Raw genomic sequence first — 45524 nt, forward strand, 5'->3', positions numbered from 1 at the left:
CCCCCCCGCGCGCCCGCGCCCGCCCGGCCCGCCGGCCCCCCCCCCCCCCCCCCCCCCCCCCCCCCCCCCCCCCCCCCCGAGACGGGGGGTCAGGTGAGGGTGACCCGGTGCGCCCGGTCCGCCCGGGCTCGGGACATCCGGTCCACGAGGTCCGCGACCGGGAGGGTGACCCGCACGCCGGTGGCCGGGTCGGTGACGGCGACGAGCCCCGCCGCGGCCTCGGCCGGCCCGATCACCCCGAGCAGCGCGTCTCTCCGCCCGCGCGCCAGCCGCACCCGGTTGCCGAGCGACCCGTCCGGCTCCAGCCGCACCCGCAGGCCACGACGCCGCAGCAGCTCGACGGCCGCGTGGGCCGCCGCCACAGGGTCCACCGCGGGGTCCGCCGCGTCGTCGTCCTGCTGCCCGACGCCGGGCAGCGGGAGCAGGCAGAGCTGGACCGGAGCGAGCCAGAACGGCAGGCGACCCTCGTGCCGCTCGAGCAGGAAGGCGACCATGCGCTCCATCGACCCGACGGTGCCGCGATGGATCATCACCACGCGGCGTTGCTCGCCGTCGGCGTCGGTGTAGTCGAGGTCGAAGCGCTCGGGCTGGTTGAAGTCGACCTGTACGGTCGCGAGGGTCTCCTCGTGGCCCGCCGCGTCGATGACCTGGACGTCGATCTTCGGCCCGTAGAACGCGGCCTCGCCCGCGACCTCCCGCCACGGCACCGCCGGGCCTGGCACAGACGAACCGGCCTGCCCAGCCCCGGCTCCGGCCCCGCCCAGGACCTCCCGGAGCGCCTCCCGGAGCTGGCCCTGCGCCTCCTCCCACTGCTCGGGCGAGCCGAGCCAGCGGTCGGAGCCGTCGCGGGCGGACAGGCGCAGGTGGTCCGCCTCGAGGCCGAGGACGCCCAGCACCTCCAGCACGGCACCGAGCGCGGTCCGCACCTCGGCCTGTACCTGGTCGGGCCGGCAGAAGACGTGGGTGTCGTCGAGGGTGATCTGACGGACACGGCTCAGCCCCGACAGCACGCCGGACCGCTCGGCACGGAACATCGACCCGAGCTCGTGCAGGCGAACCGGCAGGTCACGGTACGAGCGCTGCTCCGACGCGTACACCTGCGCGTGGTGCGGGCAGTTGGCGGGGCGCAGGACGAGCTGGTCGCCCGGGTCGGGCGACCCGAGGTCGAGGGGCGGGAACATGTCGTCGGCGAACTTCGCCCAGTGGCCCGAGCGCTCGTACAACGCCCGCTTGCCCAGGACGGGCGAGTACACGGGCTCGCAGCCGGTCGCGACCGCGACCTCGTTCGCGTACTGCTCGAGCTCGCGGCGCACGGCCGCGCCGGCGGGCAGCCACAACGGCAGCCCGGGGCCGACGAGGGGGCTGGTGGCGAAGAGGCGCATCTCGCGCCCGAGCTCGCGGTGGTCGGTGCTCACGGGGGGTCTCCTCCCGGTCGTGGAGCCGCGACGGGGGACGACGAAGGCCCCGGAGCGAGCTCCGGGGCCTGGTGTGCTGCGGGTGCAGGTCAGCGCGCGCCGGAGGGTTCCGGCGTCGTCGTGGCGAGTGCGCTGTGCATGAGCCAGACACTACCCCACCCGCTCGTCGGCGGGCATGACCTTGCGCCGACTCATCGGCGCGGCAGCGGCCTCGGCTCGGCCCCGTCCGCCTCACTGGCCGGCGAGGCTGGGGCGGCAGCGGCGGCCAGCTCGCTCTCGTCCGCGGTCGCCCGGCAGTAGACACGCCGGCCGGCGCCGCGGCACAGGCCGTGCAACCCGGCGGCGAAGGCATGCAGGTCCTCGGGCGCGGCACGACGGAACCGGCGGGACAACATCCACTGACCGACGAGGGCGTCCAGCGTCGCGGGCTGCACCATCGCGAACAACGACACGAGATGGGCGGACAGACGGATCACGAGGCGGGCGCCGTCCGCGCTCTCGGCGACGAGCTGGGCGCTGCGCAGGCCGTCGTCGCCGGTCGGCCCGCCCAGCAGCCGTTCCAGCTGCCCCAGGACGGAAGCCGGGTCCACGACCTGGGACCGCACGCTCCCGTCGATCGGGGCTCCGTCCACGGTCAGGGCGGCAGCCTCGTCATCGGGAACCGTAAAATACTCGAACTTCATGAAGCGCATCATTCCGCATGCCCGACATGACCGTGCATGGCGCTCACGCCAGCGACGCGATCCGGGCCAGCTCGTCCTGGAGGGTCCGCGCGATCACCGCCGCCGGCACCGCGTCGCCGTCACAGTGGACAGCGCAGCGCAGCACCCCGTCGTAGGAGATCGCCGCGACACCGAGCCGCACGTTGCCCGCGAGCGGAGTGACGGGCCAGATCCGCTCCAGTCGCGCGCCCGCGAGGGCGAGCGGATGCCGCGGACCCGGCACGTTCGTCACGAACAGCGCGACGAGGCGCTGATGACGGGCGAGGCGCATGAACAGCCAGGTGCCGAGCCGTGTTCGGGTGAGCTCGAAGGTGCCGCGCGAGCGCGCCTCCTCCTTGCCTGCGCGGGTGAGCTCGGCGACCCGGCGCAGGCGCCGCACGACATCCGCCTCGCCCAGGGGCAGCGGGACGAGCATCACACCGACGGCGTTGCCGGACGGGCCACGCTCGCGCAGGGCGACCGGCACGCTCGCGGGCAGGCTCGCCGGGGGTTCCTCTCCGCACGCCAGCAGCGCAGCCCGGACGGCGGCCGCGACCGCGGCGAGCAGCGCGTCGTTGACGGTCGCACCGGCAAGGTCGGCGCCGACGGCGAGCGCGTCGAGCTCGACGTCGACGAACGCCACCGCCCGGCGAGGCCCGATCCGACCGAGCAGCGCCGTCCGAGGCACCGCAGGTCGCAGGACCGCGGCCGTGCGCTCGACCCCCGACGCAACCGTGCGCAGACGAGCCCGCAGCACACGCCGCCGTCCCGTGAGACCGGGGGCGGCAGCCGCCTGTCTCGCCGACGACGGCTCGCGGGCACCCGTCGTGGGCACGGCCGGGTCCATCAGCGCCTGCGCGAGCCGGACCGCGGCGACGCCGTCCGCCATCGCGTGGTGCACGCGGAACACGACCCCCGTCCTGGCGGGTGCGACACCCGGGACGACGAGCAGCTCCCAGAGCGGTCGGTCGAGCGGGAGCGGGGTGACGATGAGGCGCGCGCAGAGCGCCTCGAACCCTCCTTGCCCGTCGACCGGCGCGACGCGTCGCACGTGCTGAGCCAGATCGAGGCTCACCGGTTGCCACACGAGCGCACGCCTGACACGTCGCACCCGCTGGGCGAGGCGGGGCGCGACCACGACCCGATCGGCCAGGGCAGACCGCAGCTCCCTGAGGTCGACCCCACCGTCGGGACCGACGGGGCCTCCCGGCGCGAGCACGCCGGCCATCAGGAACACGTTCACCTGATAGGGGGTGTCCATCGCGATGTTCGACGCGTCGGCAGCCGTGAGCCGCTCGGTCATGCTCCCGTTCATTCGGGCGGCCACCTGAGCGATCCGCCTGCGAGCTGCACGGCGTCGACCACGACCCCCAGCCGTTCCCGCGCCCACCAGTTACCGGTCCGGCGCCGCTCCTCGGGCGTGGTGTACCGGTACCGGTACATCACCGCCCGCACGGCGCGCGGCGGACGCCCTCCGAACGGGTCGCGACGCAGCAGCCGCAGCGTCGGGGGGTCGGCCTCCAGCAACCGGCGGAGGAACACCTCGAACCACCCGGCGGGGTGGCCCAGGGGAAGGAACCACATCAGCCAGTCCAGCCTCAGGTGGTAGGGCGCCACCTGAGGCGGCCGCCGGTCCACGGGGCCGGGCTTGCCCCGGAACTCGTACTCGACCCAGTCGTCGGGCCCCGGTCTCTCGACGAGGGTGCCCTCCACGACGATCTCGTCGCGGCGCCGCGTCATGGAGCCGAACGCCCCGTAGGCGTTGACGAGCTGGAACGGCTCGAAGCTGGCGTTCATCCGCTGGTTGCGCGACATGAGGTTCCGGGCCGGCCGCACCGAGAGCACGGTGATCAGCAGCGCCACGGCGGTGACCACGACCACGTAGGCGAGCGGCGCCCCGGGCGAAGCGGCCGCCGCGGTGGCGGGCGGGACGTCGTCGGGCACGAACGGGAGGAGCCTGCCCAGCCAGGCCCACGTGCCGTCGTTGATCACGCCCACGGCCAGGACGATCGTGGCCCAGTTGAGCCACGCGAAGTTGCCGGTCACGACGAGCCAACCCTGGGTGAGGGCGAACGCGACGCCCGCGACCGACGGGAAGGGCTGCGGCAGGAAGAGCAGCCACGGGACCGCGAGCTGCGTGACGAAGGTGCCGACGACCTCGACCCGGTGCCACCACCGCGGCAGGTGGTGGGCGTGCCAGGAGAACGGGCCGGGCAGCGGCTGGGTCTCGTGGTGGTAGTAGAGGGCTGTGCGGTCGCGCCAGGCCGGGTCGCCACGCCACTTGATGAGGCCCGCGCCGTGCTCCAGCCGGAAGAGGAGCCAGCGCACGGCGAGGATCATCAGGAAGGGCGCCGGTACGACGTCGGACCCGAGGAACGCGACGAGGAACCCGGCCTCGCACAGCAGCGACTCCCAGCCGAAGGCGTAGAAGCGCTGGCCCACGTTGACCAGCGACAGGTACAGCCACCACAGCGCCAGGAACACGAGGGTGGGCACCCACCAGGGGCCAGCCTGCGGTAGCCCGGCGACGACGCTCGCCCCCAGCAGCACGCCGGACCACGTGCACGCCGCGAGCAGGCGGTCCGAGTAGCGCCACCGGAACAACGACGGCGCGTCGCGCCAGCGCGTCCGCGCCACGAACACGGCGACGGGCTGCAGGCCGTGCTCGCCGAGCAACGGCCGGAACTGGCGCAGCGCACCCCAGAACGCGAGCGCGTACAGCGCGCCGAAGCCACGCTGGAGCACCGCGCGCGCGACGTGGTAGTCCGCGGTGGACCACCAGCCGAGCCAGTCGGGCAGAGGGCCGGCCATGCCGTCACGCGCCAGCTCTCAGCCCATCGGGTACACGATGCGCGTCTGCCACTGACCGGGGTCCGCCTCGCTCTCGGGACCGACCAGGTACTCCTCCCACATCACCGGGGGCGGGGTCATCCCGTTCTCCTCGAACCAGGCCGTGAGCTCCTCGTACGTGGTCCGCAGGCTCTCGTAGGGCCCTCGGTGGATGACCTCCACCGTCGCGCCCGCAGGCAGCATCGCCGCGACGACGTCGTCCGACGGCGCGGCACCCGAGGGCACCGGGTACCCGGCGGTCACGTCGAACGTCTCCGCGTCCATGCCCTCGTAGAGCGCGACCGCCGGGCCCCCCGGGTCCACCCCTCGCGCCTCGAGCGCTTCGGCGGCGGCCGCCATGGCCCGAGGGAAGAACTCCCTGAGCTCGTCCATCCGCACCGACTCGTGCAGGCCCACGATCTCCTGCGCTGCACGCTCACCCCGCACGACGTCCATCTCGTCCGCCTCTCGTCCACGCCGGGCACCGCACGGCCCGGCATTTCCAGCATCAGCCATCAGCCCTGGTCGGCGCACCTCGACCGGCCGACTCGTCTCCGCACCGGCCCGCGCGGCTTGACACGAAGATTCCGTGGGTGGTGACATTGCGCGACTGTTAACGCTCACATTTCTCGCGAGGTCACCGTGCAACGAAGCACCCGTCCACCCTTTCGCGCCGTTCGCGCGGTCGCCGCGAGCGCCGTCCTCGCGCTGATCGGAAGCTCGATCCTCTTACTACCGGGGAGCGCGGCGCCGGCGCTCGCGGCCGAGACGGCCGACGTGACCGACGGGCTGCTCCTGCGCTACGACCTCACCCAGACCTCGGGCACCACGGTGACCGACAGCTCGGGCAACGGCCGCGACGGGACGCTGGCCGGGGGCGGCACGTGGACCGGATCGAGCCTGTCGCTCGACGGCGTCGACGACCACGTCAAGCTGCCGAACAACCTGATGACCGGGCTGTCGGCGATCACCGTGTCGACCGACGTGCTCGTCGCCACCGACCAGGCGACGCCGTTCTTCCTCTGGGGCCTTGGCAACACCGCGACCGGGAGCTCCGGCACCGGCTACCTCTTCGCCAGCGGCAACGCGTTCCGAGCGGGCATCACCACGACGAACTGGGCGGGCGAGAAGGTCACGGCGAAGTCGCCGAGCGGCAACCTTGCCCGCGGAGTCTGGAAGACGGTCACCTACACCCAGACCGGCACCACCGGCACGCTCTACGAGGACGGCGTCCAGGTCGGCCAGAACACCGCTGTGACGGTGCTGCCGAGCCAGGTCGGCGGCGGCGTGACCACGAACAACCTGCTCGGCGAGTCCAACTACGCCAGCGACAACAGCCTCAAGGGCAAGCTCCGCAACTTCCGGATCTACAACCGCGCGCTGACGGCGGCAGAGGTGTCCTCGATCGCGCTCACCGACGCGAACCGGCTCGCGGCCGACGTCGCGACCCTCGCACTCGGCGACCTCTCCGCCGTCACCGGCGACCTCACCCTCCCGGCCGCAGGCGAGTACGGCTCGACGATCGCCTGGTCGTCCAGCGACCCGGCGCACCTCGACGCCTCCGGCAACGTCACGCGCCCCGGTGCCGGGTCCGGCCCGGTCGACGTCACGCTCACCGCGACCCTGACCCGCGGCTCGGGCTCGGACACCAAGACGTTCGTCGCCACCGTGCTGCCCGACGAGGGCGACCAGTCCAAGGCGGACGCGGCAGCCGCCGCGCTGAGCATCGTGCACGCCGACGACGTGCGCGGCCACCTCACCCTGCCGACGTCCGGCCTGTACGACGCGTCAGTCACCTGGGCGTCCTCCGCCCCCGCCGTGGTCGGCGCCGACGGCATCGTCCAGCGCCCCGCGCCCGGTGCCGGAGACGCCCAGGTCACCCTGACCGCCTCCGTCGCCGTCGGCGGCGCGACCGCCACCCGCGCGATCGTCCTGACGGTGCGCGAGCTGCCGGCCCCGGCGGCGTACGAGGGCTATGCGTTCAGCTACTTCACCGGCAACTCGATCGCCGGCGAGAAGATCTACTTCGCGGCGAGCCGCGGCAACGACGCGCTGAAGTGGGACGAGCTCAACAACGGCCAGCCGACGCTCGAGTCGACCTTCGGCACCCTCGGCCTGCGCGACCCGTTCCTGATCCGCTCCCCCGAGGGCGACCGCTTCTTCCTGATCGCCACCGACCTGTCCATCGGCCGGAACGGCAACTGGGACGTGGCGCAGCGGCAGGGCAGCAAGTACCTCGAGATCTGGGAGTCCACCGACCTGATCAACTGGTCCGCGCAGCGGCACGTGAAGATCTCTCCCGACACCGCCGGCAACACCTGGGCGCCGGAGGCCTACTGGGACGAGGCGCTCGGGCAGTACGTCGTGTTCTGGGCCTCGAAGCTGTACGCCGCGGACGACCCGAACCACACCGGCAGCGCGTACAACCGGATGCTCTACTCGACGACGCGCGACTTCGTCACGTTCAGCGAGGCGCAGATCTGGCAGGACCGCGGTGAGTCGCGGATCGACTCCACGGTGATCAAGGAGAGCGGCGTCTACTACCGCTTCACCAAGGACGAGGGCGGCGGCGGCACCGGCTGCTCCGACATCATCCAGGAGAAGTCCACGTCGCTGACCGCCGTCGACCTGCCCGGCAACCCGTCGTGGCAGTTCATGACCGGCTGCATCGGCAAGAAGGCGGGAACCTCGGCGGTCGAGGGACCGACCGTCTTCAAGGCCAACCCGGGTGACACCTCCGGCTCGCCGTTCTACCTCTTCGTCGACGAGTACGGCGGCCGCGGCTACATCCCGCTCGGCACCGCCGACCTCGAGAACCCGAACTGGCAGGTGGCTCCGACGTACGACCTGCCCGCCAGCCCCCGCCACGGCACCGTCATCCCGGTCACCGCGGCCGAGCTCGCGCAGCTGCGCGCGGGCATCGTGATCCCGGAGCCGCCGACGCCCGTCGTGGCCGACGAGAACGGCCTGGTCGCGCACTACGAGCTCGACGAGACCAACGGCACCGTCGCCGCGGACAGCACGGGCCACGGCTACGACGGCGCGGTCAGCGGTGACGCCACCTGGGTCGACGGCTCGCTCACCCTCGGCGGGACCAACGGCCACGTGAAGCTGCCCGACGACATGATGGCCGGGCTCGACGCGATCACCGTCTCGTCGAAGGTGTGGATCGACTCGACGCAGGCGACGCCCTACTTCATCTGGGGCCTGGGCAACACCGACGGCGGTGGCACCGGCAACGGGTACCTGTTCACCACGGGCAACAACTACCGTTCGTCGATCGCCTCCGGGAACTGGAGCACCGAGCAGACCGTGACGTCCGGTTCGGCGCTGCCGCGCGGCGCCTGGAAGACGCTGACCTACACCCTCCAGGGCGGCACGGCCACGCTCTACCTCGACGGCGTGCAGGTCGGCCAGAGGACCGGCGTCACGATCAAGCCCGGCGACATCGGGGACGGCCGGACGACGGCCAACTACATCGGCCGCTCCAACTACACCGCCGACAAGTACCTCAAGGGCAAGGTGCGCGACTTCCGCGTCTACAACCGAGCCCTGTCGGCCGACGAGGTCAGGGAGCTCGGCGCCGACCCGACGGCCATCACCGGCGCGACCGTCGCCGGTCTCAAGGTCCCCGCCGTGATCGACGCCGCGACCTCGACGGTGACGCTGCCGATGACGCCCGGCACCGACCTGACGGCGCTGGAGCCGGCCTTCCAGGTCGTGTCCACGTCGACGATCTCGCCGGCGGTCACCGGCCCGGTCGACCTGTCGTCCGCCAAGACGTTCACGGTCACCGCCCAGGACGGCAGCAGCCGGGCCTGGACGGTGCGCGCCGTCGAGATGCGCTCGCCGGTTCTGCCGGGCCTGTACGCCGACCCGAACATCGTGCGCTTCGGCGACACCTACTACATCTACGCGACCACCGACGGCGTCGCCGGCTGGGGCGGCAAGGACTTCTACGTCTGGAAGTCCACGAACCTGGCCGACTGGGAGCGGTCCGCGGAGCCGTTCCTGACCCTCGACGGTGCGAACGGTGACGTGCCGTGGGCGACCGGGAACGCCTGGGCACCGACCATCATCGAGCGGGACGGGAAGTACTACTTCTACTTCTCCGGCCACAACCCGACCTACAACCGCAAGACGATCGGTGTCGCGGTGGCCGACAGCCCCGAGGGCCCGTTCACCGCGCAGCCGACCGCGATGATCCTCAACAACGAGGCGGTGACCTCGGGCCAGGCGATCGACCCGGCAGCGTTCCAGGACCCGGAGACCGGCAAGTACTTCCTGTTCTGGGGCAACGGTTCGCCGGTGTACGCCGAGCTGAGCGACGACATGCTGTCGATCAAGCAGGAGACGCTCGCGAAGATCAGCGGCCTCACGAGCTTCCGTGAGGGCAGCTTCCTCAACTACCGCGACGGGCTGTACCACCTGACGTACGCGATCGACGACACCGGCTCGGTCAACTATCGGACCGGCTACGCCACCGCCACCAGCATCGCCGGCCCGTGGACCTACCGCGGCGTCATCCTGGAGAAGGACACCACCCAGGGCATCCTCGCGACCGGGCACAGCTCGATCGTCCAGGTGGCCGGCACCGACGAGTGGTACATCGCCTACCACCGGTTCGCGATGCCCGGCGGTGACGGGACGCACCGGGAGACCACGATCGACCGGCTGACCTTCAACGCCGACGGGACGATGGCGAAGGTCGTGCCGACGCTCACGAGCATCGATCCGCTCACCTACGCGGGCGCCGAGCCGCAGGCCTCGGTCTCCGACGCCGGTGCGGACGGGTGGTACGGCGCGGACGCGGCCCTCACCGTGACCGGCGGCGACGGCGTGGCCGGGCTGCGGTACCGGCTCGACGGCGGCGCCTGGACGGCGTACGACGCCCCGGTGGACCTCCCGGCCGGGACCCATGTCGTCGACTACCGCGCGCAAGGCACCAACCTGCAGTGGAGCGCGACGCACACGCTCACGGTGAAGGTCGACGACGAGCCGCCCGCGGTCGTGGCGGACCTCTCCGGCCGCACGGTCACGGTGACCGCCACCGACGCCGGCTCCGGTGTCGCGTCGGTCGAGTACCAGCTCGACGGCGGCTCCTGGCTGGCGTACACCGGCCCGCTCGTGGTCGACGAGTTCCCGCACACCGTCGGCTTCCGGGCCGCGGACGTGGCCGGGAACGCGAGCTTCCAGGGCACCCTCGGCGTGCCGACGACGCTCGACCCCGCGCCGCAGGCGCTCAAGGCACCCAAGGCGCTGGGCAAGACCACGGTCGGCTCCACGCTCACCGCGACGCCCGGCGAGTGGGACCAGCCCGAGGAGGTGCTGACGTTCGCCTACCAGTGGCTGCGTGACGGCGAGCCGGTGGCCGGTGCGGTGGGCCAGACGTTCCGGCTCACGAGTGCGGACGTCGGCCACCGCCTGTCGGTCCGGGTCACGGCGACGCTCGAGGGTGCGCTCCCGGGCTCGGCGGTGTCCGCGCCCACCGCCGTGGTCACGCGCAAGGGGTAGACGACGGTGTAGCAGGGCCGGCGAGTCCCCCGTGTGCCATCGTGAAGAGGTGTTCCGCCTCCTAGGGCTCCTCGGGGGGCTCGCCGCCGTCACGGACCTCGGCACCGGTGCCGCGACCGACGAGTCGCTCGCGCGCGCGGTCGTGGCCTGCCGGCTCGCCCGGGTGCTGGGGTGCGAGGCCGAGGCGGTCCACGACGTGGTCTACGTCTCGCTGCTGGAGCACGTCGGCTGCACGGCGTACTCGGTCGAGCTCGCGGCCGCGCTGGGCGACGATGTCGTCGCGACGCGGATGTCCCTGCGGGCCGACCTCACGAGGACGCGCGAGGCGCTCGGCACGCTCGTGCCGGCGCTCGCGGGCGCGACGGGGCGGTCGCGCGCGGCCGTCGCGGTCGCCCTGCTGCGCCACTCCTCGGCGATCGACCGGGAGGGCCCGGCCGCGACGTGCGAGGTGGCCCGCGAGGCGTCCCGGCGCCTCGGGCTCACGGAGCCGGTGCAGGACGCGCTCGGGCACACCACCGCGTCGTGGGACGGGCGGGGCGTCCCGGCTGTCGCGGGCGGCGCCATCCCGCTCGCCACGCGCCTGACGCACGTCGCCTCGATCGCGACGACGTTCACCCTGCTCGAGTCGCGCGACCGCGCACGCGCCGAGGTGCGGCGCCGGGCGGGCACCGCGCTCGACCCAGAGCTCTCGGCCGCCCTTGCCGACCGCGCGGACGAGGTCCTCGACGGGATCGGCGAGGTCGACGCGTACGAGCTGCTGCTCGACGCCGAGCCCGACCCGGTGCGCCTGGTGGACGGGGCGCGGGTCGAGCAGGTGGCCCGCGTGTTCGGGGACATGGTCGACCTCAAGAGCCCGTGGCTGCACGGTCACAGCTCGGCAGTGGCAGAGCTCACGGCTCTCGCGGGACGGCGGGTCGGGCTGGCCGAGGACACGGTCGGCCGGCTGCGCTGTGCCGGCCACCTGCACGACATCGGCCGCGCCGGGGTCTCCAGCCGGGTGTGGAACAAGGCCGGTCCGCTGAGCGCGACCGAGCGCGACCAGGCGCGGCTCCACCCCTATCACGGGGAGCGGATCGTGGCTCGTGTCCCCGCCCTCGCGGGGGTGGCGCCGCTCGTCGGGCGGCATCACGAACGCCTGGACGGCAGCGGCTACCCGCACGGCGCGCTCGCGGCCGACCTGTCGATGGAGGCCCGCGTGCTGGCCGCGGCCGACGCCTACCAGACCTGGCTCGAGGGCCGCCCGCACGATCCACCGCGCCCCGCCACCGAGTCCGCGGACCGCGTCCTCGCCGAGGTCCGGGCCGGGCGCCTCGACGGCGACGCCGTCGAGGCGGTGCTCGGGGCCGCCGGTCACCGAGGCAACGGGCGCCGGGTACGCCCTGCGGGCCTCACCTCACGCCAGGTCGAGGTGCTCCGGCTCGTGGCCGCCGGGCTGTCCAACAAGGAGGTCGCCGCCAGGCTGGTCATCTCCCCCAGGACGGCAGAGCACCACATCCAGGACGTGTACTCCCGGATCGGCGTCGCCACGCGAGCGGGCGCGGCCCTGTTCGCCATGGAGCACGGCCTGTTCGGCGGCCCGCCCGCCGACGACGGCGCGGGGGCCGACGACGGCCCGCCGGCCGCCCAGGATTGGTAGGTCTACCCATGTCGGAGCACCCTGCCTGGCCTGACCCTGAGGACATGAGCACCTCGACCTCCCCCGCACCGCGCACCGCGGGCGCCCCGGCCCGCGAACCCCTCCTGACGTCGCGCTTCGTCCGCCTGGCTCTCGCCGACCTCGCGTACTTCACCTCGGTCGGCGTCGGCATCCTCGCGCTCCCCCTGTACGTCACCGGTCCGATGGGCTCCGACGCGGCCGGCGCGGGATTCGCGTTCGGCGCCTTCGCGCTCTCCGCGCTCCTGCTCCGCCCCGTCGCGGGACGACTCTGCGACCTCTGGGGGCGCGCGCCGCTCATGGTGGGCGGCGGGATCGTCGCAGCGACGACCCTGGCCCTCACCGCGCACGCCGGCTCGCTCATGCTCGTCGTGGCGCTGCGGGTGCTGCTCGGCGTCGCCGAAGCGGCGTTCTTCGTCGCGTCCTTCGCCGCGCTGGCCGACCTCGCGCCCGAGAGCCGGCGCGGGGAGGCGCTGAGCTACAACTCGCTCGGGCTCTATCTGGGGATCACGCTCGGGCCGCCGCTCGGCGAGCTCCTGATCGGCACCGTGGGCTTCACCGGCGCGTGGTACGGCGCGGGCGTGCTCGCGCTCGTCGGGGCGGCCACGGCCTGGTCCATCGGAGAGACGCGACCGGCCGGCCAGGTGCCCGACACGACCCGCAGGCCCGCGTGGATCTACCGGCCGGCGATCGGCCCCAGCCTCGGCTTCCTCGCGTCCGTGGTGGCTATGGGCGGGTTCCTGGCATTCGCCGCCCTACGAGCCGAGTCGCTCGGGATGGCGAATCTCAGCCTGCCCCTGCTGGTCTATGGCTCCGTGGTCGTCGTCGGACGCATCGCGTTCGCCCGGGTCGTCGACCGGCTGCCGGCGCTCCCCCTCGCCACCGCGGCGCTCGTCACGATCGCGGCCGGCCTCCTCCTGGTGGCGGGCCTGCGGACGCCCGCGGCCCTGCTCGCGGGGTCGGCGCTCATGGCGGTGGGAGTCACCTTCAGCACCCCGGCGTTCTTCTCGGCGATCTTCGCCACCGCGACGCCCGCCGAGCGTGGTGCGGCGTCGGGGACCGCGAGCATGGCGCTCGACCTCGGACTCGGAGCGGGGCCCATGGTCCTCGGGCTCACCGCCCGGGCGGTCGGGACGTCGTGGGCGTTCGGCGTCGCCGCGGGGATCGCCGTCGTCGGCGCGCTGTGGACGTGGTCGCTGCTACCCCACGACGAGCGCGTCCTGGACCGCCACCGCCGTGGTCCTGGGTCCTAGGACCTGTCCTACGTCCGGGTTTGGTGGGCGGCCAGGCCCGTGTGTCGTCGAACACCTCGCTTCCCGCCGACCGGGCCGTGACCGGGTACCAGAATGCGCTGTGGGCGGAGTAAGTGCCGGGTCCGGAGCGCGGGACCCCGCACGTAAACCCCCCACAGCGGGGCGACGCGCCAACCGCGTCGCGCAGTCGGCCGCTCAGCCCTGGGCCGGCGGCCAGTGCCGGATCACGAGCTCGGTGTCTGCCGGTGCCAGCGTGACCAGAGCAGCGACGTAGCCGCTCAGCGGCGGCCGGAGCTCATGGGCGGTTGCGTCCGTCTGGACCGGGACCGGCGAGGTGACCGCACGCTCCATCTCCGGTGCGGCCGTCCCCGCCTTCAGCAGTGCCTCCCGGCGCACCCAGTCCCGTCCCGCCCGGGGGTCGGTGAGATCGGAGAGCCGCTGCACGTCGACGCCGACCGGCCCGTGGGGGCTCAGCGCGACCACGGCCAGCACGCCGGAGTGCGAGACGGACACCCAGGGCGCCGGCATGCCGGGACTCAGGATCCGCGGGGCGCCGTGGGGGCCGCCGCACTCGTTGCAGGTGCGATCCACCACGACCTCGGCCGGCGCCAACCCGAGGTGGGAGGCGACCGCGACGCGCAGCAATGCCGCTCCGAGCAGGGAACGGCCCCGGTCCGCAGGACGGTCGAGTGACTCGATCCGCGCCCGTTCGGTGGCGTCGAGGATGCCCAGGAGATCGCGGTCGGCTGCGGCGAGCGAGGACCACCAGACCTCGACAGCCATGGGCTGACCTCCCGTTTTCTGTGTAGAACCTATGTTAGGTTAGCGTTACCTTCCGTGACCGTCCTCGCCCCTGCCCCGCGCCGTGGCCTCCTGCTGCCCGTCGACTCGGCATGGGATGGGCGGCCGGCGCTGCTGACCGCGTCGGGCACCGTCTCGCACGAGGAGCTGCGCGCCGCCGTCGAGGACCTCGCGGGCCGGCTCCCGGACGCCGCCCAGGGCCGGCGGCTCGTCCATCTGCCGCTGCGCCCCGACCTCGCCGGCGTGACGGCGTACCTCGCGACCCTCCAGGCCGGTCACGTCGCGCTGGTGACCCCCGACGACGCCCGCACCGCCACCATCCTGGACCGGTACCGGCCGGATGTCACAGCGACGGGCGACCCCGAGCAGCCGTTCGAGACGATGTCCTCGGTCCCGCGCCATCTCCTCCATCCCGACCTCGCGCTGCTCCTGAGCACCTCCGGCAGCACCGGCTCGCCGAAGCTCGTGCGGCTGTCCCACGAGAACGTCCAGAGCAACGCCGCTGCGATCGCCGAAGCACTCCGCATCACCGAGCTCGACCGGGCGATCACGAGCCTTCCCCTCCACTACTGCTTCGGGCTGTCCGTGCTCCACTCACACCTGGTCGCCGGCGGCTCGGTGGTGCTGCACGACGGCTCGGTGATGGACGAGGCACTGTGGAGCGCGGTCGACGACCTGGGAGTCAGCACGCTCGCGGTCGTGCCGCACATGGTCGAGCTCATGGAGTCCACCGGCGCGCTCGAGCGGGCGCACCCCTCCCTGCGCCTCCTCGCACAGGCGGGAGGGCGCATGCACCCCGACCGCGTGCTGCGTACGGCGGCGCTGGGCCGCGACCAGGGGTGGGAGCTCGCGGTGATGTACGGCCAGACCGAGGCGACGGCCCGCATCTGCGTGCTCGACCCGGCACTCGTCGCCGATCATCCCGACGCCGTGGGACGCCCCGTGGCCGGGACCTCCCTGTACCTGGACACCACCGTGCCAGAGGCGACGGACGGCACCGGTGAGGTCGTCGTGCGAGGTCCCGGCGTCATGATGGGCTACGCCGAGCACTGCGACGATCTCGCGCTCGGGCCCATGCTGTCCGAGCTTCGCACCGGCGACCTCGGCAGCGTCGGGCCGGACGGCCTGCTGCGGCTGGGCGGGCGCCGATCCGGCTTCGTCAAGGTCATGGGCCTGCGGATCGACGTGGCCGCCGTCGAGAGCGTCCTCGAGTCCGCCGGGTTCGTCGCGTGCGTGGGCGGCGACGAGTCCGGGCTGACCGTGACGGTCGAGCCCGAGGCCGGCACGACGTCCGTCGAGACCGCTGCTCGCGCTCGGCGCCTGGCCGGAGAGGCCTCGGGTCTCGGTCCGTCGGCGGTCGCGGCCGCCGTCGTCGTCGACCTGCCCCGCCTGGCCAACGGCAAGGTCGACCGTCTCGCGTGCGCCGCTCTCGCGCGTGGCGGGACCGCCGGGCCGGACGACGGGACCGCCGACACGGGCACGACCCTCGCGGTCAGCGTGGCCGGAGCGGTGGCAGACGTGCTCGGGCTCGACGCCGTCGACCTCGACCTCAGCTTCGTCCAGCACGGAGGTGACTCGCTCAGCCACGTCCAGGCCTCCGTCCGGCTCGAGGCCCTCGTCGGCCCGCTGCCCAGGGGCTGGCACCACCGCTCCCTCGGCGAGCTGGTAGAGCTGGCGCGCTCCCGCCCCGCCGCACCGGCGGGCGGTACGGCCGGCCACGCCCGCGGGGGGGCGGCGTGGTCGGGGTGGCGCACCGTGGAGACGTCCGTCCTGATTCGCGCGATCGCCGTCGTGATCATCTGCGGCTCCCACATCGACCTGTTCCGGATTCTCGGCGGGGCGCACACGCTGCTCGCGGTGGCCGGCTTCAATGCCGCGCGCTTCGGCCTGTCGATGCCCACGACAGGCGGCCGGTGGCGGGCGAGCGCCCGCACGCTCATCGGCGTCGCGGTCCCCACGATCGCTGTGGCCCTGTTCGGCATGGTCACTCATGACCGCTACGGGTGGGCCAACGTCGCGCTCGCCAACTGGGTGTTCGGTGACGTCACGTACGGGTTCCGCAACGAGCTGTGGTTCATCGACGCGCTGGTCGCGAGCACGCTCACGCTCGTCGCCGTCCTGTCGGTCCCTGCGGTCGGACGAGCGTGGCTGCGTGACCCCTGGCGCGTCGCCGCGGCCGTCGCGGTCGTCGCGCTCGTACCGCGCTTCGTCATCCTGCACCTCGGCGAGGGTGTGCTGCGCGGGATCATGCCGACCACGTTCTGGCTCTTCGCGATCGGCGCCGCCGTGGCGTACGCCGACACCCGCCGGCGCCGCCTGCTCACCCTCGCCATCGCCGTCGTGGGCGGGATCACGTTCTTCCCCGACGACCCGCAACGCACCGCGACGGTGCTCGCGGGCATCGCGGCGCTGACGCTCCTGCCGGAGGTGCGCCTCCCTGCCCGAGCCGTACCCCTGATCAGCCTTCTCGCGTCGGCATCTCTCTACGTCTACCTCGTCCAGTTCCAGATCCTCGGTCTCGTTCCCACCGCCCTCGGCGCGACCCTGGTCGCGATCGCCGCAGGCTGCCTGCTCTGGCGCGTGGCCGACCGCCCCGTCCGGCGGCTGCAGGACCTTGTGCTCCCACCGACCCGATGAATGTCACGATGAAACGGAAGACCCGCGTGCCCCAGAACCGCCGCCCCCTCCTCGCTGCCCTGCTGGCCCTCCCCCTGGGCCTGTCCGCCTGTGCCGGCGGCACGGCCGAGGAAGCTTTCGAGGCGCAGCCCGGTGCGCTGCAGATCTACTCCTCCCAGCACCGCAACGTCACCGAGGCGTGGGCCGAGGCGTTCACCAGGGAGACCGGCATCGAGACCCAGGTTCGCGAGGGTCAGGACTCCTCGATGGGGCACATGATCGTCCAGGAGGGCAAGGCGTCGCCCGCCGACGTCTTCCTCACGGAGAACTCACCGGCCATGACCGTGGTCGAGCGCGCCGGGCTCCTCGCGCCGGTGGACGAGAGCACCACGGCGCAGGTCGGCGACGGGATGGCCCCCTCGTCCGGCCTGTGGACGGCGATCGCCGCCCGCTCGACGGTGCTCGTCTACAACACGGATCAGATCAGCGAGGACGAGCTGCCCGCATCGATCATGGACCTCGCGAACCCGGAGTGGGCCGGCAAGTGGGGCGCGGCACCCGGCGGCGCCGACTTCCAGGCCATCGTGGCCGGCATGCTGGCCGATCAGGGCGAGGACGAGACGCGGGCCTGGCTCGAGGCGCTGGCCGAGAACGCCGAGGTCTACCAGAACAACATCGCCACGATGAAGGCTGTCAACGCGGGCGAGGTCCCGGTCGGGATCATGTACCACTACTACTGGTACCGCGACCAGGCCGGCGACACGGAGGGCAGCGCGAACACGGCGCTGCACTACTTCGGTAACCAGGACCCCGGCGCGTTCGTCAGCCTGTCCGCAGGCGGCGTGCTCGCCTCGTCGGACATGGCCGACGCTGCCCAGCAGTTCCTCGCCTACGTCACCAGCCCGGAGGGTCAGCAGGTCCTGGTCGACAGCGGGTCCATGGAGTACGCCGTCGGCAACGGCGTCGCGTCGGATCCGGCCCTGCCGGCGCTCGACAGCCTGGAGGCTCCTCCGGTCGACCCGTTCACGCTCAACTCGGACGACGTCGTCGCGGTGATGACGGATGCCGGTGTCCTCTAGGACCCGCGGCGTCGCCGCGGTGGCCATCCTGGTCGCCGCGGTCACGGTGCTGCCGCTGCTCGTCGTCCTCCCGGCAGCGGTGTCGGCCGGCCCCGAGCACGCGGCGGAGTACCTGTTCCGGCCACGCATCGGCGAGCTGCTGACGCACACCGGGATGCTCGTCGCCGTGACGGTGCCCGCGACGGTCGTCGTGGGCACCCTGGCGGCCTGGCTCGTGGAGCGCACCGCACTGCCCTGGGCCGGGGTGTGGCGCACCCTGCTCCTGGCCCCCCTCGCCGTGCCGGCGTTCGTCAGCGCCTACGCCTGGGTCACCGTGGCACCCGGGCTCACCGGCTTCGCCGGCGCCGCTCTGATCACCACGCTCGCGTACTTCCCGTTCGTGTTCCTGCCCGTGGCCGCCCTGCTGCGAACGCTCGACCCGGGCGACGAGGAGGTGGCGCGCTCCCTCGGCCACTCGTCCGCCGCGGCCGTCGTCCGTACCGTGCTGCCGCGGCTCAGGCCCGCACTGAGCGGCGGGGCGCTGCTCGTGGCGCTCCACCTCCTGGCCGAGTACGGCGTGCTGGAGATGATGCGCTTCCAGACCTTCACCACCGCGATCATGCAGCAGTACGCGGTGGGGTTCAGTGACACCTCCGGCAGCCTGCTCGCCTCGATGCTGCTGGCGCTGTGCCTGCTCGCGCTCACGCTGGAGCTGGTCGCCCGGGGGCGCCGCCGGGTGGCCCGGGTGGGGTCCGGTGCGCAGCGCCGCGCCATCCCCGTCGCGCTGGGCGGCTGGACCGTGCCGGCGCTGCTGTTCCTGACGGCAGTCGTGTCGCTCTCCCTCGCTGTCCCCGTCACCACCGTGGGTCGCTGGCTGGTGCGTGCCCTCGACGGCACGGGCCGGCTCGACGCCGACCTCGGGCAGGTCGCCCTCAGCACCCTGGGGCTCGCCGTGCTGGGGGCCCTTGCAGCCGTCGCGGCGGCCCTGCCCGGCGCCTGGCTGCTGAACCGGCACCGCTCGGGCGTGACGCTGCTGCTCGAGCGGACCACCTTCCTCGCCAGCGCACTGCCGGGAGTGGTCGTCGGGCTGGCCCTCGTCACCCTCGCAGTGCGCTGGGCCAGGCCGATCTACCAGACGGTGGGGCTGATCGTCCTGGCCTACACCATCCTGTTCCTGCCCCGGGCGATGGTCTCGCTGCGCGCGGGCCTCGCCGCAGCCCCACCGGAGCTCTCCGAGGCAGCCCGCTCCCTCGGGTTGCGCGGACCGGCGACCTTTGTCCGGGTCGTCGTGCCGCTGATCGCCCCATCGGTGCTGACAGGCTTCGTCCTGGTGGCCCTCGCGGTCGGCACCGAGCTGACCGCTACCCTGCTGCTGGCCCCCACCGGGACCGACACCCTCGCCATGGCATTCTGGCGAGAGGCGAGCGAGCTGGACTACGCCGCCGCCGCCCCGTACGCGGCCGTGATGATCGCGATGTCCGTGCCGCTGACGATGCTGCTGCGGCGGCAGATCCTGGAGGAGCGATGAGCGAGGTCAGGCTGTCCGGCGTGACGGCCGGATACGGCGTGGAGGCGGTGCTCGAGGACATCGACCTCACCGTGCCGGAAGGTACGACCACCGCGGTGCTGGGCGGCTCCGGCAGCGGCAAGACCACGCTGCTCCGGGTCGTCGCGGGCTTCCTGCGGCCACGGTCGGGCACGATCGTCGTCGGCGGCCGGACCGTCGCCGGTCCGGGGGTGTCGGTCCCGCCCGAGCGGCGCGGTGTGGGCTACGTCCGGCAGGACGGCGGGCTGTTCCCGCACCTGTCGGTCGCCGGCAACATCACCTTCGGCCTGCCCTGGCCACGGAACCGCCATCACGACCGTGTGCTCGAGCTTCTCGAGCTCGTCGGGCTTCCCGCCGCCATGGCAGAGCGGCGCCCGGACCAGCTCTCCGGCGGCCAGCAGCAACGGGTGGCCCTCGCCAGGGCCCTCGCCCCGCGCCCCGCGCTGATCCTGCTCGACGAGCCGTTCTCCTCGCTGGACACCGCCCTGCGGACCACCACCCGCGAGGCGACCGCCCGGGCGCTGCGCGCGACCGGTTCCACGGCCATCCTGGTCACCCACGACCAGGACGAGGCGCTGTCCTTCGCCGACGAGGTCGCGATCCTCGCGCACGGACGCTTCCGGCAGGTGGATCGCCCCAGGACGGTCTACCGCGAGCCGGTCGACGCCGAAGTTGCTGCGTTTCTCGGTGACGCGGTGATGATGGCGGGCAGCGCGGCCGATGGGCGGGTCGCCTGCCTCCTCGGAAGCCTGCCGTTCCAGGGACCCGTTCTCCAGGGTGACGTGGAGGTGATGATCCGGCCCGAACAGATCACGCTGACCCTGCCGGGGGCCGGCCAGGTGGACGCTGTCGTCCACAGCGTCGCGTACTTCGGGCACGACGCCGCGGTCGAGCTCGACCTCGTCGACGATGCCTCACACCGGGTCCGTGCCCGGGTCCTGGGCATGGACACGCCCGCCCCCGGTGAGCACGTCGGGGTGAGCGTGGCCGGGCCCGTCCGCGCGTTCGGGCGCGAGGTCTTCGCTGCTACACCTTCTCCCTCTGTCGCGCGCCGGCGCGCCCGAACCTGAGCACCGCAGCGCTCCCGAGAGTGACGACGAGCGCGCCGGTGGGCACCGCGAACGGGCCGTGCGGCCCGCCGCCCGCGGCCGTGAGCCACAGCAGGCCGGCGACCGCCGCCACGTACGCGCCGACGACGGGGCCCGTCCGTGCGAGCGCCGCCGCCACCGCCGCGAGGCCGCGAGTGCGCCGTCGGCCGTCGTCGGCCTCGGCCCGCGCTCGGCGGGCCGGTGCACGGGTCTCGACCGGCCCGAGCAGGATCACGAGCACCGCCAGGACGGCCGCGAGCGCCACGAGCCACGGCACGCGCCCGAGCCACCACCCGGCCGTGCCCGGGTCGCTCGGCGGCAGCAGCCCGAGGGCGTCGAGGGCGAGGGCCGCGAGGAGCGCCGCGACCAGGTGCCACAGGTACACGGTGAGGACGACAGTGTTGACGGCGACCACGACGGCCCAGGGCCGGGGTCGGGCCAGCCATCGCTCCGCCGGCCGGGCCACAAGCGCGACGATGCCGAGCTGGGTGGCCGCGAGGGTCAGGAGCGCGAGGGTGGGCGGCGACGGGTTCTGGATCGCGGCTCCCGGCACCGTCACCATGCTCACCGGGTACGGTCCCGGCCCGGTGAGGAGCAGGAGGGTGCCTACGCCGACGACGACGAGCGTGGCCGCCCGCCGGGGCCCGAGCCGCAGGGTGCCGTCGTGCCAGGCGTAGCTCGCCTGCTGGACGGCGAGCCACCCGAGGGCGAAGCTGCCGGCCGCCGCGAGCTCCTGGCCGGTCGCGAGGCGCAGCACGTCGCCGAGCGCGACGCCGGCGACCAGGGCGACCGGCACGGCGAGCCCGTGGCGTTCGTGGAGCCGGTAGGTCAGGGGCGTCAGCGCGGTCACGCCGAGGTAGACGACGAGGAACCACAGCGGCAGGATCACGAGCGCGACGGCCTGCGCGACGACGTCGGGCGCGGCGCCGGCCTGCCGGGCGGCGGCCGCTCCCCCGGCCACGACGAGCAGGAAAGCGGTGAGCGGCGGGAACAGCCGGGCGCTGCGGTCGAGCAGCCAGCGCGTGGCCGTCCCGCCGCGAGCGCGCTGGCGTGTCCAGGAGATGGCGTTGGCGGCGCCGCCGACGAGGAAGAACACGGGCATCACCTGGAAGAGCCAGGTCACCGCGTGCGCCCACGGCAGCTCGGGCAGGACGCTGAAGCCGGTGAGGTGTCCGTCGCTCGGGCGCTCGACGGTCAGGATGAGCCAGTGCCCGAGGACGACGGCACCGATCGCGGCGGCGCGCAGCAGGTCCAGGTCGCGCCGACGGGACGACGGCGTCCGCGCTGCCAGGTCCTGGATCGAGGACACGGCTCCTCCCGAGGCCTTGTCGTCCGTCGCGCGCTACACGGTGGTGTCTTCGCCGGCGAGCACGGCGGCGCGGCCGGCCTCGAGGCGGGCGACCGGGACCCGGAAGGGTGAGCACGAGACGTCGTCGAGGCCCACCTCGTGGAAGAAGTGGATCGACTCCGGGTCTCCCCCGTGCTCGCCGCACACCCCGCAGTGCAGGCCGGGGCGCGCCGACCGGCCGCGCTCGACGCCGATACGCACGAGCGCCCCGACGCCGTCGGCGTCGAGGGTCTCGAACGGCGAGATCGTCAGCACCCCGTTCTCGAGGTACTCCGAGAAGAACGCGCCCTCGACGTCGTCGCGCGAGAACCCCCACGTCGTCTGCGTGAGGTCGTTGGTGCCGAACGAGAAGAAGTCCGCCTGGGTCGCGATGCGCTGCGCGGTGAGCGCGGCGCGCGGCAGCTCGATCATGCAGCCGATCGGGACCTCGAGCGGCACGCCGCTGCTCTCGGCGACCTCCGCGAGCACACCCTCGGCCTCGGCCCGCACGAGCTGCATCTCCCGCACCGAGCCGACGAGCGGCACCATGATCTCCGGGCGCGGGTCGCGCCCGGCCCGGCGCAGCCCGACCGCTGCCTCGGCGATCGCGCGCACCTGCAGCGCGAACAGCCCCGGCACGGTCAGCCCCAGCCGGACCCCGCGCAGCCCGAGCATCGGGTTCTGCTCGTGCATGCGCCGGACGGCCGCGAGCAGGCGCACGTCGTGCTCGTCGGCCTGCCCGCGCTCCTCCTCGAGCGCCACGCGGACCGACAGCTCCGTGAGGTCGGGCAGGAACTCGTGCAGCGGCGGGTCGAGGAGCCGGATCGTCGTGGGCAGGCCGTCCATCGCCTCGAGCAGGTCGGTGAAGTCCGCGCGCTGCAGCGGCAGCAGGTCGGCGAGGGCGGCCTGCCGCTCGTCGTCGCTGCCGGCGAGCACGACCTGCTCGACATAGCGGCGGCGCTCGCCCAGGAACTGGTGCTCGGTGCGGCACAGCCCGATGCCCTCGGCGCCGCGGGCCCGGGCACGGCGGGCGTCGTCGGCGGTGTCGGCGTTGGCGCGCACCCGCAGGCGACGCACGGAGTCGGCGTGGGTGAGGAGGCGGTGCACGGCGTGCACGAGCTCGCGCACCTCGCCGTCGGGCGCGGCTCGCAGGCCGGCGTCGAGCCCGTCGGCGACGTACCGCATGACCGGGGAGTCGACGACGGGCACCTCGCCGCGGAACACCTCGCCCGTCGTCCCGTCGAGCGCGATCACGTCGCCCGGGTGCAGCACGACGCCGTCGACCCGCACCTCGCCGCGCGCCTCGTCGACGTCGAGCGCCTCCGCACCGACGACCGCGCACCTGCCCATGCCGCGCGCGACGACGGCGGCATGGGACGTCTTGCCGCCGCGGGCGGTGAGGATCCCGTCGGCGGCGATCATCCCGGCCAGGTCGTCCGGGTTGGTCTCGCGCCGCACGAGGACGACCTTCGCGCCGGCCCGGGTGCGGGCGAGCGCCTGCATGTTGTCCATCACGATCTCGCCCACGGCCGCCCCGGGGGACGCGCCCAGGCCGCGGGTGAGCAGCGGGGTGTCGGCGGTGCGGTCGAAGCGCGGGAACAGCAGTCGCCCGAGCTGTTCCCCGGTGACGCGCGCGAGCGCCTCGTCGAGGGTGATGAGGTGCTCGTCGACGAGCTGCACGGCGACGCGGAACGCCGCGGCCGCGGTGCGCTTGCCCACCCTGGTCTGCAGCAGCCACAGCCGGCCCCGCTCGATCGTGAACTCGATGTCGCACAGGTCGCGGTAGTGGGTCTCCAGGCGCCGCATCGCCGCGAGGAGCTCGTCGTACGAGCTCGGGTCACGCGTGCGCAGGTCGTCGAGCGAGAGGGTGTTGCGGATGCCCGCCACGACGTCCTCGCCCTGCGCGTTGGGCAGGTAGTCGCCGTACGCTCCGGCGTGCCCCGAGGAGGGGTCGCGCGTGAACGACACGCCGGTGCCCGAGTCGTCGCCGAGGTTGCCGAACACCATCGCCACGACGTTGACCGCGGTGCCGAGGTCGTCCGGGATGCGCTCACGACGCCGGTACAGGCGTGCGCGCCCGGTGTTCCACGAGCCGAAGACCGCCTCGATCGCCAGGTCGAGCTGCTCGCGCGGGTCCTGCGGGAAGTCGCGGCCGCACGTCGCACGCACGATCCGGCGGTAGTCGTCCACGAGCGCGCGCAGGTCGGCGGCCGCGAGGTCGACGTCGGACCCGACGCCGGCCGCGGCCTTGCGCGCCTCGAGCGCCTCGGCGAATGCCCGGGCGTCGACCCCGAGGACCGTGGCGCCGAACATCTGCACCAGGCGCCGGTAGGAGTCCCAGGCGAAGCGCTCGTCGCCCGACATGTCGGCCAGGCCCTGGACGGAGGCGTCGGTGAGGCCCACGTTGAGGACCGTGTCCATCATCCCGGGCATCGAGAACTTGGCGCCCGAGCGCACGGAGACCAGCAGCGGGTCGCGCGGTGCCCCGAGGCGGCGCCCGAGGGCGTCCTCGACCTGCCGCAGCGCCGTGGTGACCTCGACGCGCAGCCCGGGCGGCACGCGCCCGTCGCGCATGTACGCGCGGCACGCCTCCGTGGTGATCGTGAACCCTGGCGGCACGGGCAGACCGATGCGGGTCATCTCGGCCAGGTTGGCCCCCTTGCCACCCAGCAGGTCGCGCTGGTCCTTGCCGCCCTCGTCGAACCTGTACACGTACTTCGGCATCGTCGTCACCGCCTCGGCGGGTGCACGTCGATGAGCACCCCGGTTCTCAACGTTAACCCGCGCCGGGGGGCGCCGTTCCGGCGGATGGTGCCCGCCCCTGCCGTCGGCACAGGCGACGGATCACCTGTGCCGACGGCAGGACCGGTCACTCAGCCCGTACCAGGACCAGCTTCAGCGCGAGCTCCGTGCCGGAGGCTCCACGAAGGACGAGCTCGTGGGTGCCGACGCGGACGCCGCTCAGGGTGAAGCGGGGTGTCACCACGCCGCCCTCGTCAGCGGTCACGTCGCCCAGCGGGACGGGCGACAACGGCTTGCCCGACTTGTCGCGGGGCACCAGCTCGACGTGCACGACCTCACCGGGGGCGAAGCCCCCCGCCGCGAACGTCGTCTCCTGACCGACGACGGCGTACACGGGCCGCGGCGCGACCGTCACCGTCGCCTGGGCGACGAGCCCGGTGCCCCCGACCGAGCCGGACACCGTGAACGTCCCCGCTGCGGCGTAGGCCGGCGGATCGATCGGGTCCCAGCTGACGGGAGCGGTGATCCGGCCGCCGCCGACGAGCGTCACGCCGACCGTCTCCGGCAGGACCGGTGCCGTCTCGGCCACCGTCCCGACGTGCACGGCGTCGGCCGAGTCCGGCTCGTCCCAGAACCGCGTGCCGATCAGGGTGGCGACCGACGTCCCCGCGGCGTTGTTGGCGGTCGCGACCGTTCCGGCATCGAGCAGGGCGTCCGCACTGGTCAGCGGCGCGGTCCCCACCACCGTCCACGGCTTGTCGGCGGCGGCGCGGTAGTACCCGGTCACCGTCGTGTCCGTCGTGCGCTCGAGGCGCAGGTGGACCGGCCACGTCGCGACCGCGACGGCGCTCGACTGGGTGTCGAGGAAGCCGTTGCCGTTCGCGTCCCACTGCAGGTACGCCCCGCCCGGGCTCGCCACGAAGGTGACGTACCCGTCCGAGACTCCCTTGCCCGCGACGGACAGGTCGTTGCGCACGACGAGACCGCTGCGCGGGTCGCCGTTGGGCCCGCGGTCCATCGCGGCGGCGTAGGTCTGGATGGATCCGCCCACGGGCAGCCGGTCGGGCTGGTAGATCACGCTGAGGTTGTCCTTGTTCGTCCAGGCGCCGTCGCCGGCGTCGGAGATGCGGAACGAGGAACCCTCGCCCTGGCAGAAGGACGCCGGGCGGGTGCCCCACGCAGCCGCCGCCCACGGGGCCGTGACGGTGGGGTCGGCGCAGCCCGGGCTGGTGAACTTCACCGTGTACGTGCGGGTGGCGCTCCCGTCGGGCGAGGTGACGGTGACGCGCGCCGAGAGCTGGTCCGCCTCGACGTCGACGGTCGCGCCGTCCTGGACGGGGTCGGCCGTCACGTCCGGGACGGGACCCCACGGCCCGGTCTGGACGCCGTAGCCGAGGGTGTCCGCGGCGAACCCCGCGACGGGCGCACCGTCGACGGCGAGGCTCGCGAGGCGGGCGTCGCTGCCGGGGTGCAGCACCTTGACCCGGTAGATGCGCTCGGCCACCGGGTTGCCGTCCTCCGAGGCCGTCACGACGACGAACGCCCAGGGCCGCTCGGCCGTCGGCTGACTGACCGTGACGGTGGCTCCGGGGGCCGCAGCCGTGCCCGCCACCAACGGCGTCGGGCTCTCGGCGAGGACCGTGTGGTCCCACGCCGCCGGGTGGAAGCCCGCGACCAGCACGCCGTCGACGGACAGGCTCGCGAGCTCCGTACCGGGCGCCGGTGCGAGGCCGAGGATCTCGACCTCGGCCACGGACTGCCACGTCGACGTCGCGGTGGTCAGGCGGACGCGGACGGCGGTCGTGGGCGGGACCGACGACGTGTCGAGCCGCACCACCGGCGCGGGTCCGGCAGCGTCCTGCGCGACGTCGGCCGCCACGCCGGAGTCCTGCCAGGCGCCCGAGGCGTCCTGGTACTGAACCGCGATCCGCGAAGGCCAGGTCGCCGTCGTGCCGTCCTTGTAGAGGTGGACCACGACCTCACGCGGCGCGCGCGGCTCGGGCCACGCGTAGTCGAGGGTGCTCGACAGCGGGTACCTGCCCCCGCCGACCCAGTCGTCCCAGCCCTTGCCGAGGCTGCCGTCGATCGTCGTCGCGGCGAGCGACTGCCGGCTCGACGCCGTCACCGTGGCGGTGGGCGCGAAGTTGTGCACGCCGTGCGCGACCACCTCGACGGTGCGACGGAACGTCCGTCCGGGCGTGAAGTCGTCGTCGCCGGCGAGCGTGCCCGTGAGCGTCTGCTGCCCGGCCGTTCCGAGCGTGGTCGGGCTCCACGTGACCGGCACCTCCGTGGTGACGCCGTTCGCGGTGACCGCGACCGTGCTGGCCAGCACCTGCGAGAGGTCCTCGTTGGTGCGGACCGTGGCCGGGAGGCGATCGTCGGTCACCCGCCAGATGTACGGCCCGGCGCCCTTGTCGTCCCAGTACTCCTCCGTCCAGCCGGACGCCCACCGGGCGTCCTGCGCGGCGGGGTTGCGCATCTCGAGGCGGCCACCCTCGCCGAACGTCATGGGCAGCCAGACGTACGTGGAGTCCGCGGCGCCGCTGTTCCACCGGTCGCCCATGTAGATGAACCTGCCCTCGGCCGGGTCCAGCGGGAGGACGTTCGTGGACTGGGACCCGAAGCTCGTCCGGCGCGTGTCGCCGTAGGACAGGAGGCCGTCCCCGCCCTCGGGGATCGTGTCGTACGCGACGTTCTCGTACGGGTCGTCGGGCAGCACGCCCCGGATCCACGAGCCGACGAGCGAGTCGGCCGTGTAGTACGTCTGCGCGTTGGGCCGCCAGCCGGTCGCGCCGGAGGTGACGGCGTAGTACTTGCCGTCGTGGACGAACAGCGCGGGCGCCTCGAGGAGGCCGCACCGGCGCACGATGCTGTAGTCCTGGCCCGCGACCGGCGCGCCCTGCGTGCCGTCGGCGAAGATCCGCGGGTACTGCCCGTCGGCCGAGTACTGGATGCCCACGGTGTCGGTCGCCGACGTCTTCTCGACGTTCGTGTACTCGGCGTTGAGCTTGGCGATGTAGAGGCTGCGGTTCTCCTCCGACGAGTACGCGACGTACGCGGTGCCGTCGGTGTCCTGGAACACCGTCATGTCGCGCGCGCCGCCCGGCACGGCGCTGTTCTGGTTGCACGCGGTCTTGTACGTGGGCTCGTTGTACAGGCGGTAGGCGCCGTGGAGCTTGAAGGGTCCGGTCGGCGAGTCGGCGACGGCGACGGCGGCCAGCGAGCGCGCGTAGTTGCTGCCGCCGGGCGTGGTGCTCCCGTCGGAGTGCCACCACATGACCCACTTGCCGGTCTGCGCGTTGTGCAGCACCTTGGGCCGCTCGAAGATCGCGTTGAGCTGCGCCTCGCCCGTCGCCGTCGTGCTCTTGACGTTGAGGTAGTAGAACAGGTCGTCGATCGTCGCGGTGCGGGGCGTGCCGTCGTCGGCCACCGTGTCGTAGATCGCGTCGAAGTACTCCGACTCGAGATCCTGACGCGACGTGACCGACCGCATCACGACGCCGCGGTTGGTCCAGTTGTACGTGTCGGTCGACGTGTACAGCGAGACTCCCGGGCTCTCGTAGTAGCCGTTCGACCGGTCCTCGCCGTACCAGTAGTAGACCGTCGTGCCGCCCTCTTCCACGGCGACGGCCTCACCGTCGTCGACGCCGAGCTCCTCGGCGGTCCGCGTGACGACCTGGCCGCCGTGCGCCTGGACGTGGCGCCCGTCGGTGTCGTACCAGAATGGCTGGAAGTAGCTCCCCGACGTGTTGCCCGGGTCGGTGACGGCCGGATACGCAGAGTACGTCACCGGATCGGGCACGGTGGGCACGGCCGCCGTCACCGGTGCCGCGACGCCGGTGACGGCCACCACCGCGGCCGTCACCGCCCCCGCCGTCCGGCGCATGACGCTTCGAGATCTCATCGATCGCTCCCTCTTCTGGCGCATCCTTGCGCGAATGGTGACGTTAACATCACCGGAGGTACGGCCGATACCGGCAAGGCCGGAGTGCCTGCATGGCGGACGCTCGATCAGGTGCTACCGCGTGCCCCCGCGGCTCTCGGCGGGACCGAGGCCCCAGCGCACGGCGCGGATGGCGACGGCCCCGGCCGGCCCGCCGAGGGACCGGCTGAACCAGGTCTCCACGCCGAGCTCGTCGCGCGCCCAGGAGGGCAGCAGCGCCACGGACCCGGCCGCGAGCAGGCTGTAGGGGACGCGCACCGGCAGGGGTAGCGGTGGCTCGCGCAGGAGGAAGCGCGCGGTGTCGAGGGCCTCGGGCGTGGCCTCGAGCTCGCCGCGGTAGGACTGAAGGCATTCGGCCAGCTCGGCGACCGTCTCCGGCACGACCTCAGCGCCCAGCGCGCGTGCGACCCGCCCGGACTGAGCGACGTACTCGTCCGCCTCGTCGGCGCTGAGCGGCTTCTCGCCGTAGCGCTGATGGGCGGCGAGGAACGAGTCGGCCTCCGCGACGTGCACCCACGTCAGCAGGTGGGGGTCGCTCGCCCGGTACGGGCGGCCGTCGGCGGTCCTGCCCCGCACCCGTGCGTGGACGGCACGCACCCGGTCGATCATCTCCTCGGCGTCGTCCGCGGTCGCGAACGTCGTGAAGGCGAGGAACGTGGACGTGCGTGCCAGGCGCCCCCACGGGTCGCCGCGGTAACCCGAGTGGCCGGCGACGCCCGCCATCGCGAGCGGGTGCAGGGACTGCAGCAGCAGCGCCCGCAGCCCTCCGGCGAAGGTCGCCGCGTCGGCGTGGACCCGGCGGATGGGGCTGCCCGGGGCGAACCAGCGAGGGCCGGGAGTGAGGTGGATGCGGTCGCGAGCCTCGTACCCCTGGGGCCCGGCGACGCGGGTGAAGAGAGCGTCACCCACCCGTGCACGCAGGCGCTCGACGGGGTTCGTGGCGGCCGACATGGTGCCAGTATGGCCCGCCGCGTGCGCGCGTCACAGACTCCGGTCAACCCGCTGTTAGATGCGTCTCACGCAAATTTGCTGAACATGCTTGACTTGCGCCTTGCGCATGTGTCAGCCTCGAAGGGACGGAACCAGGGCGCCTCCCCGGCGGGCGACCAAGCGATGCCAGCCCCTGGCCTCGACAGGGGACCTCCATGCCACGCTCCGGAATCGGTCGCGCCCAGAAACGGCGCGAGCCGCGCGCCGCCTTCTGGCAGCGAACCGGCTCCACCCGGCACGGCCGCCCCCTGACCCGCCGTTCGTCCCTGGCCGTCGCAGCCGTCCTCGCCACCATGGCCCTGACCGCGTCGGCCGGCGACGGCCTGGCCCCCGGGTCGACGTCGACGAGGTACGCCGCGCTCCCGGTCACCCCGTCGGCCGCTCCCACGGCCACCCCGTCGCCGACCGTGGTCCCCGCGGTCGAGGCCAGCACCGAGGTCGCGACGGCGGTGCAGGCCGCCAGCGAGGCGCTCTCCGAGGCCCAGTACGTGACCACCGAGGCCCCCGTCGACACCGCCGCCCGTGACCAGATCACCAGGGCCACGTCCGCGTTGCGCGACCTCGTCGTCGACGCCCGCACCAAGCCGGTTCTGCACGACCGCACGGCCACCACGCCGCGCACCGGTGAGCGCTCGCCCGTCCCGGAAGCCACCGGCCCGACGACGACGGCGGCCGACGCCGCGGCTGCGGTCGCCGAGACGGCGGTCGCGGTCGAAACCGGCACGACGCCGGCAGTCCCCGTGGCCCCCGTCGTCGAGGCGCTGACCGTTCCCGACGAGGCCGGCGAGGCGCCCGACCAGATTCGCGCGACGGCGACGGGCACGCCCGAGGAGACCGATCCGGCGTCGGACATCCCGCCCACGGCCGACGAGGCCGCCATCGCGATCCAGGAGGCGACCGCCGCGCTCAACGCGCTGCTCGACACGACGCCCGTCGCCGCGGTGTCCGTGACGCCCGCGCCTCCCACCCCCGAGGAGATCGCCGCCCAGCGGGCCGCCGCGGCCGCGGCCGAGGCCCAGGCTCGGGCAGCGCGGCTCGCGGAGCTCGCGTCGGCCACCGCCGGATACGCCAACGGCCGGATCCCCGTCGCCCTGCTGTGCGAGCTCTCGTTCGCACCCGGCGAGCGGCTGCGCTGCGACGCGGCCGACCAGCTGGAGCGGTTGAACGTGGCGTTCGCGGCCCGGTTCGGACGGAACCTGACCGTGGTCGACTCGTACCGGTCATACGGGGCGCAGGTCGCCACCAAGACCATCAAGCCTGACCTGGCGGCCGTGCCGGGCACGTCCGAGCACGGGTTGGGCCTCGCGGTGGACCTGTCGGACGGGCTGCAGAGCTACGGCACCGCCAAGTACGAGTGGATGCGCGCGAACGCGCCCGCGTTCGGCTGGGACAACCCGGACTGGGCGCGCGCCGCCGGGACCAAGAACGAGCCCTGGCACTGGGAGTACGACCTGCCCTAGGCTCGCCGCCCCTGGTGGCGGTCATGCCGGCCGGGTCCCTCTGGATGGTCCGGCTCATGACATCACCCTGCCACGACGGCGGTTTGCGGGCAGCGGGTCAAGCCGGAGTGCAGCGCGCCGCCGGCGGCGCGGGCTCAGGCCGGCGACGCCAGCCAGGCGCGCCAGCCGCCGTGCGCGCTGATGTCCGCCCCGGCGGCCGCCGCGTCCGCGGCGCACCCGAACCCCACGGCCCAGCGGCCGTCGTCGAGCTCGACCCGGCCGAGGTTCATCGGTGCAGGGAGCGCCGCGAGGAACCTGCCCAGCGCACCGGCCGAGAGCGCCCAGACCTCGCCGTCCACGGAGACACCGCCGGCGCCGACGCGCGTGAGCCCCGGCTTGGGCGGGATGGTGTCGAGCGCGGCGAGGGAGTACGCCGCGGCGGTCCGTGCCGGACCGAGCCAGCGCGCGCCGAGCGCGCGAAGCTCCCGCTCGAGCGGCTGCCCCGTGAGATGGGCACCGACCACGAGGAGCTCGACCGCCTCCACTCCCCCGTCGACGATCGAGGCGGGCCACGGGAGCGGCCGCTCCGGCAGCGGGCCGGTGCCGCCCGCGTACTCCTCCGGCGGCGGCGCGGGAAGCATGACCCGTCGTGCCAGGTCCAGCGCGACGGCATCGTGGAACGTCCGCGCGACCACGGTGACCCCGAACTGGGCGATCCCGGCCGGCCCCTCGTCGACCGTGCCCGACGGCACGGCGACCGCACACAGGTCGAAGAGGTTGCAGAAGTTGGTGTAGGTGCCGACCCGGGAGTTGGCGGCCACCGGCTCGGCGTCGACCTCGGCAACGGTCGGCTGGAAGGGGGCCGTCGGGACCAGCAGCGCGTCGAACCCATCGAGGAGACCGAGGCACTCGGCGCGCAGCACCTCGAGCCGGGCCAGGTCGCGAACCATGGCGGAGCCGCTGACCTCGCCCGCCCTGGCGATGATGGCGCCGACCGTCGGGTCGACCTGCTCGGGGTGGGCGTCGACGAACTCACCGACCGCAGCGTGCCGCTCGGCGACCAGCCCGCCGTCGTAGAGCAGCCGGGCCGCGGCCAGGAAGGGGGCGAACGGGATCGCCTCGACGACGCACCCGTCCGATCGGAGCCGGTCGGCCGCCTCCTGGAAGGCCTCGGCCCAGGCGGGAGCCATCTCGGTCAGCCGGGCGGGGACCGCGACGCGGGCCGCGGCCGGCGCGGCGAGCGGGGCGTCGACGGGCCAGCGACGCGTGCCGGGGCCACCCGCCATCGCCGCCATCGCGGCGTCGGCGGTGGCGAGGTCGCGGGCGAGGATCGTCACCGCGTCCCAGGACCGGCAGGCGGGGACGACGCCCTCCACCGACACCACGCCGAGGGTCGGCTTGATACCGACGATCCCCTGGAAGGCGGCCGGCACCCGGCCCGAGCCCGCGGTGTCGGTGCCGATCGCGAGGTCGGCCGCGCCCAGCGCCACCGCGACCGCCGAGCCGGAGCTCGACCCGCCGGACACGTGCGTCTCGCGGCGGGCGTCCCGGACGCCCCCGTAGGGGCTGCGCTGACCGACGAGCCCGGTGGCGAACTGGTCCAGGTTCGTGACGCCCACCACGGTGGCGCCGGCGGCGCGGAGCCGGGCGACCGCCACAGCGTCGGTGCCGGCGGGCTCGGTGGCGTACGCCGGGCAGGCGGCTGTCGTCGGGAAGCCGGCCACGTCCACGTTGTTCTTCACCGCGAGCCGGAGGCCGGCCAGCGGCCCGGAGGACGCGGAGAGCTCCGCCTCCACCTCGGCGGCGTCGCGGAGCGCGATGAAGGCCTCTGGGCGGGCGCTCACGAGGCCGGTCCCAGCACGACGAGGGCGTCGCCCGGCGCGACCTGCACCCCGGGGCTCGCGGGCACGGCGGTGACCACGCCGGCGGACGGCGCGGCGAGGTACGTCTCCATCTTCATCGCCTCCAGCGCGACCAAGGTCTGTCCTTCCTCCACAAGGTCGCCCACGGCGACCTCCACCTTCCAGACGTTCGCGACGAAGGGCGCGTCCACGCGGGTGCCCCCCTCGGGCACCACCACGTCCTCCGGGCCGGCCACCTCGACCGTGAGCGCGGCTTCGGCGCGGTCGAACTCTCCGGCCTCCTCCCAGGCCTGGCGTTCCGCGTCGAACGCCGCCCCCTGCGTCGCCCGGAAGGCGGCGATCGACTCGGCGTTGTCGCGCAGGAACCCCTCGTGCTCGGCGAGCGAGAAGGCGCCCTCGGTGATGTCGAGGCTGGTGCGCCCGGCGGCGAGATCGGCGCGCAGGTCGAGGAGCTCCTCGGGCTCGACGGGGTACCAGCTGATCCGGTCGAAGAACCTCAGCAGCCACGGGTCCTGCCCACGAGCGGGGTGCGTGCGCCACACCTGGGTGGTGCGGCCGACGAACTGGTACCCGCCCGGCCCCTCCATGCCGTAGATGCACAGGTAGGCGCCGCCGATGCCGACGGAGTTCTCCGCCGTCCAGGTGCGGGCGGGGTTGTACTTCGTCGTCAGGAGCCGGTGCCGCGGGTCGAGCGGGGTCGCCACGGGTGCCCCCAGGTAGACGTCCCCGAGGCCCAGCACCAGGTACTCGGCGTCGAACACGGTCCGGTACACGTCGTCGACGGAGGCCAGTCCGTTGATCCGCCGGATGAACTCGATGTTCCATGGGCACCAGGGCGCGTCGTCCCGGACGCCGGCCATGTAGCGGGCGATCGCCTCGCGCGTGGCCGGGTCGTCCCAGCTCAGCGGCAGGCGCACCTGCCGGCTGGGGACCACCAGGCCGGTGGTGGGGGGCAGGTACGCCTCGGTCTCGGCGAGCAGGTCGAGCAGGACCCGCTGCGGCAGCACGTCGGTGTCCACGTGCACCTGCAGCGAGCGGATGCCGGGCGTGAGGTCGAGGACGCCGGGCAGGCCGCGCTCGGCCAGCGCGGTGTGGAGCGCGTGGACGCGGGCGCGCAGGGCGAGGTCGAGCACGATGTCGCCGTACTCCACGAGGACGGCGTCGTCGCCCTGGCGGCGGTAGGTGACCACGGGGTCGCCGTCGAGCCGGCGCAGCACGCCGTCGTCCCCGTCGCCGCCGGGCAGGTACGCCGGCAGGTCCAGCAGCCGCGGCGAGGCGGCGGCCTCGCCGCGTACCGGCGCGAACGAGACGGTGTCCCCCGGCCGGAGCTGACCCAGCTTCCAGCGGTCCGCGGACACCACGGTGACAGGGCAGACGAAGCCGCCGAGGCTCGGCCCGTCGGGCCCCAGGAGGATCGGGGTGTCGCCGGTGAAGTCCAGGGCTCCGACGGAGTACGCCGTGTCGTGGATGTTCGAGGGGTGCAGCCCCGCCTCCCCGCCGTCACGGCGGGCCCACACGGGCTTGGGGCCCACGAGCCGGACACCGGTGCGGGCGGAGTTGAAGTGCACCTCGTAGGGGGTGGCGTAGAGCTGCTCGACGTCGGCGCGGGTGAAGAACTCCGGCGCCGCGTGCGGTCCCTCGGTCACCGTGAGGTCCCAGTGGCTGCCGAACGTCGGCCGGCGAACCTCGGGCACGGGGGCCGTGGCCAGTCCGGCCGGCGCCGGCAGGGTGCGCAGCACGTCGCCGGGCCGCAGCGCACGCCCGCCGTGGCCACCGAACCGGCCCAGGGTGAACGTGGCGGCGCTGCCGAGATACTCGGGGACGTCCAGGCCTCCGGCGAAGGCCACGTAGGTGCGCAGGCCCGCCGCCGCGTCGCCGATGTCGAGCGTCGCGCCGGCCGGCACGAGCACCGGCTCCCACTGCGGCACGTCGACACCGTCGACGGTCACTCGCGCCGGAGCCCCGGCGACGCACACCTGCGTGTCGTGGGTGACGATCAGCGCCGGTCCCGAGGCGGTGCACTCCAGGCCGGCGGCGTTCTCCTCGTTGCCGAGCGCGAGGTTGGCCAGCCGCAGGGACCGGTCGTCCATTGCTCCGCTCGGGGGTACGCCGACCTGCCAGTAGCCGACCCGGCCGTCGGCGTCCTGCACCGTGGTCATGAGGCCGGCGCGGGTGATCGCGATGCGTGGCTCCGGGTCGCCCACCCCCGCGAGGGTGCCGGTCGTGTGCAGGGCGGTACGGAAGCCGGGCAGGTCGACCGCTGCCCGCAGCATCCCGAGGTTCACCTCGATGCCGTCGACCCGCGTGCGGTCGAGGGCTCGCCGCAGCAGGTCCAGGGCCGTGTCGCGGTCCTCGGCCGTGGCGATGACCTTGGCGAGCATCGGGTCGTAGGCGGTCGTGACCTCGGTGCCCGTCACCGCCCAGGCGTCGACGCGGATGCCGTCGCCCTCGGGGAGCTCCACGCGGGTGAGGGTGCCGGCGCTGGGCCGGAAGTCCGCCGCCGGGTCCTCGGCGTAGACCCGGGCCTCGACGGCGTGCCCGCGGACCGGGACCGTCCCGGCTTCCCGGTAGCCGGAGAGGAAGGCGTCGTCGCCACCGGCGAGCCGGAGCATCCAGGCGACGAGATCCACGCCGGTCACCTGCTCGGTGACCGGGTGCTCGACCTGGAGGCGCGTGTTGACCTCCAGGAAGGAGGCCTCCTCGCGCGCGGCGTCGTAGACGAACTCCACCGTGCCGGCGGAGCGGTAGCCGATCGAGGCGGCCAGGTCGCGCGAGGCCCGGTGGAGCCGCTCGCGGACATGGTCGGGCAGGGCAGGCGCGGGCGCCTCCTCCACCACCTTCTGGTTGCGCCGCTGCAGGGAGCAGTCGCGGTCGCCCAGAGAGACCACTCCTCCGGCGCCGTCGCCGAAGACCTGCACCTCGACGTGTCGCGCCCGCTCCACGTACCGCTCCGCGAAGACCCCGCCCGAGCCGAAGCTGCGCAGCGCCAGCCCCGCGACCCGGTCGAACGCCTCGCGCAGCTCGTCGTCGTCGCGGCAGACGGTCATGCCGATCCCGCCGCCGCCGGCGGTGGCCTTGAGCATGACCGGGTAGCCGATCCGCTCGACCTCGGCCACGGCGTGGTCGGCATCGGCGAGCAGCCCCGTGCCGGGGAACACCGGTACGCCGGCTGCGACCGCGGCCGCACGGGCGGAGTGCTTGTCGCCGAAGATCCGCAGCTGCTCGGGGGTCGGGCCGACGAACACCATGCCGGCGCCCTCGACCGCGAGCGCGAAGTCGGCGTCCTCGGCCAGGAAGCCGTAGCCAGGATGCACCGCGTCCGCCCCGGTGGTCTTGGCGGCGCGCAGCATCTCCTCGACGTTCAGGTACGACTCGGCCGGCGGAGTGGGACCGAGGAGCACGGCGTCGTCGGCCAGGTGGACGTGCGCGGCCCCGCGGTCCGCCTCCGAGAACACCGCGACGGTGCGCAGACCCAGGTCGTGCGCGGTGCGGATGATCCGGCAGGCGATCTCCCCGCGGTTCGCGACGAGCAGGGTGCGGATCGGACGGGCAGCGGTACGGTCAGGCACCGGCGTACACCACCATCTCCGCGCGGCTGGGGTCGAAGCCGTTGCACGGGTTGTTGATCTGCGGGCAGTTCGAGACGACGACGAGGGTGTCCTTCTCGGCGCGCAGCGACAACGACAGGCCGGGAGCGGAGATGCCGTCCACGATGCCGAGGGCACCGTCCGGGTCGACCGGGACGTTCATGAACCAGTTGACGTTGGAGACCTGGTCGCGCTTGCCCATGCCGTACCTGCTGAGCTCGCGCAGGAAGTTGTCGGCGCACGCGTGCTGGGCGTAGGTGTGGTGGCCGTAGCGCAGGGTGTTGGACTCGCGGGAGCAGGCGCCGCCGAGGGTGTCGTGCCTGCCCACCTCGTCGGCCACGACCGTGAGCAGCGGCTCGTACTCGTTGTCACGGAGCACGCTGCCGGTGGTGAGGAAGACCGTCTCCTGCGCCTGGATGGTGGCCTGGGCACTGTAGGCGCGGGCGGTGTCCTGGGCGTCGTACGCCAGGAAGTCGACCGCCTGGTTGCCGTCGAGGTCGACGATCGTCAGCACCTGGCCCTTCACCAGCACCCTCGACCAGGGCGCCCGGGCGGCCACGGTCTCGCGGTGGATCTCGGGCCCGAACGCGGCCTGGGCCTGGGTGGTCTCGGCGGTGGTCATCGCAGTCCACGTCCCTTCCGGTGGTCGTCGGTGTTCTCGAAGGCACGGTGCCCCTCCGGCGTCGCGCTCCACACCGGATCCGCGGGGGTGGTGACGCGGTCGCGCCACGCGAGGATCTCCAGCGGCGTGGAGGTGTAGCCGGGCCGCGGGTCGAGCGGGTGCGCGGCATTGGCGAGGAGCACGACGACGGGCAGCTCGGTGCGCAGGGTGACGCTCGCCCCCGGTCCGGCCGACCCCTCCCACTGCGGGCGGCCGTCGGAGTCGACGCGGATGCCCTGGAAGAAGGAGACCGACGGCGGGATGTCGCGACGGCCGAGGCCGTTCTTGGCGGCCCCCAGTGCGAGCAGCTCGCGGCCGGCGGGGCTGGGCCCCTCGGGCGCGCCGTCGCCGTAGCGCTCCTCGTTGCGCGCGCGGGACGAGGTGCCGTAGAGCGTGTCGTGGTGACCGGAGGTGTCCTCGAGGACGGTGGCGAGCACCCGGGCCTGGTCGCTGAGGAGCAGATAGCCCCCTCCCGCGTAGACCTGCCACTGGACCTTGACGGTGTCCGCGACGTTGAGCCGTTCCCAGGGCATGTCCGCGTGGTAGAGCACGAGCGACGCGCAGGCGTCGCCCTCCACGTCGGTCAGCCGGATGGTCGTGCCCGGCGCGAGCACGCGGTGCGCGTAGCCGCCGCCCGGGATGCGGTCGGCCCAGACGACGTCGTCGGCGTCGACGCCGGCCGGTGGCTCGGCCCAGCGCGAGGCGGGCACCGTCGGGGCGGCGTACACGACCGTGCCCGCCTGCGCCCGGGCATGCGCCTTGGCACCGGCGGTGGTCGAGGTCTCCTGTGCGGTGGTCACGGCTCCTCCTTCAGGATTTTCTGTCGATCAACAGAAATTCAACGAGGGTCGACGACATCCGGTGTCTCGACCAGGTAAATCTTGTGTAAACCGGTGCACCCCGAGGATCCGCAGCCCCTCCTCAGGGCGGCTGTTAGATTCAGCGGCATGGCTGCGCGTGGACGACCCCGGGCCTCGGGCCCCTCGACCTCGGGGCTCACCACCGAGCAGGACATCCTGGTGGCCGCCGGCCGGCTCTTCTGCACCGAGGGCTACGGCAGCACGAGCACCTACGCGATCGCACGTGCCGCCGGCATCTCCCAGGCCACGATGTACCACTACTTCGCGGGCAAGCACGAGATCCTCCTCGCCCTCCTGCTCGAGACGGTGCGCCCGTCCGTGGAGTACGCCGAGCAGCTGGCCGCCAGCCCGGAGCCGCCGACGGACCGGTTGCGCAAGCTGGTGGCGTACGACGCCCGGCTCCTCGCGTCCGGCGAGGAGAACCTCGGCTCGCTCTACCTGCTTCCCGAGCTCGGCGACGAGCGCTTCGCCCCCTTTCACGCAGAGCGGCAGCGCCTCTTCGAGACCTACCGGGAGCTGGTCGCGGCCTGCCAGGGCTCCAGCCTGGAGGACGCACACCCGGCCGCCAGCCTCGTGCTGGGGCTGGTGGAGAGCCTCATCCTGCGGCGCCGCAACGAACCGCACATGCTGGAGGACGACATCGCGACCAGGATCGCCGATGCCGCCCTCCGCATCGTGCAGGCCTGAGCCCGCCCGTCAGCCGGGCATGACCCGGTTCAGCCGACCTCGAGCTCGGGCTCGAGGACCTCCGTCCGGTCGAGGAGGGCGAGATCGGCCTCCTCGCTCTCGTGCGGGCGGGTCACCAGGGCCGTGAGGACGAAGGCGACGATGCCGGCCGCAGCGGCCACCAGCGTCGCCCAGCCGTCGAACCCGGCCCCGAAGACCTGGTTGTCGAAGTAGAGCAGGTCGTTGGGGATGCCGTACAGCGTCGGGGTGAGCACCAGGAAGACGAGCCGGACCACAAGACCGACCCCGGTGCCGACGAGCGCGGCGGTGGAGGTCGCGCCCCGCCAGAACAGGCCGAGCAGGAACGGCGCGACGAGGCAGGCCAGCATCAGGTCGAAGGCCAGGGTGAGCAGGATCCCGGTCTGGCTGACGCGCACGGCCAGGAAGGCACCGATGACCACGACCGGGAGCATCGCGACGCGCGTCCAGCGCAGGAGCGGGTCGTGGTGGCCGGGCGCCACCTCGCGCTTCACGCCGGCGATGTTGCGCACCGCCACGGCGGAGGTGGCCAGGATGGCGCCGGAGGCGGTGGAGAACGAGGCGGCCACGATGCCGGACAGGACCAGGACGGCCACGAGGGCGGGCGCGTAGCCGTCGAGCAGCTGGAAGATGACGGGACCGTCGTCGAGCACGAGCCCGAGCTGCGAGGAGGCGGTCAGGGCGATGAGTGACCAGGCGACACCGATCACGGTGGTCGCGCCCGCACCGATGAAGCAGGCCCGCTGGGCCGCCTGCGGCGTGCGCGCAGCGAAGATCCGCTGCATGAAGTCGATGGCGACCAGGTCGCCCACTCCCAGGGACACGAGCGTCGCCCAGTTGATCGGCGCGCCCTGGCCGGGGTCGGTCAGCTGGCCGAGGTCGAAGGGACCGAGCCCGGCCGGGATGTGAATGCCGTAGGTGCCGGCCACCCAGACGAAGAGCACGAGCGTGGCAACCACGGTGATGGCGGCCTGGATCACGGCCGCGTACGCGTCGGAGAAGAGCCCGCCACCGATCGTGTAGGCAAGGATCAGCGCCACGGCGAGGACGACCCCGACGGCGTACGGCATACCGGTGAAGTACTCCACCAGGAAGCCCATCCCGACCAGGTTGCCCGCCAGCAGGATGGTGAACGCGAAGACCATGAGCAGCGAGGCCGTGACCTCGACGCGGCGGTTGTAGCGGCGGGCGAAGAAGTCACCCAGGGTGAACAGGCCCATGCGGTTCATCGGCTTGGCGAGGAAGAGACCGGTGATGGTGAGACAGATCGCCAGGCCGATCGCGAGGGAGGCGCCGGCCCAGAAGCCGTACGCCGAGGAGAGGTCGGTGTTGCCGACGGTGGCATTGCTGTCCACCGCCGCGGTGGTGAGGGCGACGGCGACGAGAGGAACGCCGAGCTGCCGGCCGGCCACGAGGTAGTTGGCACTGTCTCCATCGATCTTGCGGGCCACCGCGATGCCGACGGCGAGCACCAGCGCGACGGAGAGCGCGACTCCGGTGATGATCATGAGGGCTCCTGGGGTCGGTACTGCCGGCCGCATTTCGGTCGACCGACAGATATTGCTCACCATTGAGCCGCACACGTGTTACGGCCAGCCTCGCCTGGATGACACGTTTCTGTTAAAACCGGCCGAAACTGGCGGCCCCCGAGCACCCGAGCGGCGCGAGGCAGGGGCCCGACAGCCTGGCCGTGCGTGGTGGGGCAGGCGGCGTACCGTGTGGAGTCCGGGCGGTCTCGGACCGCCACTCGCTGACACGGTCGGTCGCCGCGACGGCCGACCAGAAGTGGACGGATGCCATGGCCATCTCGAGCTACCCGCACGAGTTCGCCATCCGGGCCGCCACGGTTCTCGGTTCCAAGATCGAGGCGAGCATCACGGTCCGCCAGCACGGCCTGACGGTACGTGCGGGCAGCAGCACCGACGCCGCGGCCCGGTGCGACCAGGTCGAGGCGATGGCCGGCGCCGGACCGTGCATCGACGCGATGGATCAGGTCGTCGCCCAGATCGTTCCCGAGATCGCATCGGAGTCGCGCTGGGAGGCCTGGCGCACGAAGGCCGCCGAGGAGGGATTCACGTCCGCGCTCGCCGTGCCGGCACTGGTGACCCCTGGCGTCGCGGTCGCGCTGAACCTCTACTCGCGCTCCGCGGACCCGTGGACGGCCGAGCTGCTCACCGCGGCGGACGCCTACGCCCACCTGACCGCATCAGCGGTGCGGCTGCGGTTCGAGCTGGCCGAGGTCGAGGACGCCGCAATCGGCGTCTACCGGACGATGTCCGAGACGATCGCCACCGAGCGCGCGGTGGGCGCCATCATGCAGACCAACCAGTGCACCGAGGAGGATGCCCGCCGCATCCTCGACTCCGCCGCCCGGAACCGCTCGGTGACCCGGCGGGAGGTCGCCGAGACGATCCTGCGGGCGCTCGTGGTCCCCGACGAAGGGCCCGGGGCCGCGCCGCTCAGCCGTGGATCGTGACGGTGTAGCCGTCGAGATCCTTGAAGGCGAAGGTCAGACCGAACGGACCGTCGAAGGGCGGCACGGCGATCGTGACGCCTCCCTTGACGAGCCGATCGTGCAGCGACTGCGCGTCGTCCGCCTTCATCCAGAGGGCCACGCCGAGGCCGGGATCGCCCGCGTCCAGGTCCACGCCCGGCAGAGGCTCCCGCACGGCGAAAGCGACCGTCTCGGTGGTGAAAACCACCGCGTGCGGCGGCGCCGTGGGCGCGCGGTGCAGTCCCAGGTTCTGCTCGTAGAACGCGGCGGCGCGCTCGACGTCCCGCACCTGCAGGGCGACGAAGGAAGGTCCGGTGACAGTCATGATGGTTCCCGTTCTGGTGTGTCAGGTTGTTGACATGGATTCTGTGTCAGAATATTGACATGAGTCAAGTCGAGGTGGTCGGACGACTGGATGAGTCGGTGGGATACCTGCTCAAGCAGGCCGCGTCGGCCCTGCGTGGCGCCATGGACGCAGAGCTGCGTGCCTTGGAGCTGAGCGTTCCCCAGTACTCCTGCCTGGAGCTGCTGCACCAACGCGAGGAGCTCTCGAACGCCGAGCTGGCGCGCGGGGCTTTCGTCACCCGGCAGTCGATGAATCTCGTGCTGCGGGGCCTGGAGAAGCGCGGCCTGCTCACCCGTCCGACCACGGCGGCAACGGGACGTGCCAGGCCGGCGGAGCTCACCGAAGCAGGGCGAGAGCTGCATCATCAGGCCAGCGTGCTCGTCAGGGCGGTGGAGCAGCAGATGCTCTCGGCTCTCACCGCTGCGCAGGAAGACTCGCTCCGATCGGGTCTCCACGAGTGCATCACGGGTCTCGCCGACCCGGACGCGAACGGTCCCGGCGGACCGTCCCTGTAACCGGTCCCGCTGCTGGTTATCCTCTGGGGGTGACCTCACGCGGCTCGTGGAAGACCGTCACCCATGACTGGTCGGCGACGGTGGATCACGACCACCTCGCAGACATCCGCGCCCGGGCGTCGACGCTCGCGCCGGACCTCGCGCACCTGGTGCTCGAGGTGCTCGCCTATGCCGCCGAGGAGGCCGAGGCGCGCGGTGGTGGCCGCGCCGTCGTCACGCACCATCGCGACGGGACCGTCTCGGTCGCCGACGACGGGCGAGGCACGGACACCCGCCCGGACGGCGGCCGCGCCGTACGCAAGCCGATCATGGCCACCCGCGACGTCCGGTTCTTCGACACCCCCGAACCGCCCGTCCTGCCCGACGGCGTCGCGCGCCGCGGCATGTCCGTGGTCGCCGCGCTCAGCACCCGGCTGGTCCACCTGAACCGCCGTGCGGACGGCGCCTGGACGCAGGCCTACGAGCGCGGCGTACCGGTCACCGGGCTCGACCCGGTCCCGGCGGACGGCTCGACGGGCACCACCGTGACGTTCCTTCCCGACCGTACGCTCGTGCCCCTGACAAGCCTGGGGCCCGACCAGCTGCGGCGAGTGGCCGGGGCGTTCGGCGGCCAGATGCTCCAGGTCGTCGTCCACCTGGCCGACGGCGACGAATGAGATGACGACAGGTGAGATGGCAGCCATGCGGACGACGTTGACGACAGGCATTCCCAGCCCGCCCCTGGAGTGGTCCGCGATCCACCTGGGTCCGCTCACCATCCACGTGTACGCGCTGTGCCTCCTCGCCGGGATGGCGGCGGCGGTCGTGATCACGCAGCGGCGGCTGTCGCCTCGTGGCGGGCCTGACGGCGTCGTGATCGACATTGCGATCTGGGCGATACCGCTCGGCCTGGTCGGCGCGCGGATCTACCACGTCCTGACCCATCCGGACGACTACTTCTACGCCGGCGCCGACCTGTGGGACGTGGTGCGGATCTGGGACGGTGGCAACGCGCTGTACGGGTCGCTGATCGGTGGTGCGGTCGGTGCGTGGATCGGGTGCCGGCGGGCGGGTATCCGCCTGGCGTCCTTCGCCGATGCGCTGGCCCCGGGCCTGCTCGTGGCGCAGGCCGTGGGCCGTCTGGGCAACTACGTGAACCAGGAGCTGTTCGGGCGCCCGACGACGTTGCCGTGGGGCCTGGAGATCGACGCGAACGCGCCGATGTTCCCCGACGACACGCCTGCCGGCACGGTGTTCCACCCGCTGTTCCTCTACGAGATGGTCTGGAACGTCGCCGGGGCGATGGTGCTGCTGGCCCTGGACCGCCGGTTCGGGCTGCGCTGGGGGCGGCTCTTCGGGCTCTACCTGGTCTGGTACGGGCTCGGCCGCAGCTGGCTGGAGCTGATCCGCATCGACCCCACCAGTGGTTCGTGGCTGGGCATCCCGGCCAACCTCTGGACGTCCGTCCTGGTGATCACGCTGGGCCTCGTGATCTTCCTCGTGCAGGGGCGCCGGCACCCGGAACCCGAGGGCTCGGTGCACCTCCCGGGCAGAGAACCGGTGCCTGGGCCGGAGCGTTCGGACGACGCAGAGGCGCCCGCGACGGATTCCTGAGCCGACGGCGGGGCGCACCCGGGCGGTGCGCTAGCGTGCGTCCCTGATGTCCAGCTCAGGAGGATTCGTGACTTCGACCGGCGTGCGCGACGACCTCGGGCTGCGGCCCCATGTCGAGGCCTTGGCGCACCTTGTCACGGCGCGCACGGCGCCGCCGTCGTACGCCATAGCCGTCCTGGGCGAGTGGGGAGGCGGCAAGTCCGCGTTCCTGCGGCGCCTGCAGGCGCAGGTCGAGGCGCGGGCCGCCTCGGGCGACCCAGAGGCTGTGGCGTCGGTGCGGGTCGTCCGGTGGAACGCATGGGCGCACGGCGAGACCTCCGTGATGGTCGGGATCGTCAAGAAGGTCGTCGCCGCGCTGCGCGGCGAGGACGTGACCGCACGCCGTCGCGGGCCCCTCGACGCCCGGCTGCGGGCCCGGCGTCGCACCGCGACGACGAACCGAGCCGAGCGCATGCGTGCGCGGGCCGTCCGGCTCGACCACCGGATCGAGGCCGCCGAGGACGCGAGCGTTCTCGGCACCGTCCTGCACCAGGCCCGGGTGCTCCTCCTGCTGCCGTGGGCGCTGTTCCGAAGCGGGTGGCGCCGGGCGCTGCCGCTCGCCGTCGTGCTCGTGGTCGCCGTGCTGCTCGTCGCCGGGCCGGCGCTCCTGCCCGTCGTCGAGCCCGAGGTCGCAACCTTGTACGCCGAGTCAGGCACCTGGGTCAGAGGGTTGCTCGCCTCGTCGGGCGTCGTGGCGGCGCTGACGGCGCTCGTCGCGGGCTACCGCAGCCGCGTGGCCGAGCTGGACCCGCTGCGCACCGGCATGGTCGGCACGCTGGCGCAGCTCGTCCAGGTCACCTTCGACCAGGAGAGCGCCAAGGCGGAGGCGCGGCTCGCCGAGCTCGACGCCGAGGACGCCATCGACGGCCTGTCCACCCTCCTGCACGACGAGGACCACCAGGGCCGCCTGGAGCGCGCCCACGGGTTCGTCGGAAACCTGCGGGACGATCTCGGGACGTTCGCCGACCAGCTCGCCCAGGCCGAGGAGTACCTGCGACGCCCGGGCGACACCGACGCCGACGGCCGGGTCGAGCGGATCGTGCTCCACGTCGACGACCTCGACCGATGCCCGCCCGACCGGGTCGTCGACGTGCTGCAGGCCCTCACGCTGCTGCTGTCGACGAGCCTGTTCGTCATCGTGGTCGCCGCCGACCCACGGACCCTGCGGCACGCGCTCGAACGCGACGTCGCGGCAGCCACGCACCTGGAGGGCAGCGCGGCCGGGGCGCTCGACCACCTCGACGCCCTCTTCCGGGTGCCCTACGCGCTCCCCCGCCTCGTGCCTCCGGTCAGCGGCCGCTACCTCCTGCGGACCGCCGCCGACCAGGGTCTCCTACCGCATGACCTGGCCCTTGGCCCGGGCGACGACGACGCCCCGGCCGGACGTCCGCCGTCGGCCACCCTGAACGCTCAGGAGGCGGACCTCCTGGCGCTGGTGTGCGAGGCCGTGACCACGCCGCGGGCGGCGAAGAAGCTGCTCACGCTGTACCAGCTGGTCCGGTACGCGACCGGGCCCGACGGCGACCCGCGGCCCGCCGCCCTCCTGCTTGCCCTGCTCGTGGGCGCGCCCGAGCAGACCGCGCAGCTTCTCGGCGAGCTCGATGACCGGGCCGACGCGGCGCACCTCGCCGCCGTGATCGAGGCCCTGGGCGGCCAGCACGCGGCCGCAAGCCACGAGCGGTGCGCCACGTGCGCGGCCTGGAGGCGGATGCACGGCGTCGCGGAGCGCGCAGTCGCCGCAGGAGTCCCGGCCGAGGTGGGCAGCTACCGCGCGTGGGCGCGCGAGGTGGCGCGGTTCAGCTTCCACACGACGGAGCGGCACTGACCTGGTGGACGAACGGTCGGCCGAACGGTCGCGCCAAGAGCGGCCGCCCTCCCGAGGTCGGGCGGGCGGCCGCACGGCGGTGGAACTCGCGCCTAGACGGTGAACCCCACCCTACGCAGCA

The 45524-nt window shown here is 73.3% G+C and carries 30 protein-coding genes; 14 read left to right on the top strand and 16 right to left on the bottom strand.

What is annotated here, in order from left to right:
* Positions 1 to 89: 89 nt before the first annotated feature.
* The 5 genes from L1785_RS10845 to L1785_RS10865 all read right to left on the bottom strand — a co-directional run bounded on the left by L1785_RS10845 (position 90) and on the right by L1785_RS10865 (position 5401).
* Positions 90 to 1415: an aminoacyl--tRNA ligase-related protein gene (locus L1785_RS10845; protein WP_236089279.1), complete on the bottom strand. Its 1326-nt coding sequence runs from the start codon at positions 1413 to 1415 to the stop codon at positions 90 to 92.
* A 191-nt stretch (positions 1416 to 1606) separates the two neighbouring features.
* On the bottom strand, positions 1607 to 2098 hold the full coding sequence (locus L1785_RS10850; RefSeq protein ID WP_236089280.1) for a hypothetical protein: 492 nt from the start codon (positions 2096 to 2098) through the stop codon (positions 1607 to 1609).
* Positions 2099 to 2141: 43 nt separating this feature from the next.
* Entirely contained in the window at positions 2142 to 3419 is a 1278-nt protein-coding gene (locus tag L1785_RS10855; RefSeq protein ID WP_236089281.1) for a wax ester/triacylglycerol synthase domain-containing protein, read from the bottom strand.
* A gap of 8 nt (positions 3420 to 3427) precedes the next feature.
* Complete coding sequence (locus tag L1785_RS10860; protein WP_236089282.1) at positions 3428 to 4927, bottom strand: lipase maturation factor family protein; 1500 nt, start codon at positions 4925 to 4927, stop codon at positions 3428 to 3430.
* Positions 4928 to 4945: 18 nt separating this feature from the next.
* The gene (locus L1785_RS10865; RefSeq protein WP_236089283.1) at positions 4946 to 5401 is read right to left on the bottom strand and encodes a GyrI-like domain-containing protein; all 456 of its coding nucleotides are present in this window, start codon (positions 5399 to 5401) and stop codon (positions 4946 to 4948) included.
* A 186-nt stretch (positions 5402 to 5587) separates the two neighbouring features.
* Between L1785_RS10865 and L1785_RS10870 the strand changes: the two genes are divergently transcribed.
* The 3 genes from L1785_RS10870 to L1785_RS10880 are packed head-to-tail and all read left to right on the top strand — an operon-like array spanning position 5588 to position 13366.
* A complete protein-coding gene (locus L1785_RS10870) occupies positions 5588 to 10459 on the top strand; it encodes a family 43 glycosylhydrolase (protein WP_236089284.1) in 4872 nt (1623 codons plus the stop codon).
* Between the two features lie 49 nt (positions 10460 to 10508).
* Positions 10509 to 12095: an HD domain-containing phosphohydrolase gene (locus L1785_RS23215; RefSeq protein WP_236089285.1), complete on the top strand. Its 1587-nt coding sequence runs from the start codon at positions 10509 to 10511 to the stop codon at positions 12093 to 12095.
* A 44-nt stretch (positions 12096 to 12139) separates the two neighbouring features.
* Positions 12140 to 13366, top strand: coding sequence for an MFS transporter (locus L1785_RS10880; protein ID WP_236089286.1), 1227 nt, complete (start codon positions 12140 to 12142; stop codon positions 13364 to 13366).
* A 195-nt stretch (positions 13367 to 13561) separates the two neighbouring features.
* Here L1785_RS10880 and L1785_RS10885 read toward each other — a convergent pair whose 3' ends face one another.
* The gene (locus L1785_RS10885; protein ID WP_236089287.1) at positions 13562 to 14149 is read right to left on the bottom strand and encodes a 4'-phosphopantetheinyl transferase family protein; all 588 of its coding nucleotides are present in this window, start codon (positions 14147 to 14149) and stop codon (positions 13562 to 13564) included.
* A 54-nt stretch (positions 14150 to 14203) separates the two neighbouring features.
* Here L1785_RS10885 and L1785_RS10890 point away from each other — a divergent pair, with 54 nt between their 5' ends.
* From L1785_RS10890 to L1785_RS10905, 4 genes are read left to right on the top strand one after another with little or no spacing between them, the layout of a single operon-like run.
* On the top strand, positions 14204 to 16804 hold the full coding sequence (locus L1785_RS10890) for an AMP-binding protein (RefSeq protein ID WP_236089288.1): 2601 nt from the start codon (positions 14204 to 14206) through the stop codon (positions 16802 to 16804).
* A gap of 8 nt (positions 16805 to 16812) precedes the next feature.
* Entirely contained in the window at positions 16813 to 17862 is a 1050-nt protein-coding gene (locus L1785_RS10895) for an extracellular solute-binding protein (protein WP_236089289.1), read from the top strand.
* On the top strand, positions 17852 to 19369 hold the full coding sequence (locus L1785_RS10900) for an ABC transporter permease (protein ID WP_236089290.1): 1518 nt from the start codon (positions 17852 to 17854) through the stop codon (positions 19367 to 19369). Before L1785_RS10895 ends, L1785_RS10900 begins: the two co-directional genes overlap by 11 nt.
* Positions 19366 to 20457 carry an ABC transporter ATP-binding protein gene (locus tag L1785_RS10905; RefSeq protein WP_236089291.1) on the top strand — a complete coding sequence of 364 codons (1092 nt, stop codon included), beginning with the start codon at positions 19366 to 19368 and terminating at the stop codon, positions 20455 to 20457. The genes L1785_RS10900 and L1785_RS10905 overlap by 4 nt, the downstream gene beginning before the upstream one ends.
* Here the strand turns inward: L1785_RS10905 and L1785_RS10910 are convergent.
* From L1785_RS10910 to L1785_RS10925, 4 genes are all read right to left on the bottom strand, one after another.
* Positions 20414 to 21784, bottom strand: a complete 1371-nt coding sequence (locus L1785_RS10910) for an acyltransferase family protein (protein ID WP_236089292.1) — start codon at positions 21782 to 21784, stop codon at positions 20414 to 20416. The genes L1785_RS10905 and L1785_RS10910 overlap by 44 nt on opposite strands.
* Positions 21785 to 21817: 33 nt before the next feature.
* Positions 21818 to 24526, bottom strand: a complete 2709-nt coding sequence (gene ppdK, locus L1785_RS10915) for a pyruvate, phosphate dikinase (RefSeq protein WP_236089293.1) — start codon at positions 24524 to 24526, stop codon at positions 21818 to 21820.
* A 145-nt stretch (positions 24527 to 24671) separates the two neighbouring features.
* Positions 24672 to 28448 carry an Ig-like domain-containing protein gene (locus L1785_RS10920; protein WP_236089294.1) on the bottom strand — a complete coding sequence of 1259 codons (3777 nt, stop codon included), beginning with the start codon at positions 28446 to 28448 and terminating at the stop codon, positions 24672 to 24674.
* 114 nt (positions 28449 to 28562) lie between these two features.
* The gene (locus tag L1785_RS10925) at positions 28563 to 29438 is read right to left on the bottom strand and encodes an oxygenase MpaB family protein (protein WP_236089295.1); all 876 of its coding nucleotides are present in this window, start codon (positions 29436 to 29438) and stop codon (positions 28563 to 28565) included.
* A 194-nt stretch (positions 29439 to 29632) separates the two neighbouring features.
* On the opposite strand from L1785_RS10925, the gene L1785_RS10930 reads away from it, so the two are divergent.
* A complete protein-coding gene (locus L1785_RS10930; RefSeq protein WP_236089296.1) occupies positions 29633 to 30937 on the top strand; it encodes a D-alanyl-D-alanine carboxypeptidase family protein in 1305 nt (434 codons plus the stop codon).
* Positions 30938 to 31071: 134 nt separating this feature from the next.
* Here the strand turns inward: L1785_RS10930 and atzF are convergent, their stop codons facing one another.
* Genes atzF through L1785_RS10950 form a run of 4 tightly spaced genes read right to left on the bottom strand, consistent with a single transcriptional unit; the run spans position 31072 to position 37826 of the window.
* Positions 31072 to 32760 carry an allophanate hydrolase gene (gene atzF / locus L1785_RS10935; protein ID WP_236089297.1) on the bottom strand — a complete coding sequence of 563 codons (1689 nt, stop codon included), beginning with the start codon at positions 32758 to 32760 and terminating at the stop codon, positions 31072 to 31074.
* On the bottom strand, positions 32757 to 36347 hold the full coding sequence (gene uca / locus L1785_RS10940; RefSeq protein WP_236089298.1) for an urea carboxylase: 3591 nt from the start codon (positions 36345 to 36347) through the stop codon (positions 32757 to 32759). Before uca ends, atzF begins: the two co-directional genes overlap by 4 nt.
* On the bottom strand, positions 36340 to 36987 hold the full coding sequence (locus L1785_RS10945; RefSeq protein ID WP_236089299.1) for an urea amidolyase associated protein UAAP2: 648 nt from the start codon (positions 36985 to 36987) through the stop codon (positions 36340 to 36342). Before L1785_RS10945 ends, uca begins: the two co-directional genes overlap by 8 nt.
* Positions 36984 to 37826 carry an urea amidolyase associated protein UAAP1 gene (locus L1785_RS10950; protein ID WP_236089300.1) on the bottom strand — a complete coding sequence of 281 codons (843 nt, stop codon included), beginning with the start codon at positions 37824 to 37826 and terminating at the stop codon, positions 36984 to 36986. The genes L1785_RS10945 and L1785_RS10950 overlap by 4 nt, the downstream gene beginning before the upstream one ends.
* Before the next feature lie 147 nt (positions 37827 to 37973).
* Between L1785_RS10950 and L1785_RS10955 the strand changes: the two genes are divergently transcribed.
* Complete coding sequence (locus tag L1785_RS10955; RefSeq protein ID WP_236089301.1) at positions 37974 to 38573, top strand: TetR/AcrR family transcriptional regulator; 600 nt, start codon at positions 37974 to 37976, stop codon at positions 38571 to 38573.
* 29 nt (positions 38574 to 38602) lie between these two features.
* Here L1785_RS10955 and L1785_RS10960 read toward each other — a convergent pair whose 3' ends face one another.
* Positions 38603 to 40099, bottom strand: coding sequence for a high affinity choline transporter 1 (locus L1785_RS10960; RefSeq protein ID WP_236089302.1), 1497 nt, complete (start codon positions 40097 to 40099; stop codon positions 38603 to 38605).
* Positions 40100 to 40389: 290 nt separating this feature from the next.
* On the opposite strand from L1785_RS10960, the gene L1785_RS10965 reads away from it, so the two are divergent.
* Positions 40390 to 41067, top strand: coding sequence for a GAF and ANTAR domain-containing protein (locus L1785_RS10965; protein ID WP_236089303.1), 678 nt, complete (start codon positions 40390 to 40392; stop codon positions 41065 to 41067).
* On the opposite strand, the gene L1785_RS10970 is transcribed toward L1785_RS10965, so the two are convergent.
* Positions 41051 to 41410: a VOC family protein gene (locus L1785_RS10970; RefSeq protein ID WP_236089304.1), complete on the bottom strand. Its 360-nt coding sequence runs from the start codon at positions 41408 to 41410 to the stop codon at positions 41051 to 41053. The two genes, L1785_RS10965 and L1785_RS10970, sit on opposite strands and share 17 nt — an antisense overlap.
* Before the next feature lie 59 nt (positions 41411 to 41469).
* On the opposite strand from L1785_RS10970, the gene L1785_RS10975 reads away from it, so the two are divergent.
* From L1785_RS10975 to L1785_RS10990, 4 genes are all read left to right on the top strand, one after another.
* Entirely contained in the window at positions 41470 to 41946 is a 477-nt protein-coding gene (locus L1785_RS10975) for a MarR family winged helix-turn-helix transcriptional regulator (protein ID WP_236089305.1), read from the top strand.
* Between the two features lie 29 nt (positions 41947 to 41975).
* Positions 41976 to 42602, top strand: coding sequence for an ATP-binding protein (locus L1785_RS10980; RefSeq protein ID WP_236089306.1), 627 nt, complete (start codon positions 41976 to 41978; stop codon positions 42600 to 42602).
* Positions 42603 to 42627: 25 nt separating this feature from the next.
* A complete protein-coding gene (lgt, locus tag L1785_RS10985; protein WP_372461856.1) occupies positions 42628 to 43539 on the top strand; it encodes a prolipoprotein diacylglyceryl transferase in 912 nt (303 codons plus the stop codon).
* 67 nt (positions 43540 to 43606) lie between these two features.
* Positions 43607 to 45403, top strand: a complete 1797-nt coding sequence (locus L1785_RS10990; protein ID WP_236089308.1) for a P-loop NTPase fold protein — start codon at positions 43607 to 43609, stop codon at positions 45401 to 45403.
* The last annotated feature ends 121 nt before the right edge of the window (positions 45404 to 45524 follow it).

It is taken from the genome of Antribacter soli, from assembly GCF_021568775.1.
Lineage (GTDB): Bacteria > Actinomycetota > Actinomycetes > Actinomycetales > Cellulomonadaceae > Antribacter > Antribacter soli.

Coding starts and splice junctions, on each gene's coding strand:
- L1785_RS10860 (WP_236089282.1), bottom strand. CDS start 4,927: ATGGCCGGCCCTCTGCCCGACTGGCTCGGCTGGTGGTCCACCGCGGAC.
- L1785_RS10905 (WP_236089291.1), top strand. CDS start 19,366: ATGAGCGAGGTCAGGCTGTCCGGCGTGACGGCCGGATACGGCGTGGAG.
- L1785_RS10945 (WP_236089299.1), bottom strand. CDS start 36,987: ATGACCACCGCCGAGACCACCCAGGCCCAGGCCGCGTTCGGGCCCGAG.
- L1785_RS10895 (WP_236089289.1), top strand. CDS start 16,813: ATGAAACGGAAGACCCGCGTGCCCCAGAACCGCCGCCCCCTCCTCGCT.
- L1785_RS10965 (WP_236089303.1), top strand. CDS start 40,390: ATGGCCATCTCGAGCTACCCGCACGAGTTCGCCATCCGGGCCGCCACG.
- L1785_RS10970 (WP_236089304.1), bottom strand. CDS start 41,410: ATGACTGTCACCGGACCTTCCTTCGTCGCCCTGCAGGTGCGGGACGTC.
- L1785_RS10975 (WP_236089305.1), top strand. CDS start 41,470: ATGAGTCAAGTCGAGGTGGTCGGACGACTGGATGAGTCGGTGGGATAC.
- lgt (WP_372461856.1), top strand. CDS start 42,628: ATGCGGACGACGTTGACGACAGGCATTCCCAGCCCGCCCCTGGAGTGG.
- L1785_RS10960 (WP_236089302.1), bottom strand. CDS start 40,099: ATGATCATCACCGGAGTCGCGCTCTCCGTCGCGCTGGTGCTCGCCGTC.
- L1785_RS10955 (WP_236089301.1), top strand. CDS start 37,974: ATGGCTGCGCGTGGACGACCCCGGGCCTCGGGCCCCTCGACCTCGGGG.
- L1785_RS10920 (WP_236089294.1), bottom strand. CDS start 28,448: ATGAGATCTCGAAGCGTCATGCGCCGGACGGCGGGGGCGGTGACGGCC.
- L1785_RS10885 (WP_236089287.1), bottom strand. CDS start 14,149: ATGGCTGTCGAGGTCTGGTGGTCCTCGCTCGCCGCAGCCGACCGCGAT.
- L1785_RS10865 (WP_236089283.1), bottom strand. CDS start 5,401: ATGGACGTCGTGCGGGGTGAGCGTGCAGCGCAGGAGATCGTGGGCCTG.
- L1785_RS10930 (WP_236089296.1), top strand. CDS start 29,633: ATGCCACGCTCCGGAATCGGTCGCGCCCAGAAACGGCGCGAGCCGCGC.
- L1785_RS10850 (WP_236089280.1), bottom strand. CDS start 2,098: ATGAAGTTCGAGTATTTTACGGTTCCCGATGACGAGGCTGCCGCCCTG.
- ppdK (WP_236089293.1), bottom strand. CDS start 24,526: ATGCCGAAGTACGTGTACAGGTTCGACGAGGGCGGCAAGGACCAGCGC.
- L1785_RS10855 (WP_236089281.1), bottom strand. CDS start 3,419: ATGACCGAGCGGCTCACGGCTGCCGACGCGTCGAACATCGCGATGGAC.
- L1785_RS10880 (WP_236089286.1), top strand. CDS start 12,140: ATGAGCACCTCGACCTCCCCCGCACCGCGCACCGCGGGCGCCCCGGCC.
- L1785_RS10925 (WP_236089295.1), bottom strand. CDS start 29,438: ATGTCGGCCGCCACGAACCCCGTCGAGCGCCTGCGTGCACGGGTGGGT.